The following is a 57,141-nucleotide window of genomic DNA, read 5'->3' as shown; positions in this document are numbered from 1 at the left end:
CGTGTTGGAGAAGCTGGTCAAGTTCAATGGCGAGGCGCACGTCGACCTCACGCCGGGGCAGTACACGCAGCTTACCGGCCGCGCGGGCCGCCGCGGCATCGACCATATCGGCAACGCGGTGGTGCAGTGGTCTCCGGCGATGGACCCGCACGAGGTGGCAGGCTTGGCGTCCACGCGCACCTACCCACTCATCTCGCAGTTCCAGCCCGGGTACAATATGGCGATCAACATGCTGGGCATGAACGGTTACGACGACTCCATCCGGCTCATCGAGCAGTCGTTCGCCCAGTTTCAGACCAACCGCTCCGTGGTGGGCGAGGTGCGTGACATCGACCGCCTGCGCTCCAAGGTACGCAGCCTGCGCGCGCAACTGGAACGAGACGTGGCCGGCTTTAACCCGCCGGGCACGGACCCGGCGGCGGCCCTGGAGGAGTACCTGCAGTTGCGCCGCGACCTCTCCGAGGCTGAGAAGGACGCGCGCCGCCACGCGCTGGAAAACCGCCAGGCGGAGACGGAGACGATCCTGGGGCGGCTGCGCGTCGGCGAGGTCATCGCCTTGCCGGGGAAGAAGAAGCCGGAGCTAGCCGCCGTCGTACAGGTGGCGGGAAAGAAGCGCGATCCCCGCCCGTGGGTGACCACGGAACGCGGCTGGTCCGGGCGCATCGACGCCGGCTCGTTTCGCAACGCGCCAGTCGTCGTTGGGCAGATCAAGGTACCCCGCCACGTGCAGGACCAGCCGCGCAAGCACACCCGCAAAGTGGTGAACATGCTGCACAGCGGGAATTTCAACGCGCCGCGTAAGCTCAAGGACAAGGTGCGGGTCCGGCCCAGCAAGAAGGTGACCGCGCTGCGCGAGGCCATGCACAACCACCCGGTGCACGCGTGGCCGCCGCATGACCGCGAGGTGCTCGCGCGTGTCGGGGAGGAGCTGGTGCGCAACGAGCGCAAGCTGCGCCGGCTGACCAACAGCGTGGATCGTTCGACCGATTCGTTGGGCCGCACCTTCGAGCGCATCATCGGACTGCTCACGGAGATGGACTACGTCGAGCTCATCGGCGGCGAGCCGCGCGTGACCGACGAAGGCGAGCGCCTGGCGCGCATCCACAACGTCTCCGACCTGCTCGTCGCGCAGTGCCTCAAGCGCGGTATTTGGGACGATCTGGACCCCGCGGAGCTCGCCGGCGTGGCGTCCATGGTGGTGTTTGAAAACCGCAAGGCCACGCACGGCGAACCGGAGGCTGCCACGGACCGAATGGCGGAGGCGATGGGGGAGACCATGCGCGTCTACGGCGAGCTCTCCTTTGATGAGCAGCGCCACCAGCTGCCGGTGACCCGACTCCCGGATCCCGCGTTCTCGCTCGCCATGCACCAGTGGACCGCCGGCGCCCCGCTCGGGTACGCACTGGCGGCGGCCGCGGAGTCCGGCACCGAGCTGACCCCCGGCGACTTTGTGCGCTGGTGCCGCCAGGTCATCGACCTGCTCGAGCAAGTCAAGAAGACCGGGTACAGCGACGAGGTCCGCGACAGCGCCAACCGGGCCATTGACGCTATTCGACGCGGCGTCGTCGCCATCGGCAACTAGCAGGCGACCCGTGCCACCTCGATGGCGTCGCGCACTTCCTTGTTCAGCAGGGAGACGGTGGCGATGTGCAGGTTGACGCGCCACGGGTCGAGGATGAGGGACTGGACGCCGGCGAGGTGGGCGTCGATAAGCACTGGGCCCCCGGAGTCCCCCTTGATCGCGGGGGCGGCGTTGGCGACGATGCCCGCCGGGCGCACGATGGTGCGCATGCTGCGCGAAAAGGCGAGCGGAAGCGTGATGAGGAATCGCCCGTCGCGGGCCGCGGGGGAGGTGGCGCCGCCGCCGAATCCGAACGTGACCGTACGTTTCAGCGCGCTTCCAAGCAAGCGCGCCGGCGGGGCGAGGGGCGGGTACGGTCCAGGCGGCGCGTCGTCGGCGGTGCGGACGCGATTGAGCGTGATGAGAGCCACGTCGGTGCCTTCGAAGATGCGCACTTCGCGGGCGCGACGGCGGGTGCCCCGCAGGCGCACCGTGATGCGGGACGGGGCGGGGCGCTCTGGAAGCAGGAAATGGGCGCAGGTGAGCACCGTGTCCTGAGCAACGAGGATGCCCGAGCAGTAGCGCGCGCCCACGGAGCAGCGGACGATCAAGTCGGGGTAGCAGGGGACAGGGTCGGTCACGCGCTCGAGTGTAACTGGCCTATCATTGCCAGCATGACGCGTATAGATCAGTCCACGTTCGCACACCGTCGATCCCGTGCCGCCGAGCTCGTTGCGGCGCACAAGCTCGGGGGCCTGGTTGTTGGCACCGGCCCGGAGTTTGCCTACCTCACCGGCTCCTGGGCCTCCTCGCACGAGCGGCTCACCGCCCTGGCCATCGGGCCGGACGGGCGGGTCGTGCTCGTCGCTCCGGTGACGGACATTGGCAGCCTGGGCGTTGCCGGCGACGATGTGGAAATCCGCGGCTGGCAGGACGGGCAGGACCCGTACCAGCTGGCAACTGAGGCGCTCGATGCGTCCGCACCCGTGGCGCTGGGCAGCTCGCTGACCGCCAACCACGTCTTCGCGCTGCAGGCCCTGCTCCCGCAGACCCGTCTGGCAACGGACACGCTCGCCGAGCTTTTTATGGTTAAGGAACCGGCCGAGCTGGCAGAGCTCAAGCGCGCCGGCGAGGCAATCGACCGCGTCCACGCCCGCGTGCCGGAGTTCCTGGTGGCGGGCCGCACCGAGGCGCAGGTGGCCGCCGAGCTGGACCGCCTGATCATGGACGAGCACGAGTCCGTCGACTTTGTCATCGTCGGCTCCGGCGAAAACGGCGCCAACCCGCACCACGACTTCTCCGAGCGCGTGCTGGAAGACGGCGACGTAGTTGTCGTGGACCTGGGCGGCACGCTGGATTCTGGCTACCACTCGGACTGCACCCGCACCTACATCGTGGGCGGCGACCCTGCGAAGGCGGATCCCGAGGTGGTCAAGGCCTACGAGGTACTGTTCCGCGCCCACCAGGCGGCGGTCACCGCGGCACGCCCCGGCATCACCGCCGGCGAGCTGGACGCGGTGGCGCGCGGCGTGATCGAGGAGGCCGGGTACGGCGAGTACTTCACGCACCGCCTGGGCCACGGCATCGGCCTGGCGGGCCACGAGGACCCGTTCATCATCGCCGGCAACGACACCGCATTGCAGGCCAACATGGCGTTTTCCATCGAGCCGGGCATCTACGTGCCGGGCAAGTGGGGCATGCGCCTGGAAGACATCGTTTACCTGGACGAGGACGGCGCAGTCTCGCTGGATAACGTCTCCCGCGACCTCCGCTAAGCCCATGTCTCGACCCATCCGCGGCGGGAGGACCGCCGAACCGCCCACCACCGGCACGGTGCTCGTGCTCGGCGGCACCAGCGACATTGGCACCGCCATCGCCCTGCGCGTCTGCTCCGGGCGGAGGGTCGTGCTGGCCATGCGCGAGCCCGAACGCGCTGACGCCCGCGCCATCGCGGAGCGTCTGCGCGACGCCGGCGCCACCCGCGTCGAGTGCATCCGGTTTGAGGCCACGGAGCTCGAGTCCCACCGCCGGATAGTGGAATCCGTGCACGCCGCGGAGGAGATCACCACCGCCGTTGTCGCGTTTGGCGTCCTCGGCGATCAGTCGCGCGCCGAGCGCGACGAGTCCGAGGCCGTCCGCATCGGCAGCGTGGACTACCTCGCACAAATCAGCGCGCTGACCGTGCTGGCGGACGTCATGGGTCGCGGCAACATCTTTGCGTTCTCATCCATCGCCGGCTGGCGGGCCCGCCGCGCGAACTACGTCTACGGCTCCACCAAGGCGGGGCTCGACGCGTTCTGCCAGGGCCTGGCGGACCGGCTCCACGGCTCGGCGCTGCACTTGATCACCGCGCGCCCCGGGTTTGTTATCGGCTCGATGACGGAGGGGATGACGCCCGCGATCATGTCGGTGACTCCGGACGAAGTCGCCGATGCGGTCGTCGACGCCGCCCAGCGGGGCCGCAGCACAACCGTGTGGATCCCGCGCCGCCTCGCCGCGCTCGCGCTGGTCATGCGCCTCGTCCCGCGCCCGATTTGGCGTCATATGCCGAGGTAGGTCGCATGTTTCCTCTCACCCGCACAATCGCGGGGCTGCTTGTCGACGCCCTCCACGACCCCCGCCGCACCGAGCCGGAGCACACCACGCCGACGTGGGTGACGGGCATGACTCCCGGATCCCTCCTCAACGCCCGCGAAATCAAGGCCGTAGGCCTGACCAAGCGTCTCAACCCCGCCGACGTTTGGGGGATCGACTACGTTACTGCGGACGAGGACGGCCGCGCCCTCACCGCCACCGGGGCGGTCTTCCGCTCGCGCACCCCCTGGCCGGGCCACGGCCCGCGCCCCACCATCGCGTTCGCCCCCTCCACGCAGGGCGTCGCCCCGCGCTGCAATCCCTCGTACTCCTGCACCGTCGGCCTCGCCCCGCGCCGCGCGCCGTGGGACCTCATCGCCGCCTACGAGCAGCCGGCGATCAACCTGCTGCTCGCGGCGGGCGCCAACGTCGTGCTCACCGACTACCCCCGAAACCCGGCGGAGAACGTGCAGCTGTACTGCGACCATGTCGCCGCCGCGCAGTCGCTCATCGACGCCACCCGCGCCGCCTCATCCCTCTCCGTCGACACCACCGTGCTCGGCCTGTGGGGCTTCTCCCAGGGCGGCGGGGCAGTGGGCGCCTGGCTCGAACGCCCGGAGTACGCCCCGGAGCTCCAGCCGCAAGCCGCCGTCGTCGGCGCGCCCCCGGCCGCGCTCGTGCCGATGCTCGACCACGTCGACGGCGCCATGCCCTCCGTGGTGATCCTTTACGCCGTCGCGGGACTCATGGCGCACCACCCGGATCTGGCGGATGAGATCCTGCCGCACCTCAGCCCCGAAGGTGCCGCGACGATCCTGGCGGACTCGGACCTCTGTGCCGTCGGGGCGTCGCTTCGCCGCCCCTGGGCGCACACGACCCGGTGGACTCGCAGTGGCCTCAGCATGGCGGAGCTCCTCCACTCCCTCCCTGGCACCTCCGAGCACCTCGAGTCGATCGCGCTCGGACGCAGGCGCCCGCTGCGCATCCCGACCCGGTTCTGGGGCTCGCTCCACGACGACATCATCCCGTACCCGCAGCTCACCGCGCTCGCGAACGCGTGGGAGATTCCCTTGCAGACGCGCCGCATGCCGCGCGTGCCGGGCAGGACGGGCGTCAACCACTATGGCCCGTATTTCCAACATCTGGCTGGTGACGTCAAATGGCTCGTGCGACAGCTGGACAGGTAGTCTGGCCGCATGCCGCTGTTTATTTTCGCCTACTTTCTCATTGAGGCACTCGCGTTCTTCGGCGTTGCCAAGCTCATCGGCGTCGGCTGGGCACTGCTCGCCACCTTCGCGCTGATGTTTCTCGGTGGTGCGCTCGCCAGCCTCGCGCTGCGGGGCACGCTGGTGAACGCCGCCGAGGGGCGCTCGTCGCTCGGCAGGGTAGCGGGGGACTCCGCCCTGTTGATGACGGGATGGCTGCTGTGCATCATTCCCGGCTTCGTCAGCTCCCTGCTCGGGTTCCTGCTCGTCTTCGGCCCCACCCGCGGGTTCCTGCGCCGCTTCATCAGAACGCGGACGATCCGGAGCATGGAAAACTTCGGTGTCCGCGTGTACAACACCTCGCCGCTGTCGCAGTTCCAGACCAGCTACGGCAACTTCGGCACCGGCCGGCAGGCAGGCCGCCACCAGGCGCACGAGCAGGACACGGAGCACGACGTCATTGATGCCGACGAGCTCGAGGCCATGTTCCGCGCCGAAGGCCCGAAGGATGATCGTGGCGACGGGGACGGAGGGGCGTCGACAAGCAAAGAGCCCGACGGCGGAAAGGACAAGTAGGTGCGGGGAGTGCTGCGACTGCTGCTGGCTGCGGGGGCGGGCGCGCTGGCGTACCTGTCCTACGAACCGCACGGGCTCTGGTGGGCGGGCGTCCTCGCGATGGCGCTGCTCTTTGGCGCGCTCGCGCCGTGGGGGAGCGCGCGGCCCGGGGTGTGGACGGGCGCTGGTCTCGGCCTCGTCCAGGCGCTGGTGTGCTACCTCCTGCTGTTGCCGTGGATCGGTGAGTTCGTGGGCGCGATGCCGTATGTGGCGCTCTCCGTCTTCCTGGCGCTGTACGCGCTGGCCACCGGCGCCTTCGGCACGCTCGTTGCCCGCTGGCGCTACGGCTTCGCCGCATTCGCACTGGTGTACGTGGCCGTGGAGTTCTGTCGCTCCTCGTTCCCGTTCGGTGGGTTCGCCTGGGTGCGGCTCGCTTGGGGGCAGATCGGCGGTCCGCTTGGCAACCTTGCGCATTTCGGCGGGCCCGCGCTCGTGACGTTGGCGGTGGTGCTCGCCGGCGCAGGGCTGGCGGCGCTGGTGGTCGCCCGCGGGCGCGCACGCGCTGCGGGCGGGGTCGCGGTCGTGGCGCCGCTGGTCTTGGGGCTGGCGGCGTCGGCTGCGGTCAACACGCCCGCCCACGAGGTTGGGACGGCCCGCGCGGCGACAGTGCAGGGCAACGTCCCGCGGCTCGGGCTGGATTTCAACGCGCAGCGCCGCGCGGTGCTGAGCAATCACGTGGAGGAGACCAAGCGGCTGGCGCAGGACGCGAAGGATCAAGGACAGCCGCTTGACCTGGTGATCTGGCCGGAGAACGCCTCGGACGTCAACCCGTTTACGGACCCGGAGGCGGGCGCGCTGGTCAAGGAGGCCGCTGCGGCCGTCGGCGTCCCCGTCCTGGTGGGCACACTCACGCGCGACCAGGTGGGGGAGCGCAACACCATGGTGGTCATCAACCCGGACGGCTCGGTGGGCGAGCGGCACAACAAGCGCTTCCTCCAGCCGTTTGGCGAGTACATGCCCATGCGCGACTTCTTCCGCAACTTTTCCGACATGGTGGATCTGGCCGGGGACTTCAAGCCCGGCGATGGCCCGGGCGTGGTCCGGATGGGAACGACGGTCGTCGGCGTGGCCACGTGCTACGAGGTCGCGGAGGATCCGGCTTACCGCATGGCGGTGCGCAACGGCGCGCAGCTGCTGGCCACCCCGACGAACAACGCGACCTTCGGCTTCACCGACATGACCTACCAGCAGCTGGCCATGAGCCGCATGCGCGCGATCGAGACCGACCGCGCCGTGGTCGTCGCCGCGACCTCCGGGGTCTCTGCGATCGTGCACCCAGACGGTTCCGTCTCCCAACAAAGCGAGATTTTCCAGGCCGCGCACCTGCAGGAGGAGCTCCCGCTCAAGGACTCCATCACCCCAGCCGTGCGGTTCGGCCAGTGGCTAGAGTGGCTGTTAGTACTCGGCGGTGCCGCGGTCGCGCTCGGTGCCGTGGCGCGCCCCAAGCGCGAGTATGCTGCTAAGAGTCCCGCGGAGAAGGAGCGCATGGCTTAGCGACGCCCACGCGGCCCCACCACAGGCCCGCACCCACTTCCGCGAACCGAAACGAATACCCAACAAGACGTATCTGCAAAAGGAGTCAATCGCCCATGGCGAACGCAACGCTGGTGATCATCCCCACCTACAACGAGCTGGAGAACATCCCGCTGATTACGGAGCGCGTACTGACGGCGAACCCGGAGGTCGACCTACTGATCGTGGACGATAACTCTCCGGACGGCACCGGCGACAAGGCTGATGAGCTGGCGGCGAAGCACGATGAGGTCCACGTCCTGCACCGCGCTGGCAAGGAGGGCCTGCTCGCCGCCTACCGCGCCGGCTTCCGCTGGGGCTTGGAGCGTGACTACGCCGTGCTGTGCCAGATGGACGCGGACGGCTCCCACAAGCCGGAGGAGCTGCCGCGACTGCTCACCGCGATTGAGCGCGGCGGCGACCTGGTGATCGGCTCCCGCTACGTCGAGGGCGGCGAGGCGAAGAACTGGCCCCGCCAGCGCTACCTGCTGTCCAAGCTGGGCAACCAGTACATCTCGCTGGCGCTCGGTGACGACGTCGCCGATATGACCGCCGGCTACCGCGCGTTCCGCCGCGAGGTCCTCGAGGCCATCGACCTGGACGCGCTGTCCAACAAGGGCTACATCTTCCAGGTGGACCTGGCGCACAAGGTCATCGACGCCGGCTTCGACGTGCGCGAGGTACCCATTACTTTTGAGGACCGCACGCTGGGCGAGTCCAAGCTGGACGCGAGCTTCGCCGGCCAGTCCCTCGTCGAGGTGACGAAGTGGGGCGTGAAGGAGAAGTCCTGGAAGGTCAGCGAGATGGCCAAGGAGGGCGGCAAGCTGCTTCAGTACGAGTTTGATAACTCGAAGCTCTCCCGCCTCGGCGCGAAGGCCGACCAGCTGCCGGAGCAGGTGGTCAACATGATCGCCGAGGGCGCGAAGCTGGGCAACTACGAGCTGAACAACAGCCCCCTGCGCAAGGTACCGGGCAAGGTCACCGACATGGTGAGCCAGGCGACTGAGATGATCAGCGAGGGCCTCGGTCTCGTGCGCTACGAGGCGACCAAGAAGCAGCGCTAAGCACCAACGACCAACGGCCCGGACCACAGTGGACTCACTGTGCCGGGCCGTTGCGTATGTTCGGGGCTTACTTCTCGCCCTGCTGCTCCTTTGCCAGTCGCGCGGCGGCGCGGCGGCGCTTGCGCAGGTGCTCGAGGCGCTCCTCGAGCAGGACGTCAAGCTCCTCGATGCTGCGGCGCTCGCGCAGCATGTCCCAGTGGGTGCGCGGCGGCTTGGCCGGCTTGGACTCCACGCCCTCGCCCTCAATCAGCGTGCCGAGCTGGCCGTTCTTGCACATCCACTCCTCGGGGATCTCCGCATCATCAGCGAAGGGGACCTCAAAAACCTCCCCGTCGGGGGTACGGTACTTTGCCATCTGGCGCGGGGCCAGGTCGTGGTCCCTGTCGGTTTCGTAGCTCACTGCACCCATGCGGCTTCCACGGAGCACACGATCAGCCATGCTGTATCAATCCCTTCATTGCGAGTCACTGCAAGCCATTGCAAGCATTCCCAGTCGATACAGTATAACGGTCAACCTGCCCGCATTGTTCCCGCGGATGGGGTTTGGCGCGGCGCGTGTATTAGGCTTGCCGTGTGGCTAGCGAAGGAAAGCAGGCGCCCACGTGCGCGTGGTGCGGAGGGCAGATGCCCGAGCAGCAGGGTAGGGGCCGCCGGAGGAAGTTCTGTAGCGCCTCGTGCAAGCAGCGCGCGTACGAGCAGCGGCACTCGCTCTCCGGCACCCAAATCCCTGCGGACGCAGTCATCCTCTCGCCGAAAAAGGTTGCGGACCTGCGCGATCAGCTATATCAGCTGCGGTGCGCGGCGGAGGACGTCCAGACCGCGGCAAACGAGGGCGCGACCCCGGAGGAATTACGTCACTTATGTGACGAAATGGTGAATCTGTCCCACAGCATCGAGAGGTTAAGGTAACAGGTATGCACAACGGCACTGAAGCTGGAAAAAGTTTCGACGAGGCCGCACTGAAGCGCAGGCGGACGCTGCTCATCGTCGCCGGGTCGATCATCGTGGTCATTCTGCTTGCGGTCGCGTTCGTCCCGCTCGCGCTCGGGGGGCTGTTTGGAAACGGCGTGAAGACCGAAGGCATTGACGAGTCGCGCCTCAAGGCCGCCGATACGCCTCTCGACGGCCACTGGAAAGTCTCGTCGCGCCCGGGCCCAAACGGCTCGTCGGCGGGCTTTACGTTCTTTGAGATCCTCCCGGGCCAAGAGAAGGTCACCTCGGGCTCAACGGAGGGCGTGAGCGGCTCGGCGGATATTGAGGCCGGCACGCTCACCGCCGGCGAGATCACCGTCGACATGACCAACCTGACGAGCGATAGCGACGTCCGCGATTCCAACGTCCGCCGCAAGATCCTACACACGGACCAGTTCCCGGAGGCGACGTTCCGCGTCACGGAGCCGGCGGACGTATCTCAGGTGCCGGATGACGGCTCCGTGGCCAAGGTGGAGCTCACCGGCGAGATGACCATCCACGGCGAGACAAACACGGTGACGCACGAGTTCGACGTCGCGCGCTCCGGCTCGTCGCTGATCGTCGCGGGCGATGTCCCGATCAACCGGGCGGATTACGGCGTCGAGTCGCCGGAGTTCGTGGCGGCCAAGATTGACGAGCAGGGCGAGGTCAACATCCGCCTCAACATGCACCAGTAGCCGTCCTATATTACGTCACTTGACGTAATATATATGCGTATTTGTCCGATAATGTACATTATGTCAACTAACGCGCGGGCCCACGCTTCTCGACGCCACCACGCCCCTCCATCTACCGCCGCCCCCGCCGGTTCCGCGCCGTGAGCGTCAGTTGCGTGAGATCAATCATCCGCAGCTCCGCGAGCGCCTGACGCAGCGCGAGCTGCCACACCCACAGCCGCCGATACACCGGATCGAACCCGTCCGCGGCCGCGTCACGCAGGTGCGAATCAAAGGTGGCGCGCTGCAACCCCAGCGACGTCGCCAGGTGCTGTGGCGCGTGCGTCTCCGCGATGATGCGCAGCCCGGTCTTGCGGTCCACGATCCGCGCCAACGTCTCCGTGGATACGTAGCTCAGGCCCGGCCACACGTACGCCCTCAACGACGCCAACGCCGCCCGCGCCGCCTTATTCATCTCCGGCCCTGCCACGATCGTCTGGATCGCCACCTTGCCACCCGGCGCAACCGCAGACCCGAGCTGCGTGAGAAACTCGGCTTTGTCGTCGTCGCTCAGCGTCTCGAGGTGCTCGAGCGACACCGCCGCGTCGTACCCGCGCCCGAGCCGCTTGACCCTGACCTGACCCGGTACGCCCGCGAACGTGAGCTGCTCGCGCAGCGCGTCCGCGGACTCCGGCGAATTGGTCACGCACTCGACCTTGTCCCCGGCCGCCAGCGTGACCGCGGGTCCGGACGCCGGATACTCCAGCACGCGGGACCGGTCGCGCACACCAGCCGCCTGCAGGAGCATTGCTACGGATCGCGCCTGCGCGTCCGCCAAATCCGAGCGGGTCGTCCCCTCGTCCTGGGGCGCGGCGATCTCGGTCACGTCCACGAAGTGTCGCGCAGGCTCGTTGCCATGCCCCGCGCCACGCGCGTACGACTTCACGCGCACCCGCTCCCGCGTCGGCACGCCGGTGGCGAAGTGGCCCTGGAACGGGCTCACGCCGTCGCCCGCGTAGTGCTGAATCAGGCTGGGCGGCACTTCCCCGCTCTCGTGCGACCTCGCCGGCGCGACGCGCAGCGTGGACGGCACGTAGCCGGACTGGACGAGCTTGCGCAGCACCTGCACGAGCCGCTCAGAGTCCGGCGTGTGCCACTCCCCGGCCAAGTACCCCTCGGCCAGCCCGACCCAGCCGTTGGCGGCGACGCGCTGGAACACCTCGGCGTAATCCACCACGACGTCCGGGGCAGCCCCGTCGACGCGGATGCCGGCGTTGGCGCACGCCGCCGCAAAGCGCGCCTCTGCCCGGCCCGCCCGCCACCTATCGAGTCGCCCTCCGGGGACGGCGGCCACACTGGGCCACGCGGTGGCGTCGATAATTGCCAAATGCTCGGGGACGCTGGACGCGTTCATGTCGTGTGGGGAGGTCACTCGGCTGATGGTAGCGGGTGCGCGCCGGATCCCAGCGATGCCACGTCGGCACCCGCCTGTGGAGCTTCAGGGAATTCGGCGTAGTATGTGCAGGGGAAATTTCCAGACTTGTCTTTAAATTAGGTACAAGGAGTCTTACCTATGACAGAAGCGCCGTACCGTCCCGCAGGCAACCGCCACCACGTCGTCATTATTGGCGCTGGTTTCGGTGGCCTGTTCGCCGCCCGCGAGCTCGCGGATGCGGACGTGGACATTACGCTGATCAACCGCACGAACTACCACCTCTTCGCCCCGCTGCTCTACCAGGTGGCAACCGGCCTGCTTTCCAGCGGTGAGATTGCCACCTCGGTCCGCCAGATCCTCGCGGGCCAGGACAACGTGAGCGTCGTACGTGGCGACGTCACCGACGTCAACGTTGAGGGCCAGACCGTTACCGCCAACGAGGGCGCGTTCACCCGCACCTACGCGTACGACTCCCTCGTCGTCGCCGCGGGCGCCGGCCAGTCCTACTTTGGCAACGGCCAGTTCGCCGAGTTCGCTCCCGGCCTGAAGACCGTGGACAACGCCCTCGAAATCCGTGCCCGCCTCGTCTCCGCCTTCGAGCGCGCAGAGCTCGCCGAGACCGAGGAAGAGCGCAACGAGCTGCTCACCTTCGTCATCGTCGGCGCAGGCCCGACCGGCGTCGAGCTGGCTGGCCAGGTGGCCGAGATGGCCCACCGCTCCTTCAAGGGCCAGTTCAAGAACTTCGTTCCGTCGCAAGCAAAGATCGTGCTTATCGACGGCATGCCGCAGGTCCTCCCGCCATTTGGGAAGCGCCTGGGCAAGAAGGCGCAGCGTGAGCTGGAGCGCAAGGGCGTCACCGTCGTCCTCAACGCCCTGGTTTCCAACGTGGATGCCGGCAGCGTCACCTACAAGGACACCAATTCCGGCGAGGAGACGACGCTGCGCACGGCGACCAAGATCTGGTCTGCAGGCGTACAGGCTTCCCCGCTGGGCAAGCAGATCGCCGAGCAGGTCGGCGTCGAGGCAGAGCGCAACGGCAAGGTTCCGGTCAACGCGGACCTCACGGTGGGCGACAAGGACAACCTGTTCATCATCGGCGACATGATGAACCGCAACCGCCTCCCCGGCGTTGCCCAGGTGGCGATCCAGTCCGGCGAGTACGTCGGCCGGATCATCAAGGAGCAGGTCGAGCACGACGTTGCGCCGGCCGCCCGCGACGAGTTCGAGTACTTTGACAAGGGCTCCATGGCGATCGTCTCCCGCTACAACGCCGTGGTGAAGATGGGCAAGGTTGAGGTCGCAGGCTTCCTCGGCTGGATGATGTGGCTGGCAGTCCACGTCTCCTTCCTCGTCGGCGTGCGCAACCGCCTGGTGTCCATGTACACCTGGACCAACAACGCGCTCACCCCGAATCGCTACAACCTCGCCACCACGCTGCAGCAGCAGCACGGCCGCAACGCGCTGGACAAGCTGCGCGCCAACGTCGACGGCGCTGAGGACACCTTTGAAGAGGTTCGCGATACCAACGGCGAAAACTAAGCACTCCCCCCGTCGGGTGCTGTAGCGTACCCCCGCCTACACCCGAGATCCGAGGCCCGGTCCACACGACCGGGCCTTTTGCCGTGTCTGCGGGGGTAATTCACCCCTGGTGGCCAAGGTCACACGGTTGAAAGTAGCGGGTTCGCAATGGTCTCACCTTATAATTGGGACACAACGATGGTAGCGCTTCAAATCATCGGCCGGAAAGATTTCCGGTGGCAGATGTTGAACGGGAACCTGGGAAAGTGCTAGCGCGTCCCCATCGTGGAAAACCCTCAAGACTAGAAGGATCGTTCTTCAAAGTGACTGCTACAACTGCTGCATCGCAGAACACCGCATGGGACGGCTTTGCCGAAGGCCCGTGGACCGACGAGATTAATGTTCGCGATTTCGTCCAGCGCAACTACACCCCCTACGACGGCGATGCATCGTTCCTCGCCGGCCCGACGGAAAAGACCCTCCGCGCTTGGGACACGCTGGACAAGAAGTACCTCTCCGTCGAGCGCGAGCGTCGCGTCTTCGACGTTGACACCGAGACCCCGGCAGACATCGACGCCTTCCCCGCCGGCTACATCTCTGAAGACGACAACGTGATCGTCGGCCTGCAGACCGACGTCCCGACCAAGCGCGCGATGATGCCGAACGGTGGCTGGCGCATGGTCGAGCAGGCCATCAAGGAGGCCGGCAAAGAGGTCAACCCGGACGTGAAGAAGATCTTCACCTCCTACCGCAAGACCCACAACGACGCTGTCTTTGACATCTACACCCCGCGCATCCGCGCAGCTCGCTCCTCCCACATCGTCACCGGTCTGCCCGACGCATACGGTCGCGGCCGCATCATCGGTGACTACCGCCGCGTCGCCCTCTACGGCGTGGACAAGCTCATCGAGGACAAGCTCGCCGCCAAGGACGCTTCCCTGGACAAGGGCTTCTCCGAGCACTGGGCACGCTACCGCGAGGAGCACGCTGAGCAGATCAAGGCGCTGAAGAAGCTGAAGAAGATGGCAGCCGATTACGGCTTCGACATCTCCGGCCCGGCGACCAACGCTCACGAGGCCGTGCAGTGGACCTACTTCGGCTACCTCGCCTCCGTGAAGAGCCAGGACGGTGCCGCAATGTCCATCGGCCGCCTCTCCCCCTTCTTCGACATCTACTTCGAGCGCGACCTGGCCAACGGCACGCTGACCGAGGAAGACGCACAGGAGATCATTGACGCCCTGGTGCTCAAGCTCCGCATCGTCCGCTTCCTGCGCACCGAGGACTACGACCAGATCTTCTCCGGCGACCCGTACTGGGCAACCTGGTCCGACGCTGGCTTCTCCTCCGACGGCCGCCACCAGGTCACCAAGACCTCGTTCCGCCTCCTGCAGACCCTGCGCAACCTGGGCCCGGCACCGGAGCCGAACATCACCATCTTCTGGGACCCGGCGCTTCCGGAGGGCTACAAGGAGTTCTGCTCCGCCATCTCCATCGAGACCTCCTCCATCCAGTACGAGTCTGACAAGCAGATTCGTGACCAGTGGGGCGACGACGCCGCCATCGCATGCTGCGTCTCCCCGATGCCGGTGGGCAAGCAGATGCAGTTCTTCGGCGCCCGCGTCAACGCGGCGAAGTCCCTCCTGTACGCCATCAACGGCGGCCGCGACGAGGTCACCGGCAAGCAGGTCACCGAGGGCCACACCCCGATCACCGGCGACGGCCCGCTGGACTTCGACGAGGTCTGGCAGAAGTACGAGGAGATGCTGGATTGGGTTGTCGGCACCTACGTCGAGGCCCTGAACATCATCCACTACTGCCACGACAAGTACGCGTACGAGGCCGTCGAGATGGCGCTGCACGACTCCGACATCGTTCGCACCATGGGCTGCGGCATCGCCGGCCTGTCCATCGTCGCCGACTCGCTGTCCGCCATCAAGTACGCGAAGGTCACGCCGATTCGCGACGAATCCGGCCTGGTCGTCGACTACAAGACCGAGGGCGAGTTCCCGTTCTACGGCAACGACGACGACCGCGCTGACGACATCGCCGCCACCGTGGTCCACACCGTGATGCAGAAGATCAAAGAGATCCCGATGTACCGCGACGCGATCCCGACCCAGTCCGTCCTGACCATCACTTCCAACGTGGTCTACGGCAAGGCCACCGGTTCGTTCCCGTCCGGGCACAAGGCCGGCACCCCGTTCGCACCGGGCGCAAACCCGGAGAACGGCGCCGACAACCACGGCATGGTCGCCTCCATGCTGTCCGTGGGTAAGCTCGACTACAACGACGCGCTGGACGGCATCTCGCTGACCAACACGATCACCCCGTCCGGCCTCGGCCGCAACAAGGACGAGCAGGTCAAGAACCTGGTCGGCGTCCTCGACGCGGGCTTCATCATGGACAACGCGGACGCAGAGATCCACCCGGCATAAACCCGGGCCCGCCCGGTCGGCCCACCGGCCGACCGGCAACGGACAACTCAATACCCCACTAATCACCACTTCCCCGAAAAGGAGCACACCACAATGTCTACCCACACCTTCGAAGACCGTATGGCTTCCATGAAGGCCTCCCGCGAGGCCAACAACATGAACTCTGGTCTGTACCACGCCAACATCAACGTGCTGGACCAGAACACCCTCGAGGACGCAATGGAACACCCGGAGAACTACCCGAACCTGACGGTTCGCGTGTCCGGCTACGCGGTGAACTTTGTCAAGCTCACCAAGGAGCAGCAGCGCGACGTGATCTCGCGCACCTTCCACCGCGGCGCATAACCAGCGGCATAACCAGGACGTAGCGCCCCACTGACTCGCCCTTCGGGGTGGGCGGTGGGGCGCGTCGATAAGCACACAGCACAGGAGGCCAGCCATGGCGCAAGATGGCACAACCGGCGTAGTCACACTCGAACCCCAGCAGGGCGAACGCATCAGAGGCGTCGCCGCGGGCCTTGGCGGCACCGCCGACGCCGACATGGAAATCACCCGACCCGAGCTGCTCGAGGCGCGGCGCACCGGCGACATCGGGCTCGTCCACTCGTGGGAGCTCGTCACCGCCGTCGACGGCCCAGGCACCCGCATGACCATCTTCCTATCCGGCTGCCCCCTGCGCTGCCTGTACTGCCACAACCCTGACACGATGGAGATGAAGGAAGGCACCCTCGAATCCGTCGAGTCCGTCGCGAACCGTGTGAAGCGCTACAAGCGCATCTTCGACGCCACCGGCGGCGGCCTCACCCTCTCCGGCGGCGAGCCGCTGTTCCAGATCGCGTTCACGCGTCGCCTGCTCAAGATGGTGCACTCCGCGGGCATCCACACCACGATCGACACCTCCGGCTACCTGGGTGCGCGCCTGCGCGACGAGGACCTGGACAACATCGACCTGTTCCTCCTCGACGTGAAGTCCGGTGACGAGGAGACGTACCAGCGCGTGACCAAGCGCCAGCTGCAGCCCACCATCGACTTCGGCGACCGCCTCAGTGAGAAGGGCAAGCGCGTCTGGATCCGCTTCGTCGTCGTGCCCGGCTACACGGACTCCGAGGAGAACGTGAACAACGTCGCCGACATCGTCGCCCGCTGGACCAACAACGTCGAGCGCGTCGAGGTCCTCCCCTTCCACAACATGGGCGCCGACAAGTGGAAGAAGATCGGTATGCCGTACGAGCTCGACGACGTCACTCCGCCGTCGCCCGAGCACGTCGAGCACATCCGCGACATCTTCCGCTCGCGCGGCCTCGAGGTTCACTAGCGCCCCGGGTTCGTCGCTTATCGACGCCACGTCTTCCCCTCCGCCGCGAGTTCGCGCTCGCGCGGAGGGCGTAGTATTTTTTAAGGGCTTCGCTTCGGCCAAGCCACGATCTGCCCGTTGCAACCGGCCCGGCCGGTTCGTCACACGAAGGGAGGCTGCTATGCCGCCTCGGATTCCACTTCCACGTCAACGGCCGAAGAAGAACTTCGCACCAGTTGCTCAACACGTCCCGGTGCCGATAGAACGCTCGATTGATTTCTGCCGCATCTTCGTCGACGGCAAGCGCCAGCCCGGCAACGCGCGGGTGGCGCAGGCGCTCGAGCACGTCAACCAGCATGACAACGCCTTCGTGTGGCTGTCGCTCAAGGAGCCGACGACGACGCAGATGGAGCGCATCGCGGAGCTCTTCGACCTGCACGACCTCATCGTCGACGATGTCATCGACGCCCACCAGCGCCCCAAGGTGGAGCGCTACGACGACCAACTCTTCCTGGTCATCCGCACCGTCTATTACCGCGACGACGAAGAGGTCTCCGACGCCCGCGAGATTATTTCCACCGGCGAGGTACAGATCGTGGTCGGCCCCAATTTCGCCATCACGATTCGCCACAATGCGCCCCTCCCCGACCTGACCGGCCAGCTGGAGGAGGACGAGGAGCTTGCCATCCTCGGCCCCGCGGCCGTGGCGTGGAAGGTCTCCGACTACGCGGTGGACAACCACCTGCGCGTCGCCCAGGCGCTGAGCATCGACGTCGACGACCTGGAAAACGAGGTGTTCACTCCGCGGCGCGACATCAACATCGACAAGATTTACATGTACAAGCGTGAGGTTTTGGAGATGCGGCACGCCATTGACCCGCTCGCGCCGGCGCTGAAAAACAGCCTTGTCAGTCACAAGGACTTGCTCCGCAAGACGCTGCGTTCGTACTTCCGCGACGTCGTCGACAACGCGACCATCGCCAGCGACCACCTCTTCGGCTTCGACGAGCGCCTCTCGTCGCTTCTCGACGCCTCCGTGGCCAAAGTCAGCATGCAGCAAAACAGCGACATGCGCACCATCTCCGCCGTCGTCGGTATGGCCGCCGCCCCGACCATGATCGCCGGCATCTACGGCATGAACTTTGAGAACATGCCCGAGCTGAGCTGGGCGTACGGCTATCCGGTCGTGCTCATCGTCATGTTTGCGTCGATGGCCATCATGTACTGGTGGTTTAGGCGAAATAACTGGCTGTAGGTGTTACGTGGCGTCGACAAGCATGAGCTTAAGGTTCGTCACCGCAACCAGCTTGTCGCCGTTTCGCTGCTCCACGCGCCACAGGTGCGTGCGCTTGCCGGTGTGCACCGGGCGCGCGACCGCTTCGATCCGCCCGCCGGAAACGCCGCCCAGCAGGTCGGTGTAGTTACTCATCCCTAGCGCCGGGCGGCCCGCCGCCGCGATCGCCGCCATCGAGCCGATCGTTTCGCCTATCGACGCATACACGCCCCCATTCACCACACCCGTGAGCTGCAAGTGCTGCGGCCCCACTTCGACGTAGCCCTCGGTGCGCTCCGCCGAACACGCGGTGATGACGAGCCCGATGTGCGGGCCGAACCCGATGTCGTGCGCGTTGAGGTCGCGCAGCTCGTCCGCGCTCAGCGGCTCGACCAGCGGCTCTCTGGCAAAGCGGCTGCGGTAGTCGTGCGTCTCCATGTGCACACTCTACCGCCCGCCCGTACGCGGCGCGTAGAATCGGGCGCATGACTGATGCATCCCCCGCTACCGGACTCGCCCAGATCGGCGTCGTTGGCATGGCCGTCATGGGCTCCAACCTCGCCCGCAACTTCGCCTCCAAGGGCCACACCGTGGCCATCTATAACCGCTCGCCGGAAAAGACGCGCGCCGTCATGGCCGAGCACGGCGCCGAAGGCAACTTCGTCGCCTCGGAGACCATCGAAGACTTCGTGGCTTCCCTCGAGCGCCCGCGCAAGGCGATCATTATGGTGCAGGCCGGCGCCGCCACCGACGCGGTGATCGACCAGCTCGCATCCGCGATGGATGACGGCGACATCATCATCGACGGTGGCAATTCCCTGTTCACCGACACAATCCGCCGCGAGAAGGAGGTCGCCGCGCGCGGCCGCCACTTCGTCGGCGCCGGCATCTCCGGCGGCGAGGAGGGAGCGCTGCGCGGCCCGTCGATTATGCCCGGCGGCCCGAAGGAATCCTGGGAGACGCTCGGTCCCCTGCTCGAGGACATTTCCGCGAAGGTCGACGGCTCCCCGTGCGTCACCCACATCGGCCCCGACGGCGCCGGCCACTTTGTCAAGATGGTCCACAACGGCATCGAGTACGCCGACATGCAGGTGATCGGCGAGGCCTACCATCTCCTCCGCTACGGCGCCGGCCTCACGCCCGCCGAGCTTGCGGACATCTTCAGCACCTGGAACGAGGGCGACCTGGACTCCTACCTCATCGAGATCACCGCCGAGGTGCTGCGTCAGACCGACGCGAAGACGGGCAAGCCGTTCATCGACGTCATCCTGGACGCCGCCGGCCAAAAGGGCACCGGCCGCTGGACCGTCAAGGAGGCGCTCGACCTCGGTGTGCCGGTCACGGGGATCGGCGAGGCGGTGTTTGCGCGCGCGTTGTCGTCGGCAATTGCCCAGCGCGAGGCCGCCCAGCGCATCGGGCTGCCCGCTGGCGAGGTGACCACGCTCGATGACCTCGGCGTGGACAAGGACGCCTTCGTCGAGGACGTGCGCCGCGCGCTCTACGCCTCCAAGCTCGTCGCGTACGCGCAGGGTTTCGACGAGATCAACGCCGGTTCGCAGGAGTACGGCTGGGATCTCGAGCCGGGCGCGCTCGCGCGCATCTGGCGCGGCGGCTGCATCATCCGCGCGAAGTTCCTCAACCGCATCACCGAGGCCTACGAGAACGACCCCAAGCTGCCCTCCCTGCTGCTCGACCCGTACTTCAAGCAGGAGCTCGAGGGCGGGCTTATCGACGCCTGGCGCCGCGTCGTCATCACCGCCACCCAACTCGGCCTGCCGGTCCCGGTCTTCGCGTCGTCGCTGTCGTACTACGACTCGCTGCGCTCGAACCGCCTCCCGGCAGCGCTGATCCAGGGCCAGCGCGACTTCTTCGGCGCGCACACCTACAAGCGCGTCGACATGGACGGCACCTACCACACCACGTGGTCGGGAAGCCGCGAAGAAATCGACGCGTAAGCAAAACCTAGTTAACGGGCGGGTCGGTCGCCGCTGTGGTGGCCAACCGTTTTGCGCGCACCCACGGATCGCCGTGGTTTCTGCCCCGGGGCGTGACGTAGCCTCCGGGGCTTTGCCATACGATCTGCCCGTCGACGCGCTCCATCCGGCCGCGGTGCGGGCGGCCGTTTTGCCGATTGTGGTACGCGCACAACCAGCAGAGATTGTCAATCGTTGTCGTCCCGCCCTTCGACCACTCGTGGATGTGGTGCGCCTCCGAGAAGTCCGCGGGCTGGTTGCAGTCTTTCCACGCGCAGGTGGGCGCATCCGCGCTCATGAGGAGGCGCAGCTCGCGGGAAGCGTGGCGCAGCGTGGTGCCGTAGAGGTTGATCGGCCCGTCGGTTGGCGAGATCAACGCGATGTACCCAGACTCCCGCAGCTTCCGGTTGATCAGCTCCGCGCCGGTGAGCCATTCGCCGTTGGTGAGCTGCACCTCGATCTCGTCGGTGCGCTCGGGGTGCTTGCGCCACTGCGCAAAGTCGCCGATGTCCATGTTGAGCACCGTGGTCAACGCAGCCGCGGGGGCCGCGGTGGCGCCTCCGCCCTTCGCCCAGCCCGCCGGGTCGCCCTTCGCCGCCTCAAACAGCGGCAGCACGTCGCTGGTGCGCGCGGTGAGGTGCATGGTGGACCAGCCCTGGTCGTGGAACGTGATGCTCGCCTTCGGCTCTCGCGGCCGTGCCGGCTGCAGTTCCTTCTTCAGCGCCCTGGCCCGCCGTGTGATCGCGCGGAGGTCACCGCGCGTTTCACACAGCGTGGTGCGGTATTTCCATCGGTCCGCGTCCGTTTCCAAACTTTTCGACGACCGCGCAATAAACGCCAGCGTCTCCAACCGGTGCTGATTTTCGCGCGCCGCCGCGACGCACGCGTCCTGCGCCCGGCGGTTGCGCACCTGCCCGAAGTAGACCTCGGCCGCGCCCATCAGTTGTTCGGCGCGATCGCGCTCCATCCCGCGGTCGACCAGCGCGTCGACGCTCGACTCCACCGCATCGGCGATGATGGCAATGCCGTTGCGGTCGTGGTGGATGAGGGCGTCGATAAGCGTCATGCCCCAGAGCATAGCCGCACCACAACGCGCTGACCAGCGTAAACGGCAAAGTGTGAGAAGTCTTCCAAAACCTGACGCGGAGGGAACCGCAGGCCCGCCGCGTGCGTCTAATAGGGTTTGGGGTTTTCGCGCGCTAAAGTGGTCGCAATGACATCGTCGACACCGTCTCCCACAACTTTCGCCGAACTCGGCCTGCCACAACCCGTGGTCACAGTGCTCACACACCAGGGCATCGAGCACCCGTTCCCCATCCAGGAGGCGGCGATCCCGGACGCGCTCGCCGGCCGCGATGTCCTCGGCCGCGGCCCCACCGGATCCGGCAAAACATTCACGTTCGGCCTGCCCATCCTCGCCCGCCTCGCCGGCGCTCCCAGCCGCCCGGGCCATCCACGCGGCCTCGTGCTCGCGCCCACCCGAGAGCTCGCCGCGCAGATCCGCGAAAGGCTTGACGACGCCGCCGCAGCCCTCGGCCTCCGCATCCTCGAAGTCGTGGGCGGCGTCAACGTGAACAAGCACATCCGCGCGCTTGCCGCCCCCGTCGACCTGCTCGTGGCCACGCCGGGGCGCGCGCAGGACCTCATCGACCAGAAGAAGCTCTCCCTCGACGCGGTGGAAATCACAGCGCTCGACGAGGCCGACCAGATGGCCGACATGGGCTTCCTCCCCCAGGTACGCAAGCTGCTCGACCGCACGCCCGAGAACGGGCAGCGGCTGCTGTTCTCGGCGACGCTTGACGGGGACGTCGAGAAGCTCGTGGCCCGCTACATGCACGACCCGGTGACGCGCTCGACCGCGCCTGTCGAGGCGGCGGTGGACACGATGGAGCACGTCCGGCTGCTCGTCGGCGGCCGCGAGGAGCGCAACGAGATCGTCCTCCAGATCGCCGCTCGCGACGGCAAAACGATCATGTTCATGCGCACGAAGCACGGCGTGGACCGCCAGGTGAAGAAGCTGCGCCGCGTCGGCATCAACGCGCAGGGCCTGCACGGCGACAAGGGCCAGGGCGCGCGCACGCGGGCGATCGAGGGCTTCGGCGACGGTTCCACGCCCGTGCTCGTGGCCACAGACATCGCGGCGCGCGGCATCGACATCAACGACGTCTCGCTCGTCGTCCACGTCGACCCGCCCGCCGAGCACAAGGCGTACCTGCACCGCGCCGGGCGCACCGCCCGCGCGGGCACGTCCGGCACCGTCGTTACGCTCGTCATGGACGACCAGCGCCAGGAAGTGGACAAGCTGCTCAAGAAGGCGGGTGTAGACGCGCGCGAGGTCCGCGTCACCCCGATGTCGGAAGCGTTAGTTAAGATCACGGGTGCACGCAAGCCGGAGGGCGCTCCCCTGCCGCCGCCCGGACAACCTGCGCGTGGGCGTCGACAAGCGAAGCCCTCCGGCCGCAACAAGCGGCGCGGGAATCGAACACGAAGGAGTCACGGGCGCTAACGCGCAACAATAATGGACATACTCATATCCATCCTCTCCCTTGCGGGATTCATATTGCTCACCGCCTCAACGGGCCTGTTCGTGGCGATCGAGTTCGCTATGACCGGGCTGGAGCGCTCGGCGGTCGACGCGCACGTGAGGGAAAAGGGCGACAAGCGCGCCAAAGCCGTCGCGCGCGACCACGCCAACCTCTCGTTCGCGCTCTCGGGCGCGCAGCTCGGCATCACGCTCACCACCCTTGCATCCGGCTTCCTCGCGGAGCCGGTGCTGGGCAAGTACTTCGCCCCGCTGCTTGAGCTGGTGGGCTTGGACAAGGACGCATCCGGCGTCGTGGCGATGGTGCTCGCGCTGATCGTCGCGACCCTGCTGTCCATGGTGTTTGGTGAGCTTGTGCCCAAGAACATCGCGATCACTAACCCGCTGGGCACCGCCCGGTTCGTGGTCCCGCCGGTCAACGCGTTCAACCGTTTTTTCCGTGGCTTCATCAATTTCCTGAACAGGTCGGCGAACTTCGTCGTGCGCAAGCTAGGTATGGAGCCGGCTGATGAGCTTGCGTCGGCGCGCTCCGGCCAGGAGCTGACCGCGATGGTGCGCAGCTCCGCAGAGGCGGGCGGCCTGGACGCCGAGACCGCCGCGGTGATCGACCGCTCGCTGCAGTTCGGCGACACCACCGCCGAGGAGGTCATGACGCCGCGCTCCACCATCGACGCGCTCGATGCCGACGACACCGTTGCCGACCTCATCGCCTTGGCGCGCCAGTCCGGCCACTCGCGCTTCCCGGTGCGCCGCGGCGACCTGGATGACACCGTCGGCGTGGTGCACATCAAAGACGCGTTCTCGGTGGACAAGGCCGACCGCGCCACCACGAAGCTGGCTTCCCTCGCCCGCGAGGTGCCGTTCGTGCCGGGCACGCTCGATGGCGACTCGGTGCTCAACCGGGTCCGCCAGGCCGGGTCGCAGGTCGTCCTCGTCGCCGACGAGTTCGGAGGCACGCAGGGCTTGGTCACCATCGAGGACGTCGTGGAGGAGATCCTCGGCGAGGTCTACGACGAGTACGACGACAAGGAGCAGGAACGCGACTTCCAGCGCATCGGCACCTCGTGGGAGGTTTCGGGGCTCGTGAGGCTTGACGACGTCACCGCCACCACCGGCTACACCGCGCCGGAAGGCCCGTACGAAACCCTCGGCGGCCTGATCATGTCCGTGCTGGGGCGGATCCCCAAGCTGGGCGACAAGGTCGTGCTGCCCAACGCCGCGGAGAACTTCCAGGAGGGGTTCGAATCCGGCGGCGCCGGAACGTGGGTCGGGCGCGTGTCCGCCATGGATGACCGCCGCGTGGACCGGGTACTGCTCAGCCCCGTCTCCCCCGCGCAGGCTGAGGAAGTTGCTGGAGGTGAGCGTCGATGAGCATTTGGGTCGCAATTCTGCTGATCATTTTCCTCCTCGCGGCCAACGCGTTCTTTGTCGGCGCCGAGTTTGCGCTGGTGTCGTCGCGCCGCGACCGCCTTGAAAACTTACTCGCCCAGGGAAGGAAGGACGCAAAGGGCGTGCTCGACGCCACCGAGCACCTGTCGATCTACCTGGCGGGCGCGCAGTTCGGCATCACGATCGCCTCGCTGGTGTTGGGTAAGGTCGCCGAGCCGGCGATCGCGCACTACATCGAGGTGCCGTTCCTGGCGCTCAACCTGCCCGAGAACCTGCTGCACCCGGTGAGCTTCGCCATCGCGCTGGTGATCATCTCCTACCTGCACATCCTGCTTGGAGAGATGGTGCCAAAAAACATCGCTATCGCCGGCCCCGAAACCACGGCGATGTGGCTCACCGGCGCGATGACGGTGTGGATCAAGCTCACGCGCCCGGTCATTGAGCTGCTCAACTGGATCGCCCGCAAGACGCTTGCGGCGTTCGGCATCGTGCAGCGCGACGAGCTGGACTCCACGGTCGACCAGGAGCAGCTCGCCAACATGATCCAGGAGTCGCGCGAGGAGGGCCTGCTCGACGCTGAGGAGACCGCCCGCCTGGCCAAGGCCCTGCGTTCCGAGACCCGCAACCTGAAGGAAGTGATGATCCGCCTGCCGGATCTGAAGACCATCACGCTGCAGCCGTCCGGCATCCGCCTCTCCGCCGTGGAGGAAGCGGTGCGCGAGACCGGGTACTCCCGCTTCCCCGTCCAGACGGAGCCGGGCGTGCTGGTCGGCTACATCCACGTCAAGGACATCTTGGACCTCATGGAGTCCGACGACGCCGATCCCTTGGTGCCCAAGAAGCGCATCCGCCCCCTCTCCATCGTCGACGGTGCGCAGACGCTTGACGACGCCCTCACCTCCCTCCACCGGCGCTCCGCCCACATGGCACAGGTCCGGGACAACGGCGAGCTGGTCGGCGTGCTGGCGCTCGAGGACCTCATCGAGGAGTACGTGGGCACCGTCGCAGACTGGACGCATGAGGACGAGTAGCCCGGAGGTGCTCCAGCCGCGCGAGTACGAGGCGCTCATCGCGGCGCACGAGGCCCGCGCGGACCAGTGGATCACCCCGCACCTGGAGCGCCGCACGCACGGCGTCGCGCACCCGGTGTGGGACTTCCTCTTCGAGTACTACCCGCTCCGCCCCGCCCACCTGCGCCGGTGGCACCCGGGCGTGGGGCGCACGCTTGCCGACGCCACCGCCCTCCCCCACGCGACCTGGCGCGATTACCGCGTTGGCGCCGATGGCACGGTTGGCGTGGACGTCGAGGCGTTTGTTGCCCACCGCGGGAGGGACGCGGAGGCGGTTGGGCGGGTGCTCGGGGGCGTCGAGAAGCGTCCCGCACACTTTGATTGCTTCGGCCTGCACGAATGGGCGATGGTCTACCGCGCGGACACCCCGCGCCACGCGTTGCCGCTGCGACTGGGGCGCGCCGGGACCGATGCTGTGGTTGAGGCGCATCAGCTCAAGTGCACGCACTTTGACGCGTACCGATTTTTCACGCCGCCGGCGCGCCCGCTGAACCTGACCGTGCTCACGCGCGAGGGGCAGGCGGCGAACGACCAGGCAGGCTGCGTGCACGTGGCGATGGACCTGTACAAGTGGGCGACCAAGCTCGGTCCGCTCGTCCCCGGCGAGCTATTGCTGGACACGTTCGCGCTCGCGCGCGAGGCGCGCAGGCTGGACATGGAGGCCTCGCCGTACGACTGCCGCGAGCTCGGGTTTGGAGTCGTGCCGATCGAGACAGCTGAAGGCAAGGCGGAGTACGTCCGCCGGCAGCGGAAATTGGCGGAAGACGCCGCGCCGCTGCGCCATCGGCTTGTCGCGCTCTTAGAACGCGTGCGGCACGGATAAGATTGCGGCAAGGCGCTACCTGCGCGCTGCGCATCCAAGCAAACTCGGCTGACAAGGCGGTATACATGGCACGGCATTCCAACGGTAAGAACAACTACAGGCTGTCCGGCGAGGCGTTGATTGCGCTGCTCGTGGTCCTGCTGCTCATCGCCGGGCTGCTGTGGTTCATCTTCGGTCGCGGTACCGACGCCGACGAGGCGCAGGGCGGCGGCGAGTGCGTCGCCGGCGACGTCACGCTCCCGGTCGCGGCGTCGGACCACGCGGTCGCCGAGCAGCTGATGAAGACTTACCAGGAGAGCGCGCCCGTGGTCCGTGACCACTGCGTCAAGCCGCAGCTGGTGGACAACGTTGCGGATGCGGCGGTCTACCTCGCGCCGAACACGCCGGTCACGCAGCAGCAGCTGGCGAACGCGAAGCGCACCGCTGCCGTGTCGGAGCCGGCGATCGTGGCCAACCAGCCGGTCGGCCTGTCCGGAAAGGCCGAGGCGAAGCTTGACCAGGTCGGATTGGACAAGGTGCGCTTCGCAGCGAGCGACGAGCCGTCGGCGTCAGCCGTCGTCGCCGGGACGCTGGCGAAGGGCGACGACCAGGCGGCGGTGAAGGCGCTGACTGATCAGCGCGTCGACTCGCTCGACGGCTTCGACGGTGCTGACGACACTTTCCTCGCGACGTCCGAGGACGCCGTCCCCGAGGGCCTCACGTTCACCCCGATCGATGCCGCCGTGTCCTACGCGGCGATCCCGCTCAACGCGGCCGGCGACGTGACCGAGGACCAGTCGCGGGCGGGCCAGGACTTGGCACGCTTCTCGGCCGACAAGTTCGATGGGCAGGACCCGCAGCAGCCCGTGATCGCGGAGATGGTCTGGGCCGCGGCGCTCCCCGCGGGTGGGGCCGCGCTTACCGACGGCACCGCAAACGACGGCGCCGACGCCGCGGGCAGCGACGCAAAGGCGAGCGCGAAGGACGACGCCCCGGCGTCCGAGTCCGCGGCCGGCCCGGTGCAGAACACGTTGTTCCTGCTCGACACGTCGGATGGCATGGCACCGTACATCGAGCCGGCGAAGGACGCGGTCGGCGCAGCAGCAGGTGCGGTCGGCGAGCGGGGCAAGATGGTCGGCCTGTGGAACTACTCCTCGCCGCTCAACCCGGGCGTGACCCGCGGGTACCGCGACAACGTCGCCCTGACGGGCAACGCGGGCGACGTCGACCAGGCGGTGCACCGCTTCCTCACCGGCGGCGTGCCGCAGACCCGCGAGGCGGTCCTCGCCGCGGCGGGCGCCGCCGCGCAGTGGGGCGAGCCAGTGCGGATCGTCGTGGTGACCACCGGCACCGCTGACGCCGGAAACGACGAGGAGTTTGCCAACACGGTCAGGCCGTTCAACGACCAGGGCGTCGACGTCACGGTGGTGCACGTCGGCGGCGAGCCGCAGGACCAGGGGCTGCGCAATGTCGCGTCGTCCGACCAGCACGTCGATGGTGCCGAGGGGCTTACCGACGCTGTGAAGTCGGCCGCCGGCGTGAAGTAGGCGCGGGGACGCCCTCGGGCGTAAAAAATCGCGCCCCGATCAGTGCGGGGCGCGATGGTGGGAGTGGAGCAGAACCGGCTAGGAGGACTTGCGGCGACGGCGCGCGGCGAGCTCGTCAATCCCGGTGACCTCTGCGACCGGGGCGTCGTCCTCGGTAATCACGCGCTCCGCCGGGAACGCGGAGATGGTGCCCGAAAGCTCCTTCATAATCTGCGGCACGGCGATGCCGAACACGCCCTGGCCGCCGCCGAGAAGGTCGATGATCTCCTCGTTGCTGCGGCATTCGTAGACCGTTGCGCCGTCCGAGACCAGGGTGATCTCCGCGATGTCGTTCACACCGCGGTCGCGCAGCTTCTCCACCGCGAGGCGGATGTTCTGCAGCGAGATGCCAGTGTCAAGCAGGCGCTTCACAATCTTCAGCACCAGCACGTCCTTGAACGAGTAAAGGCGCTGGGAGCCGGAGCCCTTTGCGCCGCGGATTGACGGGCGGACGAGCTCGGTGCGCGCCCAGTAGTCGAGCTGGCGGTACGTGATGCCGGCAACCTGGCAGGCGATGGGCACGCGGTAGCCCACCTCGTCCGATGGCCCGATGTCAAAGAGCGATTCCTGGATGGGGGCGTCGCCGGTAGTGCCGTGTCCGTTGTGTGTAGTCACGTAATTACTCCCATGAAGTTTGGCGTAGTGCCTATGTGCTTTATTAAATGCCAAGCATAGGCTTTCGGTCAACCTTTGCACGCGCAACACGCCGAACTCTAACCCTCAACTTCACGTTGAGACTCTCCTCGCCCCACCAACCACATGCGCCCCACCAGCCACAGCAGGCGCGTGGCGTGCGGATTCCGCGACCGCACGCGGGCCGAGCCACGCCCCTCCCCCAAAATCGGGTAACACACAGGAACGCCCCCGCGGCGCACCTGGATGGAGGCGGGCGGGGGCGGTGGCGTCGTGAAGCGCTAGTGGCCCAGGCGGTGGCGGAGCTGATTCTTCACCAGCGACGCGTGCAGCGAAACGACGAGCGCGGACATCTGCTGGCCGGTCTCCTCGGCCTGCTGCTGCGCGGTGTCCTTGCCGGACTTCGCAATCGGCTCCGCGACGCGGGCGATGAGGTCCACCTGGCGCGCGGCGGCGGTGCGCAGCGTTTTCAGGTGGCGGATGTCCACGCCGAACTCGCCAAGGGAGAGCGCGGTCGTGACCACCTGGACGTCGTCGGCTGTGTAGTAGCCGGCCGCGTCCGGGCTAATCAGCCCGGCTTTGGTCAGCTCGGCGACGGTTGCCGCGTCGGTCTCGGCCTGCGCGGCCACGTCGGTATCGGTGAGCTTGGTGGATGCGGGCGCCCGGAAGTTCTCCGGCGACACCATCGGCGCGCCGCTTTCCGCGTCGGGCGCCATCAGGGCGGCGACCTCGCCCGAATCCATCGCCTCGAGCTGCTCGCGGATCACCTTCAGCGGCAGGTAGTTGTCGCGCTGGGTGACCAGGATGTAGCGGAGGCGCTCCACGTCCGCGTCGGTGAAGCGGCGGTAGCCGGACGCGGTGCGCTGCGGGGTGATGAGCCCCTCGGACTCCAGGTAGCGAATCTTGGAGACGGTCACGTCCGGGAACTCCTCGCGGAGGCGTTCAAGGACCACGCCGATCGACATGGTTTTCGCCTGCTGGGTCGTGCCCGTCGGCTTCAGCGGGGAAGTTTTGCGGAGTGCGCTCACTGGTGGTGGATCTTTCGTTGCGTAAAGAGCGCCCCGTTGTCAGGGGCGCGGGTACGTGGGGGCTCTGGTCGGAGCGAGTCTACTTCTCGTCCGCGATAAAGACGAGGCGGAACTTGCCGATCTGGATCTCGTCGCCCGTGGACAGCGTCTGGGAGTTGCGCGGCTCGCGGTTGACGTAGGTGCCGTTGAGCGATCCCACATCGACGACCTCGAAGGAGTCCTCGGTGCGGCGGAACTCTGCGTGGCGGCGGGACACGGTGACGTCGTCGAGGAAGATGTCTGCCTCCGGGTGGCGGCCCGCGGTGGTCGAGTCCTGGTCCAGCAGGAAGCGAGCGCCGGCGTTCGGGCCGCGCTTAACTACCAGCAGTGCCGCGCCCTCGGGGAGGTTTTCCGCGCCGGTGATGCCGTCCTTGGAGGCGGACGCGCCAGACTCCATCTCCTTCAGCAGGTCCGCACGGAACACCGACGTCGTTTCCACCTGGTTCTGCGGGTTACCGGTGTTATCGCTCATCACTTACTCCTGACTATGTGTGAAATCGGCGCGCCCCGCGTGCACGGGCCAGCGAGGCGCACCAATGTCGAGGTTTTCAGTTAGCTGCCTGTCATACTACCGGCTCGAGGCTCCCGCGGGGGTGTTTGCCACCACTCCACAGGATTTCCCCACCTCTCGCCTACCGGAAAATATTGCCGATGCCGGAGATCACGCTGTTGCCCGACCCGGCCAGCGGGTTATCCGAGACCATGTAAGTCCAGGTGGCGCTGGGCCGCTTCCAGCCTGCGTCGGCGAGGTGGGCGCCGTTGGCGTCGATAGGCACCTGCTCGAACGTGTCGACTGCCTGGTCGACGGCCCGGTTGGCCAGCTCCTTGAACTCACGGACGGCGATGCGGTGGTACTCGGTGATCGGGGTTTCTCGGGCGATGGCGCGCAGGTGGATGGACTCGCGCACGTCGTCCATGAGCCCGAGGTACTCCGACCACTCGGTGTCGAGGTGGTAGAGCATGATGTCGCGGGCCGCCTGCTCCCGGACCTCCTGCGGCAGATGCTCCAGCTCCGCGGCGCGCTGCGGGCTACGCTCGGCGAGCTCGCGCCACGCGGTGTCGGTGTCCAGGAGGGCCGCGCGGCGCTGGTCAAGGATGTCGCGGTGGTCGGCGAGCAGCTTGTTGTACTTCCAGGTCTGGGAGTGGATCTCCAGCAGTTGGCCTTCGGTGACGCGCTGGCAGTGCTCGACAAACTGCTGAATGCGGTTGGATTCGATCCGGCCGGTCTCGTCCGGGTGGGCGGTGACCTGTTCGTCCGCGCCGCCCGTGGACACGACGTCATCCTCCAGCGAGACGAAGAACAGGCTCAGGCCCGGGTCGCCCTGGCGGCCTGCGCGCCCGCGGAGCTGGTTGTCCAGGCGCGCGGAGCGGTGGCGCGCTGTACCGATGACCGCCAGGCCCCCGAGCGCCGCGACCTTGTCGTGATCCGCCTCGTCCGCACCGCCGAGGCGGATGTCGGTGCCGCGGCCAGCCATCTGCGTCGAGACGGTCACGCGGCCGAGGTCGCCCGCCTCTGCGATGATGCGGGCCTCCTCTGCGTCGTTTTTCGCGTTGAGCACGTTCACGGACACGCCGCGGGCCTCCAGCGCCTCGGCGAGCGCCTCGGATTCTGCGACATCGTGGGTGCCCACGAGCACCGGCTGGCGGGTCGAGTTCAGGTGCGCAACCTCGTCGACGATGGCCTTGTTCTTCTCCTCCATCGTGGCGTAGATGCGGTCCGCCTCGTCGAAGCGCTGCAGCTCGTTGGCCCGGTCAATCACAGCGACGTGGAGGTCGTAGAACGAGCGGAGCTGGTCGGTGGCTTCGACCGCGGTGCCGGTCATTCCGCACACGGTTGGGTAGCGGCGCATCAGCGCTTGGAGCGTAATGGAGTCCAGGATCCGGCCGCCCTCAGAGACGGTGAGGCCTTCCTTGGCTTCCACGGCCGCCTGCAGGCCGTCCGGCCAGCGCTGCAGTTCGGCGACGCGGCCGCGGGAGGCGTCGACAAGCGCGACCTTGCCGTCCTCCACGATGTAGTGGACGTCGCGGATCAGCAGCGCCTTCGCGTGCAGGGCGAGGTTGACGCGCACGAGGGTGTCGCCAATCTGCCCGTCGCCGTAGAGCGAGTCGATGCCCAGCAGGCGTTCCACGTGCTCGGCGCCTTCGTCGGTGAGGAAGACGTTGCGCCCCTCGGCGTCGATCGCGTAGTCCTTGCCCTCGCGCAAGTGGGAGACGGCCTCGGTGATGCGCCCGGTGGTCTGGGTCGCTCCTTCGGAGCCGGCGAGGACGAGGGGGACGAGGGCTTCGTCGACAAGCACGCTGTCCGCCTCGTCGACCAGGGCGACGTCCGCCGGGGCCTGGACGGTCTGAGCGCGCGAGGTGATCTGGTTGTCCCGCAGGTGGTCGAAGCCGATTTCAGTAACGGGCGCGTAGACGATGTCGCTGCGGTAGGCGGCGGTGCGCTCCTCGCGGGAGCTGTTCTCCGTCACGGAGGCGACGCGCAGGCCGAAGAATTCGACGAGCGGGCGCATCCATTCCGCATCGCGGTCCGCCAGGTAATTGTTCACGGTGATGACGTGGACGCGCTTGCCGGTCAGCCCGAACCCCGTGGCCGCCATCGCGCCGACAAGCGTCTTGCCCTCACCGGTGGCCATCTGGATGACGTCGCCCTCGAGCAGACGCAGGACCGCCTGGTTCTGCACGTCGAACGGCAGCAAGCCGAGCGTGCGTTTGGAGGCGACCGACAGGATGGCAAGGAAGCGCTGCTTGTCCTTGATCGCGCCGCCGGAGACGGTGTCTCGGATGGCGGCGGCCAGCGCGGCGTCGTCAAGCTGCTCAATGCTCGGGATCAGCTCGTGGGCGCCGGCAACGATGCCCTTGGATTTCTTGTTGTTGCGCTCAGATGTTGAGCCCATGGCCTTCCAGAACCAGTCGAATGCTCCCATGCGCTTGACCGTCCTTCCTCGTCGCACTGTATCGCACTGTATCGCTCTGTAACGCTCTGTCGCCGCAGTATTGCCTCAAAGTCTAGGCGCAGCGGTTTTACCCCCGCGATGCAGGTAGCGGGAGGGCTGTTGTTGCTAGCTTATTTGTGCCTTAGATTGTATTGAAGCCAGTCTCGCAGCAGCGCGAATCAACCACACACAAGGGGAAGTCCGCGAAATGAAATCTCTCAACCTGAAAATTCCGTCCTCCACGGGCGTGGAGCTTGCCGCAACGATGGACCGCCCGGACGGCCCGGCGAAGGCGTACGCCATTTTCGCGCACTGCTTCGCGGGCTCGCGCCACACCCCCGGCGCATCGCGTATTTCCAAGCGCCTGACGGAGCACGGAATTGCCACCGTGCGCTTCGACTTCCCCGGCCTGGGGCAGTCCAAGGGCGAGTTCGCCGAGACCTCGTTTAACCAAAACGTTGATGACATCGTGGCCGTGGCGCAGTGGATGGAGGAGAACTACACCGCCCCGCAGCTGATTATGGGCCACTCGCTCGGCGGCGCGGCAACGCTCAAGGCCGCGACGCGCCCGGAGCTGAAGAAGATGCTCAAGATGGTGGCCACCGTCGGCGCGCCCTTCGATCCCGCCCACTCCGTGTTGCACTACGCCGACAAGATCGGCGAGGCGGATCGCAACGGCTCGGTGCACGTCACGCTGGGCGGCCGCGACCTGGTCATCTCGCGTCACTTCCTCGAGGACCTCGCGGAGACCAATCCGGAGGAGTACCTGGGCAAGATCCGTAAACCGCTGCTGCTGGTGCACTCGCCTATCGACGTCACCGTGGGCATCGACAACGCCCAGTCCATCTTCCAGCTCACCCGCTACCCCAAGTCGCTCATGGCACTGGACAAGGCCGATCACCTGCTCACGCGCCAGGGCACCGCGCAGCGCGCCGCCGACATCATCGGCTCGTGGGCCCAGCAGTACATCGTGCCGGAGTTCACCCCGGAGCCGACGGGCGATTCCAACGCGATCTCCTACTCCGCCCGAGGCACCAAGTACGGCGATGTGGTGCGCACTTCTAACCGCGAGATCACCACGGACCGCGCCAAGAACGCCGGCGGCAAGGGCCAGGGCGTCACGTCCACCGGCCTGTTCATGTCCTCGCTGGCGGCCTCGTGCTCGCAGGCCATCAGGAGCGCGGCCAAGGGCATGAAGCTTGACGACGTCCGCGTGGAAGTCACCCACGACGCCGACACCACCTTCACCCGCCACATCACGCTCTACGGCGACCTCACCGACGAGCAGGTCCAGACGCTGCGCGCCGCTGGCGCCGCGTCCACCGTCGACGGTTACATTGCCGCAGGCGACATCACGACCACGGTAGATACCGCCACCGTCGAGCAGCGCCGCGAGCGCGACAAGCAGCGCTAACGTGGCGGGCGTCAGGCGGCAACAGCCGCGCATCGCGGACATGCAACCGTGCCCCTGCGGCACCGGTAAGCCCTACGCGGCGTGCTGCGGCGCGCTCCACCGGGGCGCCAAGGCACCGACCGCCGAGGCGTTGATGCGCTCGCGCTACACCGCCTTCGTGGGCGGCCTCGCGGACTACCTCCACTCCACCTGGGCGAAGGCAACGCGCCCGGCGTTGTCGAAGCTTCCCTCCGAGGGCCTTGCGTTCAATCGCCTGCAGATTGTGCGCACCCAGGGCGGCTCACTCTTCGATTCCGAGGGCGTGGTCGAGTTTGCGGCCTACTCCCCCGCCGGCGTGCAGCGCGAGGTCTCGCGCTTCGTCCGCGAGGACGGCGCGTGGGTCTACCTGGACGGCGATGTGCAGTAGCAAGGTTTGCCCGCTGACCTGGCAATTTTCCGTTTCGAGTGACAGTGTTGTAATCTAGCCGAGTTACCGCGAATGCAGTAACGGACGGGCTGTGGCGCAGTTTGGTAGCGCACCACACTGGGGGTGTGGGGGTCGCAGGTTCAAATCCTGTCAGTCCGACAATTTTCTTTATGGGGGTTCGGGGGGTTCTGAATCCCCTCGCGGGAACAGTTTCCTTCCGCATGCCGCGGAAACAGCCACCGCTACGACGCCTGCTGCGTGGCGTCGTAAAGCTCCTCGAGCTCTTTCTGCGCCGCGCGGCACACTTCGTCCTCCCGGCCCTGGGCATTGTACTTCCAGCGACTTATCGAGAGCGCTCCCCGCTCGGTATCCACCTGCGCAGCGCAGCCGCCGTTTGCGCCTTCCGTCACCGTATAGAGCCCCGGCACCGTGGAATCTGGGTGTTCAATCTGGCTGCCATCCAGCGACTTGATTGTGTTCTCTCCTACCGCCGAGATCATGATTCGCCGAGTCTCTTGCGCGGACGGGTCGGCGGTGTTGCACGACATGACGACGCCCGGGTCGCCAAACTCGCTATCAAAGGCCTCGACGCCGGTAATCCCCGCGGCCGCGTATTCCTCTGCTGAGATACCCGTGCAGGGGTCGAAAAGGTTGCCTTCTACCTCATCTGAGTAGAACTCGCCGATTGCGAGGTCTCCGCTGGCAAAATGGAATACCGGCGGCGCGTCGGGTGCCGATTGTTCCTCTGTATCGCTACTGCACGCCGAGACGGCGAGGAATGCCGGCGCGATCATGAGGGCTGCGAGTACTCGACGATCGTTGGCGCTCATTTACTGCTCCTCCTCATCGGTGTTCACAGCCTTGTAGAGGTTTTCGATTGTCTCCCGCGCGACTTGGCAGCTATCAACATCTTCGCTCCCGAGTCCCTGGGCGGACATCTGCACTTTCAGTCCGCCCCGTTCCGTATCGACTTGTGCGATGCACACTCCAGACAAATCACTGGTGATGGTGTACAAACCGGGAACGACCGATTCTGGGTACTCCAGGTGGTTATCCGAACTTGTCTTGTATCCCGCTTCGCTCCTGCTCCCGCCGGAAATTACGAGGCGTTGTCCGACCTTGTCCTCGTAGAGACCGGTGTCGCACGAGTTGTACCCGGGCACTTGTTGATCGGCCGGCACCGGCCTCACATCCGGAATGCCAGCCGCCTCGTACTCCTCCGGGGAAATCTCCGTGCACGGGTCGAACAGATTGCCCTCGACAGAACTGCTGGAAAACTCCCCGATCGCCAACGTCCCGCTCTTAAACTGAAACTCCGGCACCGTCGGAACTTCCTCCGACGCGCCACACGCGCTCAGCGAGAGCCCGACGACAACCGCTCCCGCGTAACTACCAACCGATGCTCGCATAAGCATCCCCTTACTGCTGAGGCTGAACCAAGTTCGCACACAGTATCCCGTAGGAGAGGGAGCACCGCCACTTATGTCACACACCGTCCACGGGAGCGATCCGCGACACAACAGTAGGCGGCTACACGCACACCTTCAGCGCGCCCGCGTCGACGGAGATCTCCACCGCCGTCACCTCACCCACGGGGTCCCCGTCCACTTCGAAGATTTCCGGCTCTGCAAACGAGGCCCGCGCGTAGCTGCCCCGCGAATACAGCAGGTCCGCGAATTCCACCACCGCCGGATCAGGCTTCCGCCCGCGGAGTTTCGCCGCCTTGTTGACCACAAGGTTGACGCCGATTTTCGCCCACCCGACGGGACCGCGCGGCGCCATGCCGACGGCATCGATGACGCCGTCGTCCGGCCTGGCCTCAGGCAACAACGGCACCTGATTGATCAGCTCTCCGCAGTTACCAAAGATCAGCGTGTGCAACCGCTGCGAGTGAGTATGGTCCCCGTCCACCACGAAGGACGCCTTGATCCGGTTGCCGCCGCGCAGCGACTTCGCAATGCCGGAGACGTACGCCAGCGGACCGATCTTCTTCTTGAGCCCCTCGTCGGTGTACTCGATCATCTGCGCGTCCAGGCCGACGCCAGCCATCACCACGAAGCCGAGACGCTCGTTGGAGCCGTCGGGGCGTGAAAGTTTGGCGCGGCAGACGTCGATAAGCTTGTGCTCCCCACGAAACGCTCGCCGCACGGACTCCTCGAGGCCGAGGTCGAGGCGCAGGTTGCGCGCGAGCAAGTTGCCGGTGCCGGTCGGCACGATGCCCAGCGCGATGCCGGATCCCGCAAGCGACGTGGCGATCTCGCGCACCGTCCCGTCGCCGCCGGCCACCAGTACAAGCTCGACGTCCGGGTGGTGCGCCGCGGCCACCTCCGCCTCGCCGGAATCGTCCGGTGTGGTGCGCACCCACTCGATGTGCCAGCCGTCCGGCGCGTAGCGCTCGACCTGGGAGCGCAGCGTCGTCTCATCGATCTTGACCGGGTTGTACACCACAATGGCGGTCCTGGTCGCGTCGTCAGAGTTCTGCATCACAATGCCCAAGCATAGGGCACCTGGCGCACATTACGGGTCCGACACTGAGCCAAACGGCACGCCGAAAAACGCCAGCTGCGTTCGTGTGGCAAATCCTGCAGAGGTCGTCCGCGACGAATCCACCGTGCCGCCCTGCCAAATGTGCGGGCCGCCGTCCACACGGTAGTGCACCAACGGCGCGTCGCAGCCGTCCCACCGCAGCTCGGTCACGGTGTCTGAAAGCGGCTTTTCCACGTACTCCGCGTCGCAGTGGTTGCGCTCCGCCGCCTCCGCCAGCATTGCCTCGACGGACTCGTACGCCGTGTCGTGGCGCTGGCCGCCGAAGTAGCTCATCACGGAGTCGTTCGTGCCGTGAAAGTCCACGTGCTTAATCGGGATGGAGGAACACCCCTGCGAGACGCGCTGGTAGAACGCCGCCGACACCGACGCCACCGCAGTAAAATCCTGCGGGCGCTGGCAGCCCACGTAGGAGGCGAACCCGCCCCCGTTGGACAGCCCCGTGGCAAACACTCGCGCCTTGTCCACCGAGAATTCGCCTGTCACCTGCTCGCGCACGGCGTCCACGAACGCCAGGTCGTCCCCGCCGGTCGTCTTGGCGTACGGGGCGGGCGCCCACGCCCTGTCCACGCCATCCATGTACACAACGATGGCATCTGCCCCATCGAGCTGCGAGTACTTCCGCATCGACGCCGCGTCCTCCATGTACCCGTGGAACGCAAAGATCAGCGGGAGCCGCGAGCGCTCCCGCGCGCCCGCCGGCAGGCTCAAGAGGAAGCTCCGGTCTCGCTGGCCCACCCTAATGGTGCGCCGCTGCGTCTCCGGCTTGCTCCACGGCTGCACCTCCGCAACCTCGTCCCGCGGAATGGAGGGCGCGATCAGGTCAGCGTCGGCGGCGTCCAGCTGCTCGCCGCTCCCGCAACCAGCGCTGCTCAGCGCCAGGCCCGCCGCGACGAGCAGCGCCACGAGGCGCCGTGCTGCCATAGTTCCTCCATCAAGATTCGTATCGGTAGATTAGTCCATTATGAAGCCGAGTGGGAAGCAGCAGCCAGCGTTCCGCGACGCACAGCATCGCAGCAGCTCAGCCAGTGCGTTCAACAGCGGTGCAGTGCTTTACGACGCCGTCCGTCCCTCCTACCCGCCCTCAGTCCTAGCCCTCATCGCGGACTTTCCCCAGCGCGCCGGCGGCACCCGCATCGTGGACATCGGCGCCGGGACCGGCAAGCTCACCGAGCTCCTCGGCGCCGGGGCCGACTCCGAGTCCACGCGCCGGGTCCTCGCCTGCGACCCGTCCGCGGACATGGTCCGCCTCCTGCGGGACAAGCTCCCCAACGTCCCCACCTGGCGGGCGACGGCCGAAGCAACCGGGCTGGCCGACGGCGCTGTCGACGCCGTCACTTGCGCGCAAACCTGGCACTGGGTGGACACCGCGACGGCGAGCGCGGAGGCCGCGCGCATCACGAGCCCGGGCGGCAAGCTCCTGCTGTGCTGGAACACCCTTGCCGTCAACCACCCGTGGGTGCTGCGCTTAAGCCGCATCATGCACTCCGGCGACGTCCAGCGCGCCGGGTTCTACCCCGACGTAGCAACCCCGTGGACGCTGGAGGGCGAGGTGCGCGACACCTGGGCGCAGATTGTCACCACCGACGAGTGCTTCGAGCTCATGGCCTCGCGCTCGTACTGGCTGCGCGCCAACGAGAAGACGCGCGCGAAGATGGTGGCCAACCTGGACTGGTACCTGCATGACCGCCTCGGCTTCGAGCGCGGCCAGCGCATCCCCCTTCCCTACCGCGCGGACGCGTTTGTGTACGGGAAGGAGGGGTGAGCGGGGCGTCGATAAGCCAGCGGCCCCTACTTGCGGCGGCGAGGGTTGCGCTCGCGCACACGCACGGCGATGCGCACCGGCGTGCCGTGATAGCCGAACTGCTCGCGGAACTTGCGCTCCAGGTAGCGGCGGTAACCGGCGTCCAGGAAGCCGGTGGTAAACAGCACCAGTGTCGGCGGGCGGGTGGTCGCCATCGTGGCGAAGAGCAGCTTGGGCAGGCGGTTGTTCTTCATCGGCGGCGGGTTCGCCGCGATCGCCTCGCGCAGCCAGTTGTTCAGCTGGCCGGTGGAGACGCGCTTGTCCCAGTTCTCCAGTGCCTGCGCCATCGCCGGCTCGAGGCGGTGCAGGCCGCGACCCGTGTCTGCGGAGATGTTGAGCTTGGTCACCCACGGGAGGTGCCCCATCATCTCATCAAACTCGCGGTCAAAGTAGTAGCGGCGGTCCTCGTCCATGAGGTCCCACTTGTTAAAGCAGATGACCATGGCCTTGCCTGCCTCGAGCACCATCGAGATGACGCGCTGGTCCTGCTCGGAGATCTCCTCGGAGGCGTCGATGAGCACCACGCAGACCTCCGCCGCGTCGATCGTGCCGCGGGTGCGCAGGCTGGCGTAGTACTCGTGCCCCTGTGCGTTCTTCACCTTTTTGCGCAGGCCAGCGGTGTCGATGAACTTCCACAGGTGCTCGTCCAGCTGGATCATCTCATCCACCGGGTCCACCGTGGTGCCAGCGACGTTGTCCACCACCGAGCGGTGCGACTTGGACAGCTTGTTCAGCAGGCTGGATTTGCCCACGTTCGGGCGGCCCACCAGCGCGACTCGGCGTGGACCGTCCGTGATGGAGGATTTCGCGCGCGGCTCGTCCGGGAAGAGGCGCAGAATCTCGTCCAACACGTCGGCGCCTCCGCGGCCGTGCAGCGCGGAGACGGGCCACAGGTCGCCCAGGCCGAGCCCGTAGAACTCGGCGGCGTCGCCCCACTGGGATTCGGATTCAAACTTGTTCGCCACCAGGATCACCGGGACCGGAGAGCGCTGCAGGTTGCGCGCCATCACGGAATCCGTCTCCGTGATGGCGGTCTGCGCGTCCACCACCATGACGATCACATCGGCCGTTTCCATCGCGGCCTCCGCCTGGCGGGCGATCGCGCCGTGGATGCCGCGGGCGTTCGGGTCCCAGCCGCCGGTGTCTTGCACCCAGAAGCGGCGCCCGCCCCAGTCGGCCAAGTAGCTCACGCGGTCACGAGTCACACCCGGGTGGTCCTCCACCACGGCCTCGCGGCGGCCGAGGAAGCGGTTGACCAGGCTGGACTTGCCCACGTTCGGACGGCCGACGATGGCCACGGTGGGCAGGTTCTCCTCCACCACGTTCGGGCGCATGATGCCGAAGGCCTCTTCGACCTCGGCCCAGTCCTCGTCGGTGTAGTCGTCCGTGTTTTCAGGGCCCTCGCTGTCCTCGCCGTAATCGGGGGCTGCGAAATCGGCGTCGTCGAAATCATTGACGTCAAAGTCGGCGTCGTAGAACTCCGCGTCGTCGGCACCTACCTCGGCGGGGTCCAGGTCCTCGTAGCCGGACGCGTCGATGCCAGGCTGAATGAACTGGGTTTCCGGTTCCTCGCGGTGTGTCATTTCGCGCTCCTTTCAATCAGCCCGGTCAGGGCGTCAAGCACCTGCTCGGGGGTCATCTCGGAGGTGTCGATGACCTCCGCGTCCTCCGCTGGCTTCAGTGGGCTGGTCGCACGGGACGAGTCGAGCTCGTCGCGGCGCTGCACGTCCGCGAGCACGGTGTCAAAGTCGGCGTTGCGTCCCGCGGCGATGTCCTGGTCGTAGCGGCGCTGCGCTCGCACCTGGGCCGAGGCGGTCATGAAGGCCTTCGCGGGGGCGTCGGCAAGCACCACCGTCCCGATGTCGCGCCCCTCCACGATGGCGCGGTGGGCCTCGCGGGCCAGCTTGCGCTGCAGCTCGACCAAGTTCACGCGGACTTGTGGAATGGCGGAGACGGCGGAGACGTTGCGGGTGACCTCCGGGCCGCGGATCTCGCCCGAGACGTCCTCGCCGCCGAGGAGCACCTGCTTGGAATCTGGGTCGTCGGAGACTTCGAGCGGCAGATCGGCGGTCGCCGCCACCACCGCGTCGGTGTCGGCCGGGTCGACTCCGGCGCGGAGCACCGCAAGCGTGGCCACGCGGTACATCGCGCCCGTATCCACGTACTTCGCGCCCAGCGACTTCGCCAGCGCGCGGCAGGTGGTGGACTTGCCGGTCCCGGAAGGGCCGTCGACGGCGAGAATGAGCCCGCCGTCCGGCATGTTCGAAAGCTGCGTTGCGTCAGCCATTACATATCCACCACCTTGTACAGGGAGGCCAGCTCGGCAGAGTTCAGCACGCGCATGGAACCGGGCTTCATGTCTCCCAGCTGAACGGTGTGCACCTTGGTGCGCACCAGGCGCTGCACCGGGAAGCCGCACTCCTTGAGCATGCGGCGCACGATGTGCTTGCGGCCCTCGTGCAGCTCCACGCGGACGATGGACTGGCCGTTGTGCACGTCGACGATCTGCGCGTAGTCTACGGTCACGGTGCCGTCGTCAAGCACGACGCCCTCCTTCAGCTTCTTCACCAGGTCGCCCTTGGCCTCGCCCAGCACCGTTGCCAAGTAGGTCTTGGTCACCTTGTACTTCGGGTGCGTGAGGCGGTTGGCCAGCTCGCCGTCGTTGGTCAACAGGAGGAGCCCCTCGGTGTCGGCGTCGAGGCGGCCCACGTGGAACAGGCGCTGCCCGGCCGCGGTGCGCTCGGACAGGTAGGAGCCGACGGAGATGCGGTCCATCTCGTCGCGCATCGTGGTGTGCACCCCGCGCGGCTTATTAAACGCGACGTACTCCAACTCCTCGTTGACGTTGATGCGGGTGCCGTCGACGCGGATGATGTCCACATTGGGGTTCACGCGCGTGCCCTGGACGGTGATGATCTTGCCGTTGACCTCCACGCGGCCTTGGTCAATCATCACCTCCGCGTGGCGGCGCGACGCCACGCCGGCCTGCGCGAGCACTTTTTGCAGGCGAATGCCTTCGGACTTCTGCTTCCGGGCCTTCTTGGCACCCGTGGCACCCTTGTCATCGTCGTCCCACCAGTTATCTTCCAGCGGGTGGGGCTCGTTCTTGCGGGCGTTCTCGCGCCGCTTGTCCAGTCGGACGTGCTGCTTCTTCGCCGGCTTTGCGTACGAAGGGTAGAACGTTTCGTCCTTCCCCTTGTCCGGTGTGCCGTCTCGGCGAGCGGGAGGAGTCATGCTGAATCCTTTGCAAACGTATTGGGGTTGTGCGGGCCACCGAAAACGGTGCGCCCAAGTTCGTGGCAGAGTCTACCAGGACTTGGTGTTCTACCACGCATCCTCGATCGCGTCTACCTCTGGCAACAGCGGCGCCAGGTCCGGCAGGCGCGACAGCGAGTCGATTCCCAGCAGCTCCAGGAACAGTTCCGTGGTGACGTAGCGGTGCGCGCCAGTGGCGTCATCGGGGTCGACCTCCGCAATCAACCCGCGCAGCGTCAGCGTGCGCATCACCCCGTCCACGTTGACACCGCGCACGCCAGCGACCTGCGCGCGGGTCACCGGCTGGCGGTACGCCACCACTGCGAGCGTCTCGAGTGCGGCGCGACTCAGCTTCGTTTGCGTACCGTCGAGCACGAACGCCTCGACCGCATCGGCGTTGTGCGGCCGCGTGTAGAGCCGCCACCCCTCCTGCGTTTCGCGCAGCTCGATCCCGCTGCCCCGCGCGTCAAGCTCGCCGGCCCACTCGCGCAGGACCGCGTCCACGTCTTCCCGCGTCGCGTCCAGCACCCCCGCCAGGTCTTCTGCCTCGACGGGATTGTCCACCACAAGCAGGATCGATTCCACGCGCGAGCGCAGCTGTGAGACCATCGGCATGTCCATGTCGCACATTGTAAGGGGCCGAGTGCTTATCGACGCCTCCCCGCCCCCACCAATCGCGCACTACCTAGCACCGACTAGCTCCAGTTGCTTGCCGCGACCACCGCGGGGTCCACGTCGAGCCCGGTCCACGACACCTCCAGCGGCCCCAGCGCCTCCTCCTGCTTCGTCTCCACGGCGCGCGCCTTGTACAGCTCGAGCAGCGCGAGGAACCGGCCGACGATCTCCATGGACAGCGCGCAATCCTTGGTCAGCGACGCGAAAGAAAGCCACTGCGTCGCCCCGACCAGCTTCAGCGTTTCCAGAATCCGCCCGGCCTGCTCCGGCACGGAGACCTGCACGGCGTGCAGGTGGTCAACGCCGACCTCCTCGGGTGGCTTCGGCCGGAAGACGCTGGCGGCAAGCTCCGCAAAACTGGCCGGGGTATGTCCCAGGCGCACGGGCGGCAGCAGGTCCACGAACTGTGGCTCCATCGACACCGCGCGCGGGTACCTGCGCCTGGCATGCTTCTGCCACTGCGCAAACTGGTCGGCCACTTGCTGGTACGCCCGGTACTGCAGCAGGCGGGCGAAGAGGAGGTCGCGCGACTCCAGCAGTTCGAGGTCTTCGATCTCGTCGGCGTCGCCACGCGGCACCAGGCGCGCCGCTTTGAGGTCCAGGAGCGTGGCCGCGACGAGGATGAACTCCGTGATCTCGTCCAGGTCAGCGGTCTCCCCAAGCGCCCGCGTGTACGCGATGAACTCATCAGTCACCTCTGCAAGCGCCACCTCGGTGACGTCCAGCTTCTTCGAGCTAATCAGGTTGAGCAGCAGGTCGAAGGGGCCCTCAAAGTTGTTGAGCACGAGGCGGAACCCGGTGATCTCGGGCTGCTCGCCCGCCTGCCCACGCCCTTGCGCTCCGTCGCGCCCCTCTGCCCCGGTGTGCGGGTCGCTCACGCCGACCTACGAGGTCCTGGTTTCGGTGCGCTCCAACAGCTCTTTGGCCAGGTTGCGGTACTGCTCCGCCCCCTGTGAGCGCGGCGCCCACGTGATGATCGGCTCACCGGCGACCGAGGTCTCCGGGAACCGGACGGTCCGCGTAATCACGGTGTCAAAGACGCGGTCACCGAAGACCTCCACGACGCGATCCATCACCTCACGGGCGTGCGTCGTGCGCCGGTCAAACATGGTGACCAGGATGCCCACGATGTCCAGGTCGAAGTTGATGCGGTCGCGCACCTTCTCCACCGTGTCCGTCAGCAGGGCCAGTCCGCGCAGCGAGAAGTACTCGCATTCCATCGGAATGATGACCCCCTGCGAGCAGGCCAGGGCGTTGACCGTGAGCAGGCCAAGGGAGGGGCCGCAGTCAATGATGATGATGTCGTACTCGTTGCGCACCGGGCGCAGCGCCCGCGCGAGCGTGTGCTCGCGCCCCACCTCATTGACCAGCTGGATTTCTGCGGCCGAGAGGTCGATGTTTGCCGGCACGAGATCGAGCCCGCTGACGTTGGAATGGCGAATGGCGCCGTGGATGCTCGTGGTGTTGTCAAAGAGCAGGTCGTAGACGGTGACCTGCTCCTCATCGTGCGACACCCCGAGCCCTGCGGACAGAGCGCCCTGCGGGTCCAGGTCCACCAGCAGCACCTTGCGCCCCTGTTCCGCCAGGCACGCACCCAGGTTGATGGTGGAGGTCGTCTTGCCCACGCCACCCTTCTGGTTGACCATGGACAGCACTGTGGCCGGGCCGTGCTTATCCAGCGGAGCCGGGTCCGCAAACTCGCGGAACGGACGCCCCGTGAGGAAGGTCTTCTCCTCGGAAGCGTCGAACAGTGCGTCGTCTGCCATTGTCGGTCCTCTCCGTGCCTTTCCGTCGCCTGGCACCGTCTCTGCGCCAATCGAGCCCGTCACGCCGTAACGCTTGACGCGCCCATCTTACAACACTGTTGTTTCGCCGTTTAGGCCCGCGCGCGCCGCCGTACAAAGAAGACAATGATCAACGCAATCGCCGCCAGCAGCGCAACCCCGCCGATAATCAGCGGAACAATCGAGCCGCCACCGTTCGAGTCAGTGTTGGGGCCTTGATCGCTTGCCGACGCCTCCCCATACGGATTCTCCGCGTCCCCGCTCGCCTCTTCCGTGGGCGCATTGGTCGCGGTGATCACGGCGACGAACTCGGCCTTGCCGTCCCGCACTACCTCCATAATGAACGGGTTGTCCGGTGTCTCGCCTTCCGGATACGTCAGGGTCAGCGTGCGCTTCGCCACGTCGACGTCGCGCTTGACCCCCTTGATCACCTGGCCGTTGACGTCCAGGTAGCGCAGCGTTGCGCCCTCGGTATCGGTCTTAGTGTACTTCATCAGGTCCGCAGCGCGCGACAACGGCACCTTCACCACGAGCGTGTTGCCGTCAATCTCGCCGTCGAACTCGAAGCGCTTGGCGCCCGAAGTGTCCACCTCCTCCGCCTTCGTGCGGTCCGGGTGGGACACGCTGCCGGCCGCGCCGCCGGACTTGCCACTACCGCTGCCGCTGCTGCTGTGCTCGCTACCGGCGCTGCCCACTGAATCCCCTGAGTCCTCTGGATCCCTAGCATCACCAGCATCCCCAGCGCTTTCAGGGTCCCCATCCTCGCGGGACCCGCTGGCCCCGCCAGACTCGCGCGCACCGCTGCCGCCTTCGCTGCCGGAAGCATCATCGCCGGCGCTGGCTGCGCCGCCTGCCGACGACGCGTCGTCGGCAATTGCTTCCTCGTCATCGCCCACGGCGACCAGATTGACGGTCGCGTTCATCCCTCCAGAGCTGGCGGGCACGCTCGCAGTGGCGCCAGGGTCATCGGGTGCGGTGACCGAGACCTGAGTGCCGTTGGAAGTGACGGTCCATCCGCCGCCGGAGTAATTCGCATCCACGGGCACGCCGAGGTCCACGGTGGTGGTCTCGCCGGCGCGGACAGTGACCTCGGACGGGATCATCGATTGCACCTCCGCAGGGTCGATGCCCTCGGGAAGCTGCGCTGACGCGAGCGGCGCACCAACGGCGCAGAGCGTGGCGACGCCACACGCGGCAAATGTACGGCGAGCTAGATTCACGGGTCGTGGACCTCCTTGAGTATCGTGCAAAACGCTCAATCTACACGGTTATGCTGGCAATCACTGCCACTGCATCCACAGGCAACGGTGAGATCCGCCCCCGACTCACGCACGCGGATGGGCCTGCCGCCACACCTCGCGCAGATTCTCCGCCGTGACGTGGGTGTAAATCTGCGTCGTGGTCACCGACGCGTGTCCCAGCAGCTCCTGCACCGTCCGCACGTCCGCCCCTCCCTCGAGGAGGTGCGTGGCAAACGAGTGGCGCAGCGTGTGCGGGGAGATGTCTTTGTGCAAGCCCGCCCGCTCGGCGGCCTGCTTGATCGCCGTCCACGCGCTTTGGCGCGACAGAGCTCCGCCGCGGGTGTTCAGGAACAGGGCGTGAGACTTTCCGGTGGCAAACGACGGGCGCACCCGCACAAGGTATGCCTGCAGCGCGTCCTGCGCGTGACTGCCCACCGGCACCAGCCGCTGCTTATTGCCCTTGCCGGTGACGGTGAGAACCCCTGCGCCGGGCTCGAGCTCGGACGCGTCGTCGACGTTGAGTGCAAGCACCTCGGAGACGCGGGCGCCCGTGGCGTAGAGCAGCTCCAGCAACGCGCGATCGCGCACGCCAACCGGGGTATCGCCCGCGCACGAGTCAAGCAGCGACTCGACCTCCGCGACAGAAAGCGTGTCCGGCAGCTGCTCGCCCTGCTGCGGCGGGGCCACCTCGGCGGCCACGTCGCGCGGCAGGACCCCCTCCGCCACGCCGAACTTGTGCAGCCCCCGAGCCACGACCAGGGCCCGCGCTACCGAGGAGGTGGCCAGCGGCTTCGTCCCGTCGACGCCGCGGCGGAGGTCGGCCACGTACGCCTCGACGTCCAGCGCGCTGACTGCAGCGAGATCGGTGATGCCGGCGCGCTCCAGCCAGGTGAGGTAGCGGTTGACGTCGCGTCGATAATTGCTCTCCGTGTGCGTGGACACGCCGCGCTCGACGATGAGGTGGGTCAACCAGCGCTCGGCGAGGGTGCGAGCCTGCACTAGATGCGCTTCATGTCCGGGGTGATCCCTGCGGCGACGCGGCGCTTTGCCAGCGAGGTCGGGCGCAGCTCGAACGGTGCGTCGGTGCTGCGCGGTGTCGCGCGACCGGCTTGCACCTCGCTTGCTGCGAGCACGCCCGCGATCGCGATGGAGTTGACGATCTCACCGCGAAGCACCGCCTCGCGCGCTTGTTCCAGCGGCATCCAGGTCAACGTCATATCCGCCTCTTCCTCCTCGGCGGGCGGGCGAGGGACCTCGCGGAGCTCGCGGGCGAGGAAGACCCGGACGGCCTCTTCGGCGAAGCCGGGCGAGGTCACCAGGTCCACAAGCACTGACCAGTTGGCGGCCTCGAGCCGGGCTTCCTCGACAAGCTCGCGCTTGGCGCCGGTCAGCTCGTCCTCACCGGCGACGTCGAGCAGCCCGGCGGGGAGCTCGAGCAGGCGGTGGCGCACAGCGTGCCGGTACTGCTTCACCACGGCCACCTCGTTGCGATCGTTCAGCGCAACGACGGCGACTGCGCCGAAGTGCTCGACGATCTCGCGCGACGCCTGCGCCCCGCCGGGCATCGTGACCGTGTCTCGGCGCATCGCCAAGATGGGCGATTCCTGCAGCAGTTCCGAGTCAACGACCGTGAACTCGTGCGCGTGCGGCGAAGTGTGTTCCATCTGTTCAGCCATAGGTGTAAGCCTAGGACGTTGCCGAGCCTGCCGCACCAAGCGTCGCGCGGATGCGGCCCGCCTCCGTCTCCACGGCCTGCACAAAGGTCGCGTGCTGGAGCTCCGGTGCGTGCCACGCGTCAATTTCGCGCACGCCTAACACGGTCGGCTCAGTCTTGCCCAGTGCGTCGGCGAAGTCTGCAAGCAGCTGTTGGCCGAATTCGTCCGGGGCGCCCTTGCCTGCGCCCGCGCCGCCTTCCTCATCGGTGTCGTCTCCGGCGGCCCCGGTCACGATCACGATCGCGTCAGCGGGCACAAGGTCGCCGCTGTAGTGCACAAACCCCGCCTGCTTGAGCGCATCGAGGACGAACTGCCGGTCGCCCGCGGGCGCGAGCGGCTCCCCCGTCTCCGCATCAACCAACAGTGCCGCGGACAGCGATTCACCGGCGTGGACGCCTGGCCGTCGATCTTCCACCGACAGCTGTGCCCCGGCGGGCAGGGTGTTTGCGATCAGTGACGACAGCGCGTCCGCCGAGTCCTGATCCGTGAACTTTGATGCCAACTCAAGCTCGCCGGAATCCTTGGCGCCCGCCTTTCCCAGCAGCCAGCGCACCGCCTTCACGTCCTCATCGGAGGCGCCCTCGGTGCGGATCACCGTCACGTGCTTATCTTTCAGCGCGTCTTTCACAATTGCCGCCGACTGCTCACCGAGCAGCGTATCCGAGTTATCGGCGTACGCCTCCGCGCGCTGCGCCTCCTTCGAGGTCGCGGAGTTGTCCTGGCCAAGCGGCTGGCCGTCGTTATGCATCGCGGGCGCGATGAGCAGCGCGCCGGCGGCCACGCCGAGCGCAATGCCCCACCCCAGGCCGGTCACCACGAGCCCGCTTGTGCGTCCTCCATCAGACATGTTCAGGCTCCTTTACTTGGTCAGGCGGTCGATCAGGTCCTGGAAGGACAGCGCAATGCTGTTCCAGGTATTGACCAGGTTGTCAGAGAAGTCCCCCGGCCCATACAGGCCGACGACGAGGACGATGGTCGCGATCGCCACCAGGATCCCCAGGATCGCCCACGCCCACGCGACCCCGCCACTCGACGGCACCGCGTACAGCTGCTCCACCACCGTGGAATCAACCAGCTTGCGTCCCGCCTTCATGCGGGTGAGCAGCGCCTCGGGCGGCGTCGACTCGGGCGCAGCGAAAATCTGGTCAAGCTCCACGCCCTGACCAACGGTCACGATCATCTCCGCGTCGTGGAACACCGCCAACAGGATCGCCAGGTCCGTCGGGGATTCCGTCGCCGCCGGAAAGGTCATCGCCCCCACTCCCAGATCCTGGATGCGCTCCAGCCCCGGAGCAAAACCGTCCGGCTCGGCGGGGAGGATGACGCGCGCGCCGCTGCGCAAGCTTTCCGACGCCACGTCAGTCGGATCTCCGACAATGTAGTCAGGTTCGAAACCGAGCTCCACGAGGACGTCCGACGCCTGACCAACGCCCACGATCACCGGGGTGAACTCGGACATGAAATTCTTGATCCCCTTCAGCCGATCGCGGAGGTCCGGGCAGGGCGACACCACCACGACCTTTCGCTCCGCCATGGACTCGCCAAGGTCCGGGGCGCCGAGGCCGTCGATGAGCAACGGGGCTTCCGCGTGCACGAACTCGATGGTGTTGCCAAAGTAGGCCTCCATCTGCTCGACCAGGTTGCGCTGCGCCTCGGCGAACGTGGCGTCGAGGTCGCCGCGCGTCACAGGCACTGCGGTCCCCGCGGGCTTCTTGCCCACGGTGATGCTGCCGTCCTCGCCGAGGCGGACCTTCTTGCCGTCGCGCAGGGCGCCGTCGCCTCCGGTTGCTTCGAGGAGGGTGACGTTGGCGTCGAGAAGCAAATGCGGGCCGTAGTTGGGCATGGCGCCGGTGGAAAAGCGGGACAGGTTGATCACGGCGCTCGGCCGGTGCGCAAGCAGCGCCTCAGCCTGGCGGCGAGTCATGTCCGCCGAATCAACCAGCGCGATGTCGCCCTCGCTCATGCGGGACGGCCCCTTGCCTTTCGGCCTGCAGTCACGCAACGTGCCCGTCAGCGCGGGCTGCGCGGATTCGGAGTTCCGGGAAGCAACAGTCATGCGTCATATTGTGCACGCGTGACCTGCCCGAACCTGGTAGGCGCGCGGGAGCGCTACTGGCGCAATTCCTCCACTTCGCGCTGCGCCCGTGCGAACAGCTCCTTCGCGTGGGCTTTGCCGGTATCGGAGTCGTCCAGGCCGGCCATCATGCGGGCCAGCTCGTCGATCCGCTCGGCGGAGCTCAGGCTCAGCACGCCCGAGGTGACGGCCTCGTCGCTGACATCCTTTGCCACGTGCAGGTGGGTATCCGCGTAGGCCGCGACCTGCGGGAGGTGGGTGACCACGATGACCTGGTTGCGCGCGGCGAGCCGGGCAAGGCGGCGGCCGATTTCCACCGCTGCGCGCCCGCCGACGCCGGCGTCGACCTCGTCGAACACCATCGTCGCTCCCCCGCTGGTGCCGGACAGCACCACCTCGAGGGCGAGCATGACGCGCGAGAGCTCACCGCCGGACGCGCTCGTCGCCAGCGGCTTCGGCTCGAGCGCGCTGTTCGGGGCAAGCCGAATCTCCGCCGCATCGGCGCCGCGCGGGCCGAAGTCGGTGCTGTCAATGGATACGGTCAGCTGCGCCTTCGGCATCGCCAGGCCGTGGAGTTCTTCGGTCACGGCCTTGCCCAGCGCCGTAGCGGCCTTGGCGCGTGCTTTCGACAACGCGGTGGCGCGGGTGCGCATCTGCGCTTCCGTCTCCGTGACCTGCTTCTTCAGCTGCTCGATGGCCTCGTCGGAGGTATCGATGCGTTCCAGCCGCTTCGCGGCCTTCGCGCGCCAGGCCAGGACGCCAGCAATGTCGGGGGCGTATTTCCTGGTCAACCCCTTGAGCTGCTGCTGGCGCTGGAGGAGCCGCTCAAGCTCGTCCGGGTCGCTCGGGAGCTCCGCGACGTAGCTGCCAAGTTCCGCGGAGACGTCGCCAAGCATGCTCGCCACCTCGTGCAACCTGGCGCCGAGTTCCTGCAGCGCCTTGTCACTCGCGCCGTCCAACGCGGTCGCCGCGCGGCCGACCAGTGTGGAGGCAGCGTCCTCGTCGTCGCCGTACCCGCCAGCCGCCTCGGCGCCGTCGATGGCCACGAGCGCGGTGTGCGACGCCTCGCGCAGCGCGTCGACGTCCTGGAGGCGGTTAATGGTGTCAACGAGGTCCGTATCCTCACCGTCTTGCGGGGCGACCTCGTCGATTTCCGAGATGGCGAACTGCAGCCGGTCCAGCTCCTGGGCGAGCTCCTGTCGCCGCTCCGTGCGCTCGCGGAGTTCGCTCGCCGCCTTGCGCCACGCCGTGTACGCGGTGCGGTAGGTCTCCAGCTTGCCGGCGATTTTCGGGTCGAACCGGTCCACCGCCGCGAGCTGCTGATCTGGCGACATGAGGCGCAGCTGGTCGTTTTGCCCGTGGATTGTGAGCAGCTCATTGGAAAGCTCGCCCAGCGTTGCCGCGGGCACCGTCCGGCCGCCGAGGTGCGCCTTCGACCGCCCGGTCGCCTTGACTGAGCGGGAGACGACGTACTCGTCGTTCTCGTCGGCGGCCGCGCCGGCCCCCTCCGCGATCTCCGCGATGCGCACGCGGACGTCCTCCGGAAGCCCGTCGGTGCTGAACGCGCCCTCGACCACGGCCTCCTTGGCGCCGGTGCGCACGCGGGACGCGTCCGCGCGGCCTCCGGTGAGGAGCCGCAGACCGGTGACCACCATGGTCTTACCGGCGCCGGTCTCACCGGTGAGCACCGTGAGCCCCGGAGCCAGTTCCGCAGAGGCGTGCGAGATCACGCCCAGGTTGCTAATGGCAATCTCTGCCAGCATGGCTTCTCCCTTCCCTCACATCCGTCCCGTGCAGCCGCGGCTACGAGTAGCGCGGGCCGCGCCAGCCAGACACCGGCAGCTGGAACTTGTTCACCAGCCGGTCGGTGAACGGGCGGTCGTCGATACGCACCCACCGTACCGGGCGCGCGCCGCGGATCACTTCCACGCGCGAGCCCGGGGGCATTGCAATCGAGCGGAAGCCGTCCATGACTACCACGGCGTCGCTCGTCGTCGGTTCGGATTCGACGGCAACCGTGGACCGCGGCGAGACCACCAGTGGCTTAGCAAACAGCGCGTGCGCGTTGCTCGGCACGACGAGGATGGCGTCCAGCGCAGGCCACATGACGGGACCGCCCGCGGAGAAGGCGTACGCGGTCGAGCCGGTCGGGGTGGAGATGAGCACACCGTCGCAGCCAAACGAGGACACGGGGCGGAAGTCGATCTCCAACGTGGCGTCGAGCACCTGCGTGCGGTTCGCGTTTTCGATGCTGCACTCGTTGAGCGCCCAGCTGCGCCCCAGCTCGTTGTCGTCTGCGTCGCGCACCATGACGTCGATAGTCATGCGCTCTTCGACGCGGTAGGTCTTGTCAATGACGTGCTGGATCACCGCCTCGAGGCTCTCCGACTCGCCCTCTGCGAGGAATCCGACGTGGCCCAGGTTGATGCCCAGCACTGGGATGTCCTGCGCGTGCGCGAAGCTCGCGGCGCGGAGGAAGGTGCCGTCGCCGCCGAGGACGAGGACAAGCTCACAGCCTTTCGCGGCGTCTGGCCCGGGCTGGACGTGGTCCAAGTCGCGCAGCATCGCGTCCTCATCGACGGGGCTGTCCTCCCGCAACGTGAGCAGCCGAACCCCGATGCCGGCGGCGGTGAGCAGGCGCGCCGCGACCGCAGCGGAAGAGATGTTTTCGGGCCGGTAGTAGTGCGGGACGAGCAGGATTGTCCGGTGCGCGGTCTCAGTCACGTGTGTGTCGGTCCTTCCTCAACTGCTGTGTCCACCATGGCCCGCAGCGCCGCAGCATCCAGTGCTCCGGCGCCGCCGTCTTTGACCAGCCATAGGAAGTATTCTACGTTGCCGCTCGGGCCGGGAAGACCAGAAGCGGTGACGCCTTTCACGCTGAGCCCCAGCGACTGCGCGTACGCGGCCACGTCCGCGGTCACCTCGGCGCGCAGCTCGTTCGAGCGCACGACACCGCCATGGCCGAGCCGGTCCTTGCCCACCTCGAACTGCGGTTTCACCATGGGAAGCAGGTCGGCCCCCGGCGCCAGGCAGGCCGCGATCGCGGGCAGCACCAGCTTGAGGGAGATGAAGGAAAGATCGCCCACCATGAGGTCGGCGGGTTGCCCGATCTGCTCGAGCGTCAGGTTGCGGATGTTCGTCCGGTCCAGCACCCGCACGCGCGGGTCATTCTGCAGCCGCCAGATCAACTGCCCGTACCCCACGTCCACGGCGATGACTTCCCGCGCCCCGCGCTTGAGCAGCACGTCGGTGAAGCCGCCGGTCGACGCGCCCGCGTCGAGCGCCACTTTGCCCGCCACGTCGAGCCCCTGCGGTCCGAACGCCTCCAGCGCGGACAGGAGCTTGTGCGCGCCTCGCGACGCCCACTCGTCCTCCTCCGCCACATCCACCTTGATGGAAACGTCGGGTTCCACCACGGTGGCGGGCTTCGTCGCGGGGAAGCCGCCGACGATGACTTTGCCTTCCTTGATCCACGTCTGCGCCTGCTCGCGCGAGCGCGCGATTTTGCGGCGGACGAGTTCGGCGTCGAGTCGCCTCCGTCCAGGTGCCACGTCTGAGTCTCCTTCTACTGGTTGCGTAGGGCGTCGCTTAAGACGTCGTGGGCGCGGGTGAGCTGCGACGCTTCGTCGACAAGCGATTGCACGGGCTCGGCGAGAATCTCCTGCACGCGCTGCGTGACTTCGGCGGGGCTGTGCTGCGTCGTGCGCGGGTCGTGTGGCTTCGGCGCGGGCACGCTACCACCACTTCGCCAGCGCGGCCTCGGCCTCCGTGGACGCCGCCCGCACATTCCTCGGCCCGGTGGGCTGCGCCCAGGCGACCTCGAGGGCGGTACGCAGCGCCTGAACGCTTGTCGACGCCTCCTCGCCCCCATCCACGACCAGCTCGTCGCCCTCCATCCGCGCCTGGAAGCCGCCCTGCGCACCGGGCTGCAGCGTGGCGGGATCCGCCGCCAGCGCGCGCATATCTTCGCCGATGTACGTCGGGCGCTGCTGCGGCGGGGCCTGGAGCAGCGCGAGCGGCCCGGAGACGCCGGTGAGCACGTGGAGCGTGGGCATCCCCGCCGCGACGCCGCCAGCTAGGTCGGTGTCCAGGCGGTCGCCGATGCCCAGCGGCGACTTGGCCCCGAAGCGCTCGGCCGCCTGGTGGAACATCGCGGGCTCGGGCTTGCCCGCCGACCGTGGCGTCACGCCGGTGGCTGAGGTGACCGCAGCGATCATCGATCCGTTGCCCACCATCAGGCCCCGCTCCATCGGCAGCGTGGTGTCCATGTTGGACGCGAGGTAGACGGCGCCGGCGCGGATGGCCAGCGCGGCTTCGGACAGTTCCGCCCACCCGGTGTCCGGGTTATGCCCGTGGAGCACAGCCTTCGGTGCGTCGTCGGCGGAATCCGTGACCTGGTACCCTGCATCACGGACGAGATCCTTGAACGGCTGCGCGCCGAGCACGAGGACCGGATCCCCCGGTTCGAGCACGCCCTCCGCCAGCCCGAGCGCGGCCTGGGCCGAGGTGAGGACGTCGGCCTCGGCGGCGTTGAGCCCAATGTCTTGCAGCATCGCTGCGACCCTGCTCGCCGCACGGGAGGCGTTGTTCGTGATGTAGATTGCCTTGCACCCGGAGGCGTTGATCGCTTCGACGGCGTGCGGGATCGCCCGGCCGCCCTCCCAGACCGTGCCGTCCAGATCCAGCAGAAGCGCGTCGTGCTGCGCTTGTAGCGTCGTGTTTCCGTCCATGTCTCGTCGCGCTCGTTCTAGCTCAGCTCGCGGACACGCTCGTCCGCATCCGTGATGCCGTCTTCGTCTGCCTTGGCCACAGCGGCGAACCACTCCTTGGCCTCGTTCTCTCGCTGCACGGAGAGCAGCGCATCTGCGTACGCGTAGGCCAAACGCAGCTCGGAGAAGGTTTCAGGATGCAGCGTCGGGTCAAGGCGAGACAGCGTTGCCAGTGCGGAGTCGTGCTGCCCAAGATCGTGGCGCGCACCTGCGAGCACGATGGCCAGCTCGACGCGGTCTTCCGGCTCCAGCTGCCGAGCCTCCGGCGTCCGCCCCAGCTCGAGTGCCTTTTCGGGGCGGCCAAGGCCGCGCTCCGCGTCTGCCATGACGGCCAACAGGCCGGGGCCGCCGCTCATGCGGCGTGCCGCCCGCAGCTCGGAAAGCGCTTCCTTCCATTCACCGGCGTGGTAGGCCACGATTCCGTTGGTCTCGCGCACCACGCCCACGCGGCCTGCGCGGTTCTTCGCGGCACGCGCGTGGCGCAGCGCGAGCTTGGGGTCGTCCTCCAGCATCTCGATCGCCATCACCATGTGCTGCGCTACGCGGTTAGCGTTGTCCTTGGACAGCACGCGCAGGTCCTGCAGCACGGAACGATCAAGCTCATTGATGTCGATGCCATCCGGCAGATCCGGCTCGGAAATCTTCTGCGCCATCCGGTCCTCGCGGAACCCCTGCCGTGACGGGTTCGACCGATCATGCCGGACCTTTTTCTCAAACCTGTCGCCGCGGCCACCGCGACGCTTGTCATCGCGGCCACGCTTCGGCTTGCCACCACGGCCATTCTGGCCACCACGCTTATACGACCGGTTATCGTTTTCCGACATCAATGCCCTTTCTTTCGCGTTCAACTCATTATAGGGTCTGTTGCTCTCGGACACCGCCAGGGGCGAAGTGCTTATCGACGCCACCGCCACACCAAAGGCCGCGAACCCTCACGAGCTCGCGGCCGTCTACTGAGCGCCTACTCCAGGCGAAGCGAACCTCACTACGGCAGCATCGCCGCAATCTCAGCGGGCAGCATCGGCTTCAGCGAAGGAAGCGCGGCTGCAACGCCGCCCAGCACTAACAGGATCACACCGGCCGAGACAACTCCGATCCCCGCCCCGTTGAGCTTGCCGTCCTCATCGCTCAGCGCGTTCTTTCCCTCGGCATCTCCGGGCTTACCGCCGTCCTGAGAGCTGGAACCGCCATCGGTGCCCGGAGTCCCCGGCGTTGGCTTCGGCTTGGGTTTCGGCTTTTGCGGCGCATTGGAGTTACCGCTGCCCGCGCACTTTTGAAAAGCTGGAAGGAAGGTCTTCTCGTAGGCCTCAACCCCAACCTTGAACAACTTCTCGCGCTCTGCCGCGGCGGCGGGATCGGTCTTCTTCAGCTCCGCAATAGCTTTTCGCTCCTGCGCTTGCGCTGCCTTTGTCTCCTTGATGGCCTTCTTCGCCTCCTGCGGCGTGATTGTGTCTGAGCTTGGCATCATGTACCGCTCTTGCTCCTGAGCAGTGAAGGTGAAGTGGCAAGTGCCACCGCTCACCTTGACGGATACCGCATTGGCCGAAGGCGCGACAATTCCGGCGGTGATCATGCAGCCAGCAACAACGCTGGCCGCGAAACGCTTATTCAACATAGCTTAAAACTCCAATTGGTAGAGAATGTGTGCTGGCTTCCGACAATCGCATTGTTAACTGACTGTCAATTGTCAATCTACAAAAGGTGCAAGGCGTGTGCGAGACAAATCACGTCTGAATCGATTCAGTGCGTTGCCACACTGCCAATATTGTGAGAGCGCACCAGTGGACGTTGCGTGCAATCCATGCTCTTGAAAATCGGCTGGTTTCCCACTCCGCGGATATCGCAGTCCTTCTTTTCGCGCGGGTGCGACGGCGCCGCGTCGGGGCTCTGAGCTTCTCGTGCGGGTTCGGCGGCGAGTTGTCTGTCTGATACGGCGTGGTTCCGTGTGTTTGACGAGAAGACCGTGTGTTTGATGGCCGCTGTGTGTGTTTGACGAGAAGGGGGTGACGAATCCGCGGTCCCCCCTGGTCTCGCATCCTCGTCACGGAGATCTCGTCAACTAGCACCCCGCTGGCTGCACGCGGGGTTGGGCGGTGCGCCAGCACGTGTGGATCCGGTTGGCAGCTGCAGCGCCCAGCGATCACGCGTCGAGGATAACCGCGAATTCTTTGCCCGGGTGTTCACCCGGGTTGCGCTCTGCGGCCGCAGAGTAGAACCCGGGAATCCTCGGGTACACGATGGGCTCATTCTCTTCGGGCGCAGAGTAGGCACGCGGGCTTCCCAACTCGTGAACGTCTGGCGGCTGTTGCGCGCGTGCATTTTGTAACACCGTGGTGAGTATCGGGTAACGCGATGGTGAGTGTCGAGTAAAATTGAATCTTCGATACTTCGGAAGAAACATTTTGGTGACCGCGTGACTTCAGGGCACGGCGGCATTGCCGAAGGAACCCGATTGTGACTGGCCACAGGACGATGATCCTCCTTGTGATCAATGGCTGGGTCTAGGCCGTTTCCCAGAACAGGGACAACACCAGCGATGGGTGCATTGGTGGAACGCCAAGCGGCTTCACGAAACATTGGACTACGACACCCCACAAGGAAGTAGAAGCCGAGTACTATCTCACCCAGCCCATCAACACAGGGCCGTAAAAGAAGCGGAACTAAACCCAGGACGCTTCAGTAGTAGATTGCCAACCGCCATAATAAAACTATGGATACAGCGCAAAAGATTAAAAGCGGTGCCCTAGCCGTGCTATCAGTTTTCGCGATAGCACTAATCGTTTTATGGGCAACCCACTCGATAGGGCTTGGACTATTGGCCACATCTCTAGTACTCCTAGTTTTTCTTTCCGTGGGGATAAGGATATGGGCGGAGAACTCTCGTCCATCAGAAGCAACTGACTCCATGCCCCGCTCAGAGCACCTCTGAAGTCTTATGTTCGGACACCTGAAGAGCAGGGGCTCACCCCAGAGTTACCCGCATGACCCGATCACCGCCTGAGCAGGTTCAGCATGTTGCTCATCAAACAAGCAAACCTAACCTCATACAACACAGACGGGCTAGTTTTCCCTCAGCAACCCTCGACGCGCCCGGGCGTGCACCACCGGCCCCGCACTGCACCCCACCCCGCGCGGGAATAGAAAAAGCGCCCCGCCGGGTATGGACCAACAACAGGTCCCACCCGACGGGGCGCACAAACAGTATTCAATTATTTATAGTTGTTGGGTCGGCGGTAACCTACTCTCCCACACCCTCCCGAGTGCAGTACCATCAGCGCGGGCGGGCTTAGCTTCCGGGTTCGGAATGGGACCGGGCGTTTCCCCGCCGCCATCAACCACCGACACACCCAA

53 protein-coding genes, 1 tRNA gene and 1 rRNA gene (1 of these 55 only partly in view) are annotated in these 57,141 nt (G+C 66.7%); 23 read left to right on the top strand and 32 right to left on the bottom strand.

What is annotated here, in order from left to right:
- Positions 1–1,582, top strand: the 3' portion of a protein-coding gene (locus tag CKJ82_RS00280; protein WP_095536579.1) for a DEAD/DEAH box helicase. Its footprint begins 1,286 nt before the window's first position; the window shows 1,582 of its 2,868 coding nt (coding positions 1,287–2,868); its start codon lies beyond the left edge, outside the window; it ends in the stop codon at positions 1,580–1,582.
- Here the strand turns inward: CKJ82_RS00280 and CKJ82_RS00275 are convergent.
- Positions 1,579–2,202: a trypsin-like peptidase domain-containing protein gene (locus tag CKJ82_RS00275; protein WP_095536578.1), complete on the bottom strand. Its 624-nt coding sequence runs from the start codon at positions 2,200–2,202 to the stop codon at positions 1,579–1,581. The genes CKJ82_RS00280 and CKJ82_RS00275 overlap by 4 nt on opposite strands.
- A 33-nt stretch (positions 2,203–2,235) precedes the next feature.
- On the opposite strand from CKJ82_RS00275, the gene CKJ82_RS00270 reads away from it, so the two are divergent.
- The 6 genes from CKJ82_RS00270 to CKJ82_RS00245 all read left to right on the top strand — a co-directional run bounded on the left by CKJ82_RS00270 (position 2,236) and on the right by CKJ82_RS00245 (position 8,531).
- A complete protein-coding gene (locus tag CKJ82_RS00270; RefSeq protein ID WP_095536577.1) occupies positions 2,236–3,336 on the top strand; it encodes a M24 family metallopeptidase in 1,101 nt (366 codons plus the stop codon).
- Between the two features lie 4 nt (positions 3,337–3,340).
- Positions 3,341–4,117 carry an SDR family oxidoreductase gene (locus CKJ82_RS00265; RefSeq protein WP_095536576.1) on the top strand — a complete coding sequence of 259 codons (777 nt, stop codon included), beginning with the start codon at positions 3,341–3,343 and terminating at the stop codon, positions 4,115–4,117.
- A 5-nt stretch (positions 4,118–4,122) separates the two neighbouring features.
- Positions 4,123–5,322 carry a lipase family protein gene (locus CKJ82_RS00260; RefSeq protein ID WP_095536135.1) on the top strand — a complete coding sequence of 400 codons (1,200 nt, stop codon included), beginning with the start codon at positions 4,123–4,125 and terminating at the stop codon, positions 5,320–5,322.
- 9 nt (positions 5,323–5,331) lie between these two features.
- On the top strand, positions 5,332–5,916 hold the full coding sequence (locus tag CKJ82_RS00255) for an FxsA family protein (protein WP_095536134.1): 585 nt from the start codon (positions 5,332–5,334) through the stop codon (positions 5,914–5,916).
- Positions 5,917–7,449, top strand: a complete 1,533-nt coding sequence (gene lnt / locus CKJ82_RS00250; RefSeq protein WP_205691319.1) for an apolipoprotein N-acyltransferase — start codon at positions 5,917–5,919, stop codon at positions 7,447–7,449.
- Between the two features lie 95 nt (positions 7,450–7,544).
- Positions 7,545–8,531: a polyprenol monophosphomannose synthase gene (locus CKJ82_RS00245; RefSeq protein WP_095276638.1), complete on the top strand. Its 987-nt coding sequence runs from the start codon at positions 7,545–7,547 to the stop codon at positions 8,529–8,531.
- A 67-nt stretch (positions 8,532–8,598) separates the two neighbouring features.
- Here CKJ82_RS00245 and CKJ82_RS00240 read toward each other — a convergent pair whose 3' ends face one another.
- Positions 8,599–8,970, bottom strand: a complete 372-nt coding sequence (locus tag CKJ82_RS00240) for an RNA polymerase-binding protein RbpA (protein ID WP_095276641.1) — start codon at positions 8,968–8,970, stop codon at positions 8,599–8,601.
- Positions 8,971–9,445: 475 nt separating this feature from the next.
- Between CKJ82_RS00240 and CKJ82_RS00230 the strand changes: the two genes are divergently transcribed.
- Entirely contained in the window at positions 9,446–10,180 is a 735-nt protein-coding gene (locus tag CKJ82_RS00230; protein WP_095536574.1) for a YceI family protein, read from the top strand.
- A gap of 112 nt (positions 10,181–10,292) precedes the next feature.
- Here the strand turns inward: CKJ82_RS00230 and CKJ82_RS00225 are convergent, their stop codons facing one another.
- Positions 10,293–11,591, bottom strand: a complete 1,299-nt coding sequence (locus tag CKJ82_RS00225; protein ID WP_240510577.1) for an SAM-dependent methyltransferase — start codon at positions 11,589–11,591, stop codon at positions 10,293–10,295.
- Positions 11,592–11,732: 141 nt separating this feature from the next.
- Here CKJ82_RS00225 and CKJ82_RS00220 point away from each other — a divergent pair, with 141 nt between their 5' ends.
- The 5 genes from CKJ82_RS00220 (at position 11,733) to CKJ82_RS00200 (ending at position 18,096) form a co-directional block, all read left to right on the top strand.
- The gene (locus tag CKJ82_RS00220; RefSeq protein WP_095536572.1) at positions 11,733–13,133 is read left to right on the top strand and encodes an NAD(P)/FAD-dependent oxidoreductase; all 1,401 of its coding nucleotides are present in this window, start codon (positions 11,733–11,735) and stop codon (positions 13,131–13,133) included.
- 302 nt (positions 13,134–13,435) lie between these two features.
- On the top strand, positions 13,436–15,547 hold the full coding sequence (pflB, locus tag CKJ82_RS00215) for a formate C-acetyltransferase (protein ID WP_095536571.1): 2,112 nt from the start codon (positions 13,436–13,438) through the stop codon (positions 15,545–15,547).
- A 93-nt stretch (positions 15,548–15,640) separates the two neighbouring features.
- The gene (gene grcA2, locus CKJ82_RS00210) at positions 15,641–15,892 is read left to right on the top strand and encodes an autonomous glycyl radical cofactor GrcA2 (RefSeq protein WP_095536570.1); all 252 of its coding nucleotides are present in this window, start codon (positions 15,641–15,643) and stop codon (positions 15,890–15,892) included.
- Positions 15,893–15,986: 94 nt separating this feature from the next.
- A complete protein-coding gene (gene pflA / locus CKJ82_RS00205; protein WP_095276661.1) occupies positions 15,987–16,862 on the top strand; it encodes a pyruvate formate-lyase-activating protein in 876 nt (291 codons plus the stop codon).
- A gap of 160 nt (positions 16,863–17,022) precedes the next feature.
- Positions 17,023–18,096, top strand: a complete 1,074-nt coding sequence (locus CKJ82_RS00200; RefSeq protein ID WP_095536569.1) for a magnesium and cobalt transport protein CorA — start codon at positions 17,023–17,025, stop codon at positions 18,094–18,096.
- A 3-nt stretch (positions 18,097–18,099) separates the two neighbouring features.
- Here the strand turns inward: CKJ82_RS00200 and CKJ82_RS00195 are convergent, their stop codons facing one another.
- The gene (locus tag CKJ82_RS00195) at positions 18,100–18,552 is read right to left on the bottom strand and encodes a PaaI family thioesterase (RefSeq protein ID WP_095536568.1); all 453 of its coding nucleotides are present in this window, start codon (positions 18,550–18,552) and stop codon (positions 18,100–18,102) included.
- Between the two features lie 47 nt (positions 18,553–18,599).
- Here CKJ82_RS00195 and gndA point away from each other — a divergent pair, with 47 nt between their 5' ends.
- Positions 18,600–20,069 carry an NADP-dependent phosphogluconate dehydrogenase gene (gene gndA / locus CKJ82_RS00190; RefSeq protein ID WP_095536567.1) on the top strand — a complete coding sequence of 490 codons (1,470 nt, stop codon included), beginning with the start codon at positions 18,600–18,602 and terminating at the stop codon, positions 20,067–20,069.
- A gap of 7 nt (positions 20,070–20,076) precedes the next feature.
- On the opposite strand, the gene CKJ82_RS00185 is transcribed toward gndA, so the two are convergent.
- On the bottom strand, positions 20,077–21,153 hold the full coding sequence (locus CKJ82_RS00185) for an HNH endonuclease signature motif containing protein (protein WP_165765348.1): 1,077 nt from the start codon (positions 21,151–21,153) through the stop codon (positions 20,077–20,079).
- Positions 21,154–21,300: 147 nt separating this feature from the next.
- Between CKJ82_RS00185 and CKJ82_RS00180 the strand changes: the two genes are divergently transcribed.
- The 5 genes from CKJ82_RS00180 (at position 21,301) to CKJ82_RS00160 (ending at position 27,437) form a co-directional block, all read left to right on the top strand.
- Positions 21,301–22,593 carry a DEAD/DEAH box helicase gene (locus tag CKJ82_RS00180; protein WP_095536565.1) on the top strand — a complete coding sequence of 431 codons (1,293 nt, stop codon included), beginning with the start codon at positions 21,301–21,303 and terminating at the stop codon, positions 22,591–22,593.
- A 12-nt stretch (positions 22,594–22,605) separates the two neighbouring features.
- Positions 22,606–24,000 (top strand): hemolysin family protein, encoded by a 1,395-nt coding sequence (locus tag CKJ82_RS00175; protein WP_095536564.1) that lies wholly within the window; start codon positions 22,606–22,608, stop codon positions 23,998–24,000.
- A complete protein-coding gene (locus tag CKJ82_RS00170) occupies positions 23,997–25,049 on the top strand; it encodes a hemolysin family protein (RefSeq protein ID WP_095536563.1) in 1,053 nt (350 codons plus the stop codon). The genes CKJ82_RS00175 and CKJ82_RS00170 overlap by 4 nt, the downstream gene beginning before the upstream one ends.
- Positions 25,036–25,911, top strand: a complete 876-nt coding sequence (locus tag CKJ82_RS00165; RefSeq protein WP_095536562.1) for a 3-methyladenine DNA glycosylase — start codon at positions 25,036–25,038, stop codon at positions 25,909–25,911. The genes CKJ82_RS00170 and CKJ82_RS00165 overlap by 14 nt, the downstream gene beginning before the upstream one ends.
- Before the next feature lie 65 nt (positions 25,912–25,976).
- A complete protein-coding gene (locus CKJ82_RS00160; RefSeq protein WP_095536561.1) occupies positions 25,977–27,437 on the top strand; it encodes a hypothetical protein in 1,461 nt (486 codons plus the stop codon).
- Between the two features lie 78 nt (positions 27,438–27,515).
- On the opposite strand, the gene CKJ82_RS00155 is transcribed toward CKJ82_RS00160, so the two are convergent.
- From CKJ82_RS00155 to secA2, 4 genes are all read right to left on the bottom strand, one after another.
- On the bottom strand, positions 27,516–28,091 hold the full coding sequence (locus CKJ82_RS00155; protein ID WP_095536560.1) for a MerR family transcriptional regulator: 576 nt from the start codon (positions 28,089–28,091) through the stop codon (positions 27,516–27,518).
- 299 nt (positions 28,092–28,390) lie between these two features.
- Positions 28,391–29,137: a transcriptional regulator FtsR gene (gene ftsR, locus CKJ82_RS00150; RefSeq protein ID WP_338063588.1), complete on the bottom strand. Its 747-nt coding sequence runs from the start codon at positions 29,135–29,137 to the stop codon at positions 28,391–28,393.
- A 79-nt stretch (positions 29,138–29,216) separates the two neighbouring features.
- The gene (gene odhI / locus CKJ82_RS00145; RefSeq protein ID WP_095276690.1) at positions 29,217–29,648 is read right to left on the bottom strand and encodes an oxoglutarate dehydrogenase inhibitor Odhl; all 432 of its coding nucleotides are present in this window, start codon (positions 29,646–29,648) and stop codon (positions 29,217–29,219) included.
- Between the two features lie 160 nt (positions 29,649–29,808).
- Positions 29,809–32,100 (bottom strand): accessory Sec system translocase SecA2, encoded by a 2,292-nt coding sequence (secA2, locus tag CKJ82_RS00140; protein ID WP_095536559.1) that lies wholly within the window; start codon positions 32,098–32,100, stop codon positions 29,809–29,811.
- Between the two features lie 217 nt (positions 32,101–32,317).
- On the opposite strand from secA2, the gene CKJ82_RS00135 reads away from it, so the two are divergent.
- The 3 genes from CKJ82_RS00135 (at position 32,318) to CKJ82_RS00125 (ending at position 34,088) form a co-directional block, all read left to right on the top strand.
- Complete coding sequence (locus tag CKJ82_RS00135; RefSeq protein ID WP_095536558.1) at positions 32,318–33,523, top strand: bifunctional alpha/beta hydrolase/OsmC family protein; 1,206 nt, start codon at positions 32,318–32,320, stop codon at positions 33,521–33,523.
- Between the two features lie 40 nt (positions 33,524–33,563).
- The gene (locus CKJ82_RS00130) at positions 33,564–33,929 is read left to right on the top strand and encodes a YchJ family protein (protein WP_095276797.1); all 366 of its coding nucleotides are present in this window, start codon (positions 33,564–33,566) and stop codon (positions 33,927–33,929) included.
- An 85-nt stretch (positions 33,930–34,014) separates the two neighbouring features.
- Positions 34,015–34,088, top strand: a tRNA-Pro gene (locus CKJ82_RS00125).
- Positions 34,089–34,171: 83 nt separating this feature from the next.
- Here the strand turns inward: CKJ82_RS00125 and CKJ82_RS00120 are convergent.
- From CKJ82_RS00120 to CKJ82_RS00105, 4 genes are all read right to left on the bottom strand, one after another.
- The gene (locus tag CKJ82_RS00120) at positions 34,172–34,759 is read right to left on the bottom strand and encodes a DUF3558 family protein (RefSeq protein ID WP_095536557.1); all 588 of its coding nucleotides are present in this window, start codon (positions 34,757–34,759) and stop codon (positions 34,172–34,174) included.
- Positions 34,760–35,338, bottom strand: a complete 579-nt coding sequence (locus CKJ82_RS00115; RefSeq protein ID WP_133063986.1) for a DUF3558 domain-containing protein — start codon at positions 35,336–35,338, stop codon at positions 34,760–34,762.
- Between the two features lie 121 nt (positions 35,339–35,459).
- The gene (locus tag CKJ82_RS00110; protein WP_095536555.1) at positions 35,460–36,413 is read right to left on the bottom strand and encodes a diacylglycerol/lipid kinase family protein; all 954 of its coding nucleotides are present in this window, start codon (positions 36,411–36,413) and stop codon (positions 35,460–35,462) included.
- A 33-nt stretch (positions 36,414–36,446) separates the two neighbouring features.
- A complete protein-coding gene (locus tag CKJ82_RS00105) occupies positions 36,447–37,397 on the bottom strand; it encodes a CE1 family esterase (protein WP_095536554.1) in 951 nt (316 codons plus the stop codon).
- 40 nt (positions 37,398–37,437) lie between these two features.
- Here CKJ82_RS00105 and CKJ82_RS00100 point away from each other — a divergent pair, with 40 nt between their 5' ends.
- Entirely contained in the window at positions 37,438–38,238 is an 801-nt protein-coding gene (locus tag CKJ82_RS00100; protein WP_095536553.1) for a class I SAM-dependent methyltransferase, read from the top strand.
- Between the two features lie 26 nt (positions 38,239–38,264).
- Here CKJ82_RS00100 and der read toward each other — a convergent pair whose 3' ends face one another.
- The 19 genes from der to rrf form a co-directional block, all read right to left on the bottom strand.
- A complete protein-coding gene (gene der / locus CKJ82_RS00095; RefSeq protein WP_095536552.1) occupies positions 38,265–39,860 on the bottom strand; it encodes a ribosome biogenesis GTPase Der in 1,596 nt (531 codons plus the stop codon).
- Complete coding sequence (gene cmk, locus CKJ82_RS00090) at positions 39,857–40,564, bottom strand: (d)CMP kinase (protein WP_095536551.1); 708 nt, start codon at positions 40,562–40,564, stop codon at positions 39,857–39,859. Before cmk ends, der begins: the two co-directional genes overlap by 4 nt.
- Positions 40,564–41,511, bottom strand: coding sequence for a pseudouridine synthase (locus tag CKJ82_RS00085; protein WP_095536110.1), 948 nt, complete (start codon positions 41,509–41,511; stop codon positions 40,564–40,566). Before CKJ82_RS00085 ends, cmk begins: the two co-directional genes overlap by 1 nt.
- 90 nt (positions 41,512–41,601) lie before the next feature.
- Positions 41,602–42,162 carry an SMC-Scp complex subunit ScpB gene (scpB, locus tag CKJ82_RS00080; protein ID WP_165765347.1) on the bottom strand — a complete coding sequence of 187 codons (561 nt, stop codon included), beginning with the start codon at positions 42,160–42,162 and terminating at the stop codon, positions 41,602–41,604.
- 65 nt (positions 42,163–42,227) lie between these two features.
- The gene (locus CKJ82_RS00075) at positions 42,228–43,010 is read right to left on the bottom strand and encodes a segregation and condensation protein A (protein WP_233125709.1); all 783 of its coding nucleotides are present in this window, start codon (positions 43,008–43,010) and stop codon (positions 42,228–42,230) included.
- A gap of 81 nt (positions 43,011–43,091) precedes the next feature.
- A complete protein-coding gene (locus CKJ82_RS00070) occupies positions 43,092–43,973 on the bottom strand; it encodes a ParA family protein (protein WP_095276720.1) in 882 nt (293 codons plus the stop codon).
- A gap of 110 nt (positions 43,974–44,083) precedes the next feature.
- Entirely contained in the window at positions 44,084–45,211 is a 1,128-nt protein-coding gene (locus tag CKJ82_RS00065; RefSeq protein WP_133063984.1) for a hypothetical protein, read from the bottom strand.
- A gap of 105 nt (positions 45,212–45,316) precedes the next feature.
- Positions 45,317–46,231: a site-specific tyrosine recombinase XerD gene (gene xerD / locus CKJ82_RS00060; protein ID WP_095536548.1), complete on the bottom strand. Its 915-nt coding sequence runs from the start codon at positions 46,229–46,231 to the stop codon at positions 45,317–45,319.
- Positions 46,231–46,908, bottom strand: coding sequence for an NUDIX domain-containing protein (locus CKJ82_RS00055; RefSeq protein WP_276291259.1), 678 nt, complete (start codon positions 46,906–46,908; stop codon positions 46,231–46,233). The genes xerD and CKJ82_RS00055 overlap by 1 nt, the downstream gene beginning before the upstream one ends.
- A 10-nt stretch (positions 46,909–46,918) precedes the next feature.
- Positions 46,919–47,794, bottom strand: a complete 876-nt coding sequence (locus CKJ82_RS00050) for a copper transporter (protein ID WP_095536546.1) — start codon at positions 47,792–47,794, stop codon at positions 46,919–46,921.
- A 12-nt stretch (positions 47,795–47,806) separates the two neighbouring features.
- Positions 47,807–49,003 carry a putative cytokinetic ring protein SteA gene (steA, locus tag CKJ82_RS00045; protein WP_095536545.1) on the bottom strand — a complete coding sequence of 399 codons (1,197 nt, stop codon included), beginning with the start codon at positions 49,001–49,003 and terminating at the stop codon, positions 47,807–47,809.
- 53 nt (positions 49,004–49,056) lie between these two features.
- On the bottom strand, positions 49,057–50,784 hold the full coding sequence (gene recN / locus CKJ82_RS00040; RefSeq protein ID WP_095536544.1) for a DNA repair protein RecN: 1,728 nt from the start codon (positions 50,782–50,784) through the stop codon (positions 49,057–49,059).
- Between the two features lie 40 nt (positions 50,785–50,824).
- Entirely contained in the window at positions 50,825–51,745 is a 921-nt protein-coding gene (locus CKJ82_RS00035; RefSeq protein WP_095536543.1) for an NAD kinase, read from the bottom strand.
- Positions 51,742–52,572 carry a TlyA family RNA methyltransferase gene (locus CKJ82_RS00030; RefSeq protein ID WP_095536542.1) on the bottom strand — a complete coding sequence of 277 codons (831 nt, stop codon included), beginning with the start codon at positions 52,570–52,572 and terminating at the stop codon, positions 51,742–51,744. The genes CKJ82_RS00035 and CKJ82_RS00030 overlap by 4 nt, the downstream gene beginning before the upstream one ends.
- Before the next feature lie 14 nt (positions 52,573–52,586).
- The gene (locus tag CKJ82_RS11570; RefSeq protein ID WP_233125703.1) at positions 52,587–52,754 is read right to left on the bottom strand and encodes a hypothetical protein; all 168 of its coding nucleotides are present in this window, start codon (positions 52,752–52,754) and stop codon (positions 52,587–52,589) included.
- Position 52,755: 1 nt separating this feature from the next.
- Positions 52,756–53,751: an HAD-IIA family hydrolase gene (locus tag CKJ82_RS00025; RefSeq protein WP_095536541.1), complete on the bottom strand. Its 996-nt coding sequence runs from the start codon at positions 53,749–53,751 to the stop codon at positions 52,756–52,758.
- 17 nt (positions 53,752–53,768) lie between these two features.
- Positions 53,769–54,614, bottom strand: coding sequence for a hypothetical protein (locus CKJ82_RS00020; protein WP_415528389.1), 846 nt, complete (start codon positions 54,612–54,614; stop codon positions 53,769–53,771).
- Between the two features lie 161 nt (positions 54,615–54,775).
- Entirely contained in the window at positions 54,776–55,405 is a 630-nt protein-coding gene (locus CKJ82_RS00015) for a hypothetical protein (protein ID WP_095536540.1), read from the bottom strand.
- Between the two features lie 1,610 nt (positions 55,406–57,015).
- Positions 57,016–57,133, bottom strand: a 5S ribosomal RNA gene (rrf, locus tag CKJ82_RS00005).
- Positions 57,134–57,141: the final 8 nt, after the last annotated feature.

Source organism: Corynebacterium gottingense (genome assembly GCF_002285125.1).
GTDB classification, from domain to species: Bacteria; Actinomycetota; Actinomycetes; order Mycobacteriales; family Mycobacteriaceae; genus Corynebacterium; species Corynebacterium gottingense.
Note: the sequence above shows the minus strand (reverse complement) of the source record. Positions and strands in the feature narration are given on the sequence as shown.

Bases quoted from the DNA above. Each gene is read 5' to 3' on its own strand.
- CKJ82_RS00270 (WP_095536577.1), top strand. From the start codon at position 2,236: ATGACGCGTATAGATCAGTCCACGTTCGCACACCGTCGATCCCGTGCC.
- CKJ82_RS00265 (WP_095536576.1), top strand. From the start codon at position 3,341: ATGTCTCGACCCATCCGCGGCGGGAGGACCGCCGAACCGCCCACCACC.
- CKJ82_RS00260 (WP_095536135.1), top strand. From the start codon at position 4,123: ATGTTTCCTCTCACCCGCACAATCGCGGGGCTGCTTGTCGACGCCCTC.
- CKJ82_RS00255 (WP_095536134.1), top strand. From the start codon at position 5,332: ATGCCGCTGTTTATTTTCGCCTACTTTCTCATTGAGGCACTCGCGTTC.
- CKJ82_RS00245 (WP_095276638.1), top strand. From the start codon at position 7,545: ATGGCGAACGCAACGCTGGTGATCATCCCCACCTACAACGAGCTGGAG.
- CKJ82_RS00240 (WP_095276641.1), bottom strand. From the start codon at position 8,970: ATGGCTGATCGTGTGCTCCGTGGAAGCCGCATGGGTGCAGTGAGCTAC.
- CKJ82_RS00230 (WP_095536574.1), top strand. From the start codon at position 9,446: ATGCACAACGGCACTGAAGCTGGAAAAAGTTTCGACGAGGCCGCACTG.
- CKJ82_RS00220 (WP_095536572.1), top strand. From the start codon at position 11,733: ATGACAGAAGCGCCGTACCGTCCCGCAGGCAACCGCCACCACGTCGTC.
- grcA2 (WP_095536570.1), top strand. From the start codon at position 15,641: ATGTCTACCCACACCTTCGAAGACCGTATGGCTTCCATGAAGGCCTCC.
- pflA (WP_095276661.1), top strand. From the start codon at position 15,987: ATGGCGCAAGATGGCACAACCGGCGTAGTCACACTCGAACCCCAGCAG.
- CKJ82_RS00200 (WP_095536569.1), top strand. From the start codon at position 17,023: ATGCCGCCTCGGATTCCACTTCCACGTCAACGGCCGAAGAAGAACTTC.
- CKJ82_RS00195 (WP_095536568.1), bottom strand. From the start codon at position 18,552: ATGGAGACGCACGACTACCGCAGCCGCTTTGCCAGAGAGCCGCTGGTC.
- gndA (WP_095536567.1), top strand. From the start codon at position 18,600: ATGACTGATGCATCCCCCGCTACCGGACTCGCCCAGATCGGCGTCGTT.
- CKJ82_RS00185 (WP_165765348.1), bottom strand. From the start codon at position 21,153: ATGACGCTTATCGACGCCCTCATCCACCACGACCGCAACGGCATTGCC.
- CKJ82_RS00180 (WP_095536565.1), top strand. From the start codon at position 21,301: ATGACATCGTCGACACCGTCTCCCACAACTTTCGCCGAACTCGGCCTG.
- CKJ82_RS00175 (WP_095536564.1), top strand. From the start codon at position 22,606: ATGGACATACTCATATCCATCCTCTCCCTTGCGGGATTCATATTGCTC.
- CKJ82_RS00170 (WP_095536563.1), top strand. From the start codon at position 23,997: ATGAGCATTTGGGTCGCAATTCTGCTGATCATTTTCCTCCTCGCGGCC.
- CKJ82_RS00165 (WP_095536562.1), top strand. From the start codon at position 25,036: ATGAGGACGAGTAGCCCGGAGGTGCTCCAGCCGCGCGAGTACGAGGCG.
- CKJ82_RS00160 (WP_095536561.1), top strand. From the start codon at position 25,977: ATGGCACGGCATTCCAACGGTAAGAACAACTACAGGCTGTCCGGCGAG.
- odhI (WP_095276690.1), bottom strand. From the start codon at position 29,648: ATGAGCGATAACACCGGTAACCCGCAGAACCAGGTGGAAACGACGTCG.
- secA2 (WP_095536559.1), bottom strand. From the start codon at position 32,100: ATGGGAGCATTCGACTGGTTCTGGAAGGCCATGGGCTCAACATCTGAG.
- CKJ82_RS00135 (WP_095536558.1), top strand. From the start codon at position 32,318: ATGAAATCTCTCAACCTGAAAATTCCGTCCTCCACGGGCGTGGAGCTT.
- CKJ82_RS00130 (WP_095276797.1), top strand. From the start codon at position 33,564: ATGCAACCGTGCCCCTGCGGCACCGGTAAGCCCTACGCGGCGTGCTGC.
- CKJ82_RS00120 (WP_095536557.1), bottom strand. From the start codon at position 34,759: ATGAGCGCCAACGATCGTCGAGTACTCGCAGCCCTCATGATCGCGCCG.
- CKJ82_RS00115 (WP_133063986.1), bottom strand. From the start codon at position 35,338: ATGCGAGCATCGGTTGGTAGTTACGCGGGAGCGGTTGTCGTCGGGCTC.
- CKJ82_RS00110 (WP_095536555.1), bottom strand. From the start codon at position 36,413: ATGCAGAACTCTGACGACGCGACCAGGACCGCCATTGTGGTGTACAAC.
- CKJ82_RS00105 (WP_095536554.1), bottom strand. From the start codon at position 37,397: ATGGCAGCACGGCGCCTCGTGGCGCTGCTCGTCGCGGCGGGCCTGGCG.
- CKJ82_RS00100 (WP_095536553.1), top strand. From the start codon at position 37,438: ATGAAGCCGAGTGGGAAGCAGCAGCCAGCGTTCCGCGACGCACAGCAT.
- der (WP_095536552.1), bottom strand. From the start codon at position 39,860: ATGACACACCGCGAGGAACCGGAAACCCAGTTCATTCAGCCTGGCATC.
- cmk (WP_095536551.1), bottom strand. From the start codon at position 40,564: ATGGCTGACGCAACGCAGCTTTCGAACATGCCGGACGGCGGGCTCATT.
- CKJ82_RS00085 (WP_095536110.1), bottom strand. From the start codon at position 41,511: ATGACTCCTCCCGCTCGCCGAGACGGCACACCGGACAAGGGGAAGGAC.
- scpB (WP_165765347.1), bottom strand. From the start codon at position 42,162: ATGTGCGACATGGACATGCCGATGGTCTCACAGCTGCGCTCGCGCGTG.
- CKJ82_RS00070 (WP_095276720.1), bottom strand. From the start codon at position 43,973: ATGGCAGACGACGCACTGTTCGACGCTTCCGAGGAGAAGACCTTCCTC.
- CKJ82_RS00055 (WP_276291259.1), bottom strand. From the start codon at position 46,908: ATGGCTGAACAGATGGAACACACTTCGCCGCACGCGCACGAGTTCACG.
- CKJ82_RS00050 (WP_095536546.1), bottom strand. From the start codon at position 47,794: ATGTCTGATGGAGGACGCACAAGCGGGCTCGTGGTGACCGGCCTGGGG.
- steA (WP_095536545.1), bottom strand. From the start codon at position 49,003: ATGACTGTTGCTTCCCGGAACTCCGAATCCGCGCAGCCCGCGCTGACG.
- recN (WP_095536544.1), bottom strand. From the start codon at position 50,784: ATGCTGGCAGAGATTGCCATTAGCAACCTGGGCGTGATCTCGCACGCC.
- CKJ82_RS00025 (WP_095536541.1), bottom strand. From the start codon at position 53,751: ATGGACGGAAACACGACGCTACAAGCGCAGCACGACGCGCTTCTGCTG.
- CKJ82_RS00020 (WP_415528389.1), bottom strand. From the start codon at position 54,614: ATGTCGGAAAACGATAACCGGTCGTATAAGCGTGGTGGCCAGAATGGC.
- CKJ82_RS00015 (WP_095536540.1), bottom strand. From the start codon at position 55,405: ATGTTGAATAAGCGTTTCGCGGCCAGCGTTGTTGCTGGCTGCATGATC.